Raw genomic sequence first — 57,671 nt, forward strand, 5'->3', positions numbered from 1 at the left:
CCTGTGTCCGAGTCATCCCGGTCAAGGGTCCCGGGCAGGGACGGCGCGTGTACACGGGAGTGTTCGGCGGGGCGATTCAGAACCATCATGGGCGGGTCTACGAACTCGCGGGCAGCAAGAGTCCTGGTCGGCGTCCTGGACCGATTTCGTGGTTTCCAGCAGACGACTACCGGCTCCAACTGCTCCGCTGGCCGGACCTGCCAGAGGATTACACGGACAAAAACCGCTTCAGCGAAGAGCTTGAAATACCCGTCGGCGCCGAGAAGCTGTTGGCCGGACAGATGACCGACTTCTACGGACGCTGCTCGCTGCACAGCGTCGTGATAGGGGTAAGGAACACGGTCCTGGCTGAAGCCCAGGTCGTTGTCGGGGCACCCGGAGGACCGGCACTGCCCTTGCAGGATCTCCTGCGTCTGCGCGCAGTCCGCTCGCCTGGATCCCACTACCGCAGTGTGGTGCTGTCGAGCCGGGGCGATCCGGAGGAGTACCGCGACGTCGTGCGATCCTGTCGGCCGGCTGTGGCCGTGCTCGACGGTGCGGCAACGGTTCGGCGGTGGTTTGGAGCAAGTCTCGCGGGCGTGACGGTGGCCGTGGTCGAGCGCACAAGCCCGTCAGCGCTGGCCGCTGCGGACGGGCTCTACGAAAACCGATGGCGCAGCGTGGCCAACGTCGACGTGCCCAGAGACCTCGGCAGCCGTATTCCTCCGGGAGTTGAACTGCTGGCGTGGAAGGGCAGGGGGGCGGCACGATGAGTTTGTGGGAGGTAGACAAGGTCTACCAGCATGCGGGCTGCGCTATCGAGGAGCAGCCTGTGCATCACTCAGGAGTGCACTCGTTCATGCGGACAGCTTCGCAATTCCTACGTGCAGTAGGGGTGTTGGAAAGCTCTGACCTGTGGAGGCAGGCCTGCGTCGAGATCCGGCGTGTCAGGTGGCTCCTCGGTACCGTGCCGGTGCCCCTCAATAGCTTGCAGCTCAGGCTTCAGGAGACGGCGCACAGTTTGGCGGGCATGAGCGCTCGTTTGCGGCAGGCTGCGGATGCCGACCTGGTACGCCAGCTGTCCGCCGTCGCGCAGGCTCTGACCCGTCTGGGGGCGGACTCTTCCAATCCGCTTGCGGCCGGGGTCATGACGTTCCTGTCGTCTGGCCGCAAGGGCACGTCGCTTGTGGCGGTGACCAACCGCTTCTACCAGGACGCCGTTGTCCGCGCGTTTGGCGCGATCCACTACGCAATGGAGATTGGCCTGGTCAGTGACCTGTTGGGGGCTGAGGTGTATGACTCGGCCGTGGTCGTAGGACCGGTCGGCTGGCTTCCGCCGGGTGTGCTGAATGCTCCCCGGGCAGCGCGGCTCGGACTGGTCCACTATGACTTCTACCGTGAGCCGCTGGACATACAGCCACTGTTCGACGAGGGGCCTGTACTGCGCGGCACCATGCCAACGCGCGTACGCCGCCGCGACACGAAGACAGTCGGGACACCGTCCGAGCTCGCGGGCGATACGACGCCTGAGACGGCAGAGTCCCTGCTGACGGATCTCGACGTCGCTTCCCTGGCACAGGATGCTGTTGCAGGACTTCCCATTGAAGCTCTGCGGGACAGTGTTTCAGGCGGTCACGAGGGCGTGGAGGCCCGTGCGGCTCTGCTCGCCGACGGCTCGTATGTCCTGCTGCCCGTGGAATCCAGCGTTCACAAAATCCTGTTGGTTGAGCCGGATCAGGATGATGAGCCGTCTGTAGAGGCCGTCGACGGGGCCTCGATTTCGGTCGGCGACTACGTCGTACTTCGCGGTAACTCCTACTATCAGAGCCTGATCGAGCGGGCCGATGTCGTCCTGGGCGAGGACGCACCCATGCTGCGCGCGCTACAACAGGGGTGGAAAACGCAGCTGGGCGACCGTATTGCCCATCACCCAGATGGTCGTCGGGGGGTTGCGAAGGACTTGGTGGCGCGCGGCGCGGTGACAACCAACCTGGACTACTGGACGAGCCCCTGGTGCATCAGAACCCGGCGTAAAGATGACTTCGCTGTCGTCATGGCGTACCTGGGCCGCAGAGGTGAGGCGCAGGACGTCTGGGCTGCTCTTGGTCGAATCGACCATGCACACCGCAGTGCCGGGCGGGGCTACGCCGAGGCTGTGCAGCGTGCTGTCTCCGGGAATTTGTGGCAGCGGCTCTGGGTGGACCGCTGGTGCGAGATCCCCCTGGACGACACGGACTCGGGCGCGCGGGTGGCTCTGGTCGACGCCGTTCTCCCCGGACAGCTGTGCGTTCCCCCGCATTATCTCTGTCGGCTCCGCACTTCGGAGGCGCCCTGATGGCGCGCATGATCCCGTCGGCCTTCGATCCGGAAGCCACCCCAAGTCCCGGGGAGAAAGAGGTATTCCAGCGGCTGCGCGATGACCCTGGCACGGAAGGTTGGGTGGTGCTGCATTCGCTGGGGATCGCCAACCACCCGCGGCAGATCCAGGGTGAGGCTGATTTCGTCATCATCGTGCCCGGGAAGGGACTCCTAGTTCTAGAGGTGAAGGCCCATCTGCAGGTCAGGCGCCTCCCGAGTGGTGAGTGGCGGCTGGGCAGCCAGCCACCAACTCTGAGGAGCCCGTTCCAACAGGCCGATGAGGCCATGCACGCGGTCAAGGAGAAGCTCATAGGCCACGGCGGTGGGCTCGGAGCTGTGCCTATGACCTCCGCGGTGTTGTTCACGCACAGCCGGTTCGCGGTGTCAGGCCCCATGGAGTGGCACTCATGGCAGGCGATCGACACAGTGGCTCTGCACAGCCGTCCCGTTTCCGCCCTGATCACCGGGGTCCTGGACGCCCACCGCGCGCACCTCACCTCGACTCCCACAGCAGGCTGGTTCAACCCGGCATCCGCCGCTCCCGACGCCGGCCAGACCGACCGGATCCTGGAGGCACTGCGGCCCTCATTTGAGTTTGCCGAACCGCCCAAGCTGCGGCGGCAGCGGATGGAGCGGGAGACGCAGACGTTCACGAAGCAGCAGTACGAGGTGCTCGACATGATCGCCGCCAACCGGCGGTGCATGGTCCGTGGTGCCGCAGGGACGGGCAAGACGTTCGTAGCGGTGGAGGCGGCACGACGGTTCGCCGGAAACGGTCAGAGAGTTTTGCTGTGCTGCTTCAATCGGCAGTTGGGCCACTGGCTCAAAGAAGAGACCGCCGGGGTGGATGGGATCACGGCGGCTCACCTTCACTCTTACATGGCGGGATTGGTGCCCGCTGCACGCCCTGCGGCAAGCGGAGACGACGGGTTCTTCACCGAGGAGCTTCCCGATCTCGCCCTGGAAGCTTTGTTGGAGCGTGACGGCCCGTCCTTCGACGTGCTGGTGATCGATGAGGCACAGGACCTGATGCGCGAGTCCTACCTCAACGTTCTCGACTCCTCCTTGCGCGGAGGTTTGTCTAGCGGTCAGTGGCTGGCGTTCGGCGACTTCACGCGCCAGGCCCTCTATGACTCCGGCGGCGAGGGAATGGAAGCCCTCCACGGGCGGACGGCGGGCGAGCCAGCGGTGTTCATACTGCGTCACAACTGCAGGAGCGTCCCCGACATCACTTTCTACGTGGAAGCGACGTCCGACCTTGACCCGGGCTACACCGGAACGCTGCGGCCCTCGAACGACCGGACCGCCGAGCACCTGTGGTGGACGGACAGCGAGGAACAGCAGCGGCTACTGGCGGACAGGCTCACCCAGCTCACCCGCGAAGGGTTCCGGCCCGAGGACATCGTCGTCCTGTCACCGCTGCGCAATGACCAGAGCGCGGCCGGCAGCTGCCGGGACCCCCGCTGGCAAAACCGGCTCGTGCCCTTCGGCTCCCCGCGGCCGGGGGCGGTGCGATACGGGACAGTGCACGCGTTCAAGGGCCTGGACTCCCCGGCGGTCATCCTCACTGATATCGCCTCTTTCGGGTCGGCGCGCGACCAGACGCTCTTCTATGTGGGCGCTTCCCGTGCCAGGGACGAACTCACGGTGCTGATGTCCCAGAACGCACGCCCTGGCTTCCGCAAGCAGGTCTTCAAGGAGAAGGCAGCATGACCATCAGCGATCACCTCGGTCCGCGTGAGGACGTTATCGACGCCCTGCGGGCCGAGCTGCTCGGCCCGGCGCCCGCCGGCAAGTCCCTCAACCAGGAACCGTTCGGCAACTGGGAGGAAGCCCGCGGCCCATGGGTGGACCCCGAGTCGGGAGAGGAGATCCTCGACCGGGCCCCGCTGGTGCGGTACGGCGTCGGCGTCCTGTACCCCGCTGAGAGCACTGCTCGGCCCGCGGACGAGGATCGCACGGTCGTCGCCGGTCTCGTGGACGGTGAGCTCGACGCAAAGGTCTTCGAGGGCCTGCAGGAAGCTGCACAGCGCACGGTCGGCGGGCCGCCTGAGGACGACGACTTCGACCTCGCCGGCGCGAACGACCGACGTCCCAGCACCATGGGCCTGTCGTTCATGCTGGCGGGCGGGAGTGGTACGGCTCTCCGCATCGTTTTCACAGGAGGCCGCTACCGGCACCAGAACGTGTCTGTGGCGGGCGATACGCGGCGGTGGTGGGTACGCAGCCCCGTTACGGCGGTCTGGGAGCTGTCCGCGGACGAGATCGCCACGGCCAACCGGGTCCTGCGGAAGCCGCAGCCGGACGAGGACGCCTCGCGCAGCATCGACGGGCTCGACCTGGAGCTGATCGTCAACGTACGCAGCCACCAGGACGGCAGGCTGATCACAGTCGCCCTCGTCAACCGGACGGTCCCCGGAACCCAGCCACTCGATGCTGTGAGCCTTTTCCAGGCCGAGATGACCATCGAGCCGCAGGGCGGGTGGCTCGCCCCCTACCCGGAGGCAGCCGAGACCGAGACGCACCCGGACGACGCCTCGTTCAATCTGCTCTACCGGGAAGCACGGACCTTTGCCGTGGGGCACGGCTGCGCTGCGGACTGGGCCGACCCCACAGAGGGCCGGGCCGCCTGGGCCAAGGCCGACCCACTGCCCTGGTACGAGGCACCCAGCATCACCCCCGACATCCGGCAGAACGGCAGCCCGCTCACCGTCTCCATGGAGCAGCTCTCCGGGGACGGCCCTGGCGGTCCTGAGCGCCTGGAGCAGGTCGTCGGCGCGTACGCGGAGTGGATCGAGGGACTCGAAGAGAAGGCTGCCGGCCTCGACGAGCGGTTCCGGCCGACCGCCGCGCAGCACATTGAAGGCTGCCGCAAGGCTCTGGGCCGGATGCGGGAAGGGCTCGAACTGGTCCGTGACGTCCGGAGCGACGTGGGCCGTGCCTTCCGGATGGCGAACCGTGCCATGTTGCGCCAGCAGCTGCGCTCCGGGGCCGACCTGCGTCCGACGCAGTTCGTCGACGGGCGGTACCAGGTGGAGGGAGCCCAGCCGGATGAGAACGAGGCTCGCCGCAAGGGCAAGGGGAACTGGCGTGCCTTCCAGATCGCGTTCCTCCTGGCCGCCGTCCCCTCAAGTGCCGATCCCCTCCATGACGACCGTGAGGTTGTTGACCTCATCTACTTCCCCACAGGCGGTGGCAAAACTGAGGCCTACCTCGGACTGTCTGCCTTCACGATGCTGCTCCGTCGTCTGCGCAACCCCGGTGACACGAGTGTCACCGTCCTCATGCGCTATACGCTGCGTCTGCTGACCGCTCAGCAATTCCTGCGCGCCGCCGCTCTCGTCTGCGCGCTTGAGGAGCTGCGCGCAGACGAGCCGGACCTCGGAACGGTCCCCTTCTCGATCGGGATCTGGGTGGGTGGCGAGACCACTCCCAACCGGCGCGCGGATGCGAAGTCAGCACTTGGCAGGCTCTACCGCGGAGAGCAGGAGAACCCGTTTCTGCTGCTGCGCTGTCCCTGGTGTTCAGCTCAGATGGGTCCCGTCCCCAGCCAGGAGGAAGACACCGCGCCTGGGCAGCGTCGCCGTAGGACCGGTCGGCGCACCGGAGCGGCGGCCCGTACACCCGTAGCCGGGTACGCGGAGTACCGCGGAACCGTGCGTTTCATCTGCCCGGACAACGAGTGCCGCTTCTCCACGGAGGACTCGCCGCTGCCCGTCTACGTGGTTGACGAGGACCTCTACGAGCACCGGCCGACTCTCGTGATCGGAACGGTGGACAAGTTCGCCCTCATTGCCTGGCGGCCCAAAGCAAGGGCCCTGTTCGGCTTTGGATCCGACGGGCTCGGTGCGGACGGGTCCCGGTCCTACTCGCCCCCTTCGTTGATCATCCAGGACGAGCTGCACCTCATCGCCGGTCCGCTCGGCTCCCTCACGGGCCTCTATGAGGGCGTCATCGAAGAACTGTGCACCGACCGGCGAGACGGCACGCGCATCCTCCCCAAGATCGTTGCCTCCACCGCGACGATCCGGCGGCACGAGGAGCAGGTCAAGGCCCTTTACGGCCGTGAGCAGGTACACCTTTTCCCGCCGCACGGCATCGACGCCTCCGACTCCTTCTTCGCCGTCTACGACCGCGACCCGGAGACCGGCACTCGCAAGCCGGGGCGGCGCTACATCGGCGTGCACGCCCCTGCCCTCGGCTCCATGCAGACCACACAGGTCCGCACGTTCGCCGCCCTGCTCCAGGCCGCCAAGGACCTTCCCGAAAGCCTCCGCGACCCCTGGTGGACCCTGCTCGCCTTCTTCAACAGCCTCCGTGAGCTCGGCAACTCACTGTCACTCATGCAGTCCGACATCCCCGACTACCTGAGGACCATCAACAACCGCTCAGCGACGGACCGCCCCGGGATGCGCTACCTCAACTGGGTCGAGGAGATGACCAGCCGCCTCCGGCAGGACCAGATCCCCGAAGCCATCCAGAAGCTCGAGCGGCAGCTCACGGACGAACAGCGGGCCGTAGACGCCTGTCTGGCCTCCAGCCTCATTGAGGTCGGCATCGACATCCCCCGCCTCTCGCTCATGACCGTTGTCGGCCAGCCCAAGAGCACCTCCCAGTACATCCAGGTCACCGGTCGTGTCGGACGACGCATTCCCGGACTGGTCGTCACCCTGTACGGGGCCGGCAAACCCCGCGACCGCAGCCACTTTGAGCGCTTCCGCAGCTACCACGAACGCCTGTACGCGCAGGTCGAACCGACCAGCTCCACCCCATTTGCCCCGCCGGCCCTGGACCGGGCCCTGCGCGCAGTTGCGGTTGCCTACATCCGGCAGACCGGACCGGAGGCACTTGAGCCTCAGCCGTTCCCCGCCGAAGGCTGGGAAGCGGCCAGAAAGCTTCTTCTCGACCGGGTCGACTTCTGCGACTCGGAAGAAGCCGACCGCACAGCCGACATCCTGGACAGGATGCGCAAGGAGTGGGAGGCGTGGCAGCCCGGGCAGTGGGGCGACTTCGGGCCCATGGTCAGCGGTGACCAGCTCCTGCGCCCCCTTGGCCAGTACGCGGACGAGCAGGCGCAGAGTATGAGCTGGGCGATCCCCTCCTCCATGCGCGGCGTCGATGCCGAATGCCAGATCGAGGTCACCTCGGAGTACGCGATCCAGGAAGGACAGTCATGATCCGCGGCAAGGTCCGGCGCTCCCAGATGGTCGCTCCGTTCGGCCCCGGGGCCATGCATGTGCTGTCCGATGGGACGTCGGTCATCACGGCAGGCCTCGACCACTGGTTTCCCCGCGGAGACGACCGTAACCAGGAAGAGTTCCGTATCCACGAGTGGCGCCTGGAACAGCATCTTGGTGTCGATGCGCTCTACTCTCCTCCGGACTACCGCACCCGTTCGGATAACGGGGTCAACACCGGTCTCACCGTCCCGGTCCTCCGATTCCCCACCTGGGGCTTCTGCCCGCGCTGCCGCAAGCTGGCCAAGGACCGGCTCCACCAGGAGAACCGTCCAGCCTGCAAGGATCATGAGTCCTCCAGCCGCAAGCCCTTCTTCGCTCAAGTGCCCTTCGTCGCGATCTGTGAGCGAGGGCACCTCCAGGACTTCCCCTGGTTCGAATGGACGCACAAGTCAGCGTCGCCCTCCTGCCGGGGGCACCGCCTCTCGCTGCGGTCCTCAGGCGGCGGCACTCTGGCCTCTCAACGGGTGTCCTGTTCCTGCAAAGCGACCCGCAGCCTGGAGGGCATCACATCAACAAGGAGTAGTGCCGAGAGTGGCGTTTCCACGTTCCTCTCGGAAGAGCTCGAGCCGGGCGGGCCGGCGTACCTGTGCCGCGGCGGGGCGCCCTGGCTGGGGATCGACCGGGAAGGGGAGCCGTGCGGGAGTCCTCTCCGCGGCAGTCTGCGCGGCGCCGCGAACGTCTACTACTCGCTCCTGAAGAGCTCCATCTTCGTGCCGGAGGTAGCCGCGTCGACTGCTGACCCAAAGGTCCTCGCTGTCCTCCAGGACGGGGCGATCGTACAGGCCCGGCAGAGGGCAGCGGTCTTCCTTGACAAGGGAGAGGCTCTGCCTGTCCACATGCTCCGGAAAGCGGCCCAGGGTAACGCCTTCCTCCTCGACGACTTCAGCGACGAGGAGATCGCTCGCGCACTGGCCGTGCTGCAACAGTCCGAATCCGGAGCTTCAGAGACAGAGGAGCCAGGATCCGCGCAGGACCCAGCTCCATTCCGCGCCACCGAGTACCAGACGCTGCGCGGTGCGATCGAGTCCGAGGAACTGGTCGTACGCGAGCCCCGAGGACAGTACACCGCCAGCGTTGCCTCCGCCTTTTCCCGCGTAAGGCTTGTAGAAAAGCTCCGCGAAACTCGGGTGCTATGGGGCTTCAACCGCGTTTTCGCAGAGTCCCCATACGATGACGCGTCCCGCAAGGCACTGCTGCGCCGCACACCCGCGCGCCCGGGTGGCAACTGGCTTCCCGCCTACGCTGTCAGTGGCGAGGGCATATACCTGGAACTCGACACGACGCTGCTGGGTGCCTGGGAGGAGCGCCAGGCAGTCCTGGCGCAGGCTGAACTACTCACACAGCGCTTCTCGGACCTGGCCGAACAGCGTGGGCTGACCAAGCGCGAATTGTCGCCGCGCTTCATCCTCCTGCACACACTGGCGCACCTGCTCATCAACCAGCTCACCTACGAGTGCGGCTACAGCTCGGCCTCCCTTAGGGAGCGGCTCTACGTGAGCCCCGGCCCGGACGGCATGGCCGGCATCCTCATCTACACCGCCGCCGGGGACTCGGAGGGCACTTTGGGCGGCCTGGTTCGGATGGGCGAGCCCGGTCGGTTGGAGGGAGCGCTGGAGAACGCCCTGGCACACGCTGCGTGGTGCTCCTCGGACCCGGTGTGTATCGAGAGCAAGGGCCAAGGTCCCGGATCCTGCAATCTTGCCGCCTGCCACGGTTGCGCACTGCTTCCTGAGACTGCGTGCGAGGAGTACAACCGCTTCCTTGACCGTGCCTTGGTGGTCGGTGGACTCGGGACGAGCGAGCTCGGATTCTTTGCCACGAACTGAGAGTAGATCTGTGGTTGTGCGTGAGCGTCTCGCTCACGCACAGCATCATTGTCTGGCGCTGTGCCTGAGCGGTTCCGGTGGGCGCCTTGCTGCTCGGAATCTCCGCAGGTGACGGATCTATGACCGCCACGGCGTGGCCGCTCCACAGGTAGTCCACAGCGCGGGGACCAGCGTCGGTCATCTACCGGACGTGAAGATTGCTCTTGGTCATGCCTGGCAAGCGCTTCGAAGAGCTCGCTTCGATTACAAGGAATCAGGGTGACAGAGGGAACATTGGGAGCATGGACTCCCTCGTGCCCTCGTCACCTGCCGTCACGAACCGCATGAGCCGAACGCCTCGCCGAGACACACCTCAGGAGCTGGCCGTTCGACAGATCCTTCATCGGTCTGGGTTGCGCTACCGCATCCACCTCCCGGTGCCGGGCATGCCTCGGCGAAGCATTGATATCGCCTTCACGAAACACAAGGTCGCTATCTTCCTTGACGGATGTTTCTGGCACAGCTGTCCCAACCATGCGACCAGCCCAAAAGCGAACGCGGATTGGTGGCGAGCAAAGCTGGACCGTAATGTAATGCGAGATCGGGAGACCACCGAACACTTGAGCGCCTCGGGTTGGGTTGTATTGCGCTTCTGGGAGCATGAGGTGCCAACCGAAGTCGCTGAGCGGATTCGTGACGTCGTGATGACCCGTAGACAGGCTGTCGCAGGGTGAATCACCGCGGCAAACCGGGGAGCCCGGGAGAGTCCCAACGAACGCTCTACCGGTTGCGCGGACTGGGGCAGGGGCTGGCTGCGCGTCCCAGCTGTATCGACTGGCCAGAGAGCCGGGCCTGCGCTCAGGGGCCATGCTTGTCCATGAGTGGTCCCCTGAGCCACCTCTGCCATCTTGGCAAGGCAGCCATTTAGGACGAGAAATCTAGTGCGTTGTCGTTCGCGGACTGGTACGGCGAGCGCCTCTTCGCTGCGTGAAACGTGGCGGGGCCTGGTTAACTCCCGTCGTAGGCAACCTGCACTCGTACGGTGCCCTTGGCAGTGTGCAGAAAGGCGTCGCCCTGTCCAGCCAGTGCCTCGGCTCCGGTTTCGTCCAGGATGATGCGGCTGTCGGTCGCGGTCTTGACCCGCAGGGCTAGTTGGGCAGGGAAGTTGGAGCGGATGGTCGTCGAGATGACGTCCGCGCTCGGGCGCTGCGTGGCGGCTATGACGTGGATGCCCGCAGCGCGGGCTTTCTGGGTGAGGCGCTTGAGCAGCACTTCGATTTTTTTCTTTTCCTCTGGATCGCTGGTGAGATCTGCGTACTCGTCCAGGACGATGACGATCCACGGCTTTCGGAGTGCTTGGTCGACCTGGGCGTTGTACTCAACGAGCTTGCGCGTGCGGATTGCTTTCATGTCCTTATAACGCACGGCCATCTCTTCGACGGTTTCTTCAAGAATCTCGATGGCGTCGGCGGCGTCCATCCCAATCATGCCGTCAAGGTGAGGGTCGTCCTCGAAGTCGACGAGTTCGGTGCCTTTCGGGTCGACAAGGCGGAGCCTCAGGGCGCTCTTGTCGTACCGGACCAGGCCCTTGAGGATCGTGTCCAGAGCGACGGACTTTCCTGATCCGGTAGTACCTGCTACCAGCAAGTGTGGTGAGTCCGCGGAGGACAGGTCGATGGCGACCGGGTTGCCTTCGATGTCGCTGCCCAGCGGGGCGATGAGGCTCTCGGGGTCGGCCGGGCACCGCTGCCACAGTGCCTTGGCGTCGACCCCGTACTTCTCGTCGTCGATCTTGGGGATCTCGAAGAGCACGGAGCCGCGGTCGCTGCGGGTGCGGATGCTGAACCCGGAGGGCAGTGCCAGGGCCAGAAAGATCTCGTCGCGTCGGTTGGTTAGCTTGTCCACGGTGACCCCAGGGTCGGGGATGAACCGGAAGATGTAGAAGCCGGGCCCCTCCTGCCACTTGCCGTTCTCCGGAGCGGTGACTCCGACCTTGTGGCGATGGAAGACGTCGAGAACTTTGTTGTATCGAAGCCTCAGTTCCTCCTCGCCGAGCCCACCGCGGTGACTATTCAGAGTGTCAGGATCGGCCTCTGCTGCGGTGTCACCGGCAACTACCCCGCTCGGTACGGTCGTTCGAGCGGTCGCTACGGCAACCTCGGCAGGTGCTGCCTGCTCTTCCTGGGCGAGGAGTTCGGAGGAAGTGCCTGAGGTGGGTTTGATGACCGTGTCGGGGATCTTCGCGGGCTCACTTAGGTTCCAGGAGTCAACGAGGTGGTCGGCATCTGTTGGGTCCTGGTTGGCGCGCAGAGCGCCGATGAGGTTCAGCAGCTCGTGTTTGTTCAGCCTCACCAGGGTGTGCCTGCCGAAGGTGTTGACCGCCGGGGCCGGCTGGTCGTCTTCGGCTGAGATGGCCACGGCAACGCCGGAGACTTGACCGAGTTGAACATCCTCGGAGCGCAGGGCGTCTAGGACCTTCGCTTCGACCTGACGATGGTCGTCCTTGCCGATCGTGGTGCGCGCTGGAAGTTCTGCGGCCCGTAGGGCGTTTCCGCTGGTCTGAGCGATCGCGGCGGCCAGCTCGTCCAGCCAGAAGGGACGGTCGTGGCGAGCCTCGCCGTCCGAGCGGAAGGCATCCTTGCACAGGTCGGTGGTGCGGTTGAGCTGCTCTTCCGCCGAGCCGACGTCGAAGGTCTGGCGGAACTTGGATTCGGCGACCAGGACATCCAGGCGAACGATGCCGTCGTTCTGGACCGTCAGTATGAATCGGCCCAGATCGGCACGGGTTTTGTGTCCGCGACCGAACCACCGGTGGTGCTCGTCGAAGCTGATCCAGGTGATGAGGCTCGTGCCCTGCTGAGGGATGGGAAACTGCTGGTCGATGACAAACCGCGTGGCCACAAGGCCGACGACTTCGTTGACCGTGGTGCCGATGCCGAGGGAGCGCAGCACGGCGCCAGGAGCCACGTTGCGGCCCACCTCGTAGATTCGCTTGGCGGTGCCTTCGGAGTCCTGCGGGGTGACGACGCCGATTTGCTCCAGGCGGCGTCGTAGTCGCTGGACGACGAACTGCTTGCCGGTCTGTGAGCTGACGATGAGGGTGTACGACTCGTTCTTGCCGACACTCGGCTTGACGAGGATGACGTCTGGGCGGTTGCGCAGGGCATCGATCTGCTCACGGCCAATGAAGCTGTCAAGGGTGACGACCCAGTGGGCCACGCTGTGCAGTTCGGCGAACAGATCCTGGTGCTGGTCGAATTGCACCTGCATCTCGAAGTAGTCGATGCCGTCGACACTCTCCCGGGAGACCGGGGAACGGCGGTCGTAGCGCACGCATAGGGTGGACCAGGACTCAAGAGTCTCGTCGGCGGTTTCGGGCAACAGCGCTCTCACGACGTTCTCGCTAGTCTGAGCCAGGTTGTGTGAGGCCGGGTGCTTCCAGGGGTTGAAGGAGCCCGACAAGGATTCCTTCTTGGTGCTCTCCTTGATACTGGTCTGGGTGCCGAACAGCGCCGGAGCCAAGGCTAGGTCGATGGTTCCTTCCAGCCCCGACAGGTCTGTTGTCTGGTCGGGCTCCCATGCCTGCAGGATGAGTTGAACGTCGGGCAGGAAGCTGTCGTCGGACATCTCCGCGCCGGAGAACTGCAGGTCGAAACCCTGGATGATCTCGTGATGGGTGGTCTGGGGAGCCAGGACCACCAGATCGACCTTCAGACGGGGATTCTTGGCCCGTACCTGCTTGGCCACACGCACGGGCAGGACAGGGTCGCCGTTGCGGTCCAAAAGCAGTACGCGTAGGCCGTCAAGCTTGTGGGGGTAAGTCGTCAAGTAGTCGGTGATGACGCGGACCATCTCGTCGATCGCGGCCTCGTCGACGCTGGAGAGCCATTCCTTGGACTCGTTGCCGCCGCGGCGGACCGGTGCGTACTCCTCGTGGCCGGCCGATTCCCGCATCGGGATGGCGATCGTGCCACGCGGCCCGACGAGGACCGCCGGAGTTCCGTGTGGGGAGATGCGGTCGATAGCGTCGAAGAAGAGGTCCTCGTTCTCCTGGTTGAGGCTCAGGCCTCCCTCTTTGTTGAGGGCAATCTCAATGCTGTCGGAGGTCTCTGTGTAGTTCCTTGCCAGCCATCGCAGCTTCAACGGGTGGGTGGCCAGCATCATCATGCGGTGATCGGCCAGCTCGACGACGTCGGCCAGCACGACTGCCTCAAGGTCTGCATCCGGAGCGTTGTCGGGAACCAGGGTGGCGCGGGCTTCGCGGAGGATGTCTTCCCACTCGCGTACGTATTCGCCGATGTTCGTGGCGTCGAGCCCTTCGGAGAAGCGCTCGAAGTGCTTCCGCTTGAGGCGGTCCAGCCGGCCGGCGAAATGAGTTTCAGGGGCAGGCACCGGTTCGTCGGTCTGCCACTGTCGGGGGTCGTTGAACTTCTCAAGGAAGGTGTCGAACGTCAGATTGCTGGCGTGGCCAGGGGGGGTTTGCCAGCTGTCGATGAGGGCTGCCAGTGCTATCTGCCCGGGGATGCCCATGGGGTCCCAACGAAAGCGTCGCTGGGCGGCTCCGTCCATTTCGACCAGGAAGCGCAGCGGGGCCCACTCGATATTTAGTTCGAACGGTTCTTGGGTTTCTTGGTTCTCCGGCAGGGACGGCTTGGTCACGTCCAGCAGGCAGCCTTGAACCTCCAGAGTCAGGCGGAGGCTGGTCGATTCCTGAATGTCACGCAGGGTACGTGCGTACAGGAAGGCGAACAACCAGCGGCTCCACCGCCCGGCTTCCTGGTTTCCTTCAAGTCGTACGACGACGGAGCCGTCTTCTTCGTCGGAGAAGTAGGTCAACTCGCGCAGCAGGGCACGCAGTGGGTCCTGGACGAACTGGGAGTCTGGGAAGGCGAGCTTCTCAACCTTGCGGCGTGAACGCTTGGACAGCAGGTCGGCCAGCGGTTCAGCGCCGCCGGCGGGTGCCTCGTCAAGGAAGCGCTGGGCGGATTCCTGATCTCCGCGGTTAAGCGCTTCTTCGATCATCATCGCGTCGAAGTCGTCGACCCGGTCCGCGGCGGTCCTCTCGATCTCCTGCTTGACCTGCTGGCCAAGGCCAACCTTCTTGGACTTCTGCTCGAAGACCTCGAGCCAAAGGGTCAGGTCCTGCCCACTGCGCAGTTGACCACGATCCTGCAGGGCAGGCCCACGGTCGTCGAGATTGAGTACGAGGTCGCGCATGCGCGTTTTGACAGTCTCTGAGTCCGCACCGATGTGTTCTAGGGATTCCTCGCTGAACTCAGCCGTGGCAATGCGGTCTATCAGGTCGTCCGCGGTGATTTCCTTGCCAGTGGGCTGCTTGAAGGCGCTGACGCATACGTTTTTCTTGATCCGGGCCGGCAGTGCGGCAGGCTTGGCAAAGAGGCTCCGGTCCGGGAAGAGGCCAAGAGCGGGCAGGGCTGCAGAAATCTCGGTACAGACGGCGTCAGGTGTGTGGACCCGAGTTGCTACGACCCTATGCGCCGTCTCGACGAGGAAGGCGGCCCAGCGGTGCAAGGACAGGGGATCTTCATCGGTGACGGCACGCCAGATCTCCGGCAGCGAGTCGGCCATCACGGCCGGAACTGTGCCGCTGCCACCCGCCTCCCGCCATACATCTGCCATGAACCTGTCGAATCCACGCTCGCTGGAGGTGTCATGGTGGTCGCCCAGGATCGGGGCGTCGTCAAGAGCGTTCATGGCCGCCAGGCCCTCTGCGTCCGGAGACTGCCCCCACTCGAACAGCAGCACCGCGGTGCCCTGTCCGGAATTTCGCCACTTGGTCAGCTGGTCTCCCCGATTCAGCAGGAACTCATCGGGTACGCCAGCGATCTGTTCCGACGTGCCTACCTTGACTACAACCTGAGGTTCCGGCGACTCGGACAGCTTCTGGGCCGTGCGACGGAGGGCCTCGGCCACGGTCGGCTGATCGAACCCACTGATACGCAGACCGACACGGGCCCCGCTGGTCTCAGTGACCTTGCGCAGTGCTTCATCGGCGATGAACCGGCCGAGCGCTCGGATGCTGCTGTCGGTCAACGGGGCTCCCCTCGTACCATGCTGGTTGCGTCCGAATACTGAGTGAGCAGACCGATAGCGGCCAGCTTCTCCCGGAAGGCCTTGCCGTTGTGTTCAAAGACCGACGAGTCGACCTCATGGGCCAACGGGCTCACAGCCGCGACCGTTCTCTCCGTCACTAGACCGTAGTTTTTGTACAGCAGCGCACAGAACTGGTCGAACTCCATCTCCGTGCCCTGCCGGATGGTGGCAGACACCAGGGCCTCAAGCATCGGCGGCTTCATGGTGAAGTGTCGGCGCCCGGTCGTCGCATTCAGGGCTCCCACAGCGGCGAGGGTCTCACTGAAGAACGCTCGAGGCGATGCGAACGCGTTGCCGGTCTCTTTGGTGAATCGCTCGTAGCGGCCCTTCTTAGCCTCGTCGCCTTCGGCTTCGTTGATCATTTCTCGGGCCTGGGCGTTGATCGCGTTGGCGATGTCGTTGCGGAAGCTGGTGAGGTTCCTCTGCGACCCGCTGCGCAGCGGGGTTGCCTCGTTGCCGAAGTCCAGGAGGATTGACTCGCCATCGGTAAGGCCCAGCTTCCTGCGTGCGAGGCGAAGCTGGTGGCGGGCCAAGCAATAGGGGACCCAGTGCATGAGGCTCTCGGTGCGCTTGGCCCTGGGCGTCGTAGTCCGGGCGACGATGTTACGAGCCCCAATCCGCAGCAGGCCAGGCCACGGGCTGAGGTCCTCGTAAAGAGCAATGTCGCTTTCTGAATCGTCTTCGTAGGGCTCTTCGTCGTAGTCGAAGTCGTGGGCGCTGAGTGCCTTGGCGAGGTTGCCAAGCGGGGTGCCGCTGTCCCGGACGAGGTCATCAAGGCCCTGTCGGGTCGCTGCCTTGCGGTCAGGATCAGGGTCGCTACGCAGGACCTTGTAGGCCCAGCCCCCAGGGCCGCGGAACAGATAGCGCTCGATGCTCGGAGCCTTCGCCTTGGCCTTGGCCGCGAGCTTCCTGGCCTGCTCCTTCTTCTTGGGGGTGGCGCCGCGTTGAAGGATTGGTCGGTCGACTGCGTCGTAGTGGATGAGTTCACCGACGAACGGATAGATGTGCGCCCCGAACCAGCTGGGCTGACTGCGGCGCCCCGGGATTTCGACCAACAGGGACGAGAACAGGGCGTGGAGCGTCTCCAACGTCTCGGGAGAGTCCAGCTCGACCGCTTTGCTGAGTTCTTCGTCGCCTTCAGCGATGGGGGCCTTGGTTGCGATCCTCCGAGCCAGGTCGTGTGAGGTCCTTTTGTAGACGACCCGGTCCCCGGCGTCCAGGAGTCCCGCGTGCTTCTCTGGGTCTTCCTGATGTGCCAGGTAGACGCCGCGGGCGATCGCGAGCATCTCCAGCGGGACGTAGAAGCCTCGGCCCTGCTGTTCAAGATTTACCCCGAAGAGACGGCGGACGACTTCCGACTTGGAACGATCAGCCATTACGCCCGCACCGACCTGATCTTGTCGCCGACGTCGATCATGAGCTTTCTCATGACGTTGCCCACAAGTACCTGGATCTCGTCGTCCTTGTTCAATGAGTCAGCCAGGTCTGCCAGAGACCCGCTCAGTCCGCGGATCTCGGCCTCGTGCTGGACCTCGCTGCGCAGCCCTGCGGCCCACCGTGTCAGCAACTCGAAGCGTAGAAGATCCACTTCGACCGAAACTGCGCCTTGGCCAGGAGCGACGGCCGGGATCCGGATGAAGATGGAGCGGTTGAGCCACTCGACAGCATTCCGCATCCCCGGGATGTCGCCCGTTCGGCCTTCCTTCTGCCACTGGGTGACCTGGTCGACCACCTCGACGTTCTTGCTGGACACCCGTCGGGAGATCACGGCTGCGCGGGCGCGTTGGGCAAAGAAGGCGGGGTCGAGCACGAGGAAGTCAGGGTTGCTCCCGGCTCGGTGGATACCCTGGACGGCTTCCAAACCCTTGAGAAAACGGTCGCGCACCGTGGTGTCCGTCAGATCCCCCCTCTCGTTCTGGACAGTGACGAAGTCGTCGCCGGCCTGCAAGCCCATGCGGGCAAACCGGTCCTTGCTGTCGATGCTGTTGAAGAAGTCAGCACGTCGCAGGAACGTGTACAAGCCCCGCAGCTGTTCGGCCTGCTTCTGCGCGTCTCGGGTCGTACGGGCCTTCTGTAGGTAGCTTTTGGGATCCCCGGGAGGAAACCGGCCCGCTGTGTCCGGATCGAGACGGTCGTCAACCTGGCGACGAGAGACCTTGCCCGGGTCCAGCTTGCGCAGCGTGAGGAATGCAGGAACACGACGACGCTGTTGCTGGGTCAACTGGTCACCGAAGAGCGCCTGATGGTACAGGTGGGGAGCTTGCCACAACCTGTTCGAGTGCGACCGCTGGTACTTGGCGTGGACGTTCTCACAGGACAGCCCACCAGTGATCATGTAGCTGGTCACCGAGAGCGCCTGACGAGTCGTGACGACGGCTCCGGTGCGCTCGGCGGCAGCAAACAGCTCTCGGATCGCGGCCCGGCGCTGAGGCCCGTGAGTGGCATCGTTCAACTCGTTGCGGTTGGCCAGAATCGGGCAGACCTCACGCGCATCACACGTCTCACAGGGCTTCCATCGCGACCATTGCGGTGTCGTCCACTGCCTCAGAACCCAAGGGACGAACCCACCAGTGCGACTGTCGGCCGCTACGGACTGGTAGTTGAGGTTGATGACAGTGACTGCGCCATCAGGGTCGCTGACCTGCCCACGAGCAATGCCATCCGTGAGGGTTTTCACCAAAATCTTGGCGCGCCCGGTGCCGCCGCTGTCGAGATTGTCGTCTTCGGCAACGCACTTACGCAGCTGGCCCTCGTTTGCACAGATGATCGCGACCCCCTTGTCCGGGGGGGCAAGCAGCTCCACGAGCTTGTGGGCGCCCGCCCGAAGGCTTAGCTCGCTGAGGTCCCTGAGGATGTACAGCGGGCGCCCGCTACGGGTCAGGGCAACGGGTCGGCTGGCGTCTCCGTCTTTGAGCAACTCGTTGAAAACTGTCCTTCGGACATCTGATGGGATTGTTTCGCCACCCATCCTCAGCTCAGCCAGAAGGTTCGCGCACAGGCTCGTCTTGCCGTGCCCGGCGTCCCCGGTGAGGACGATGGTCTTCGTGGTTGGTTGCTCAATGGCGGTCACCAGGTACTCCAGCGTCGCCACGGGGTACGGTGACTGCGTCCGGTCCGCCTGGTCCGCCTGCTCGTAGATCATCTCCGAGGCGTCGACATCAAACGGCTGGTAGCGACGTATTCGTCGGACGTGCTTGTTTACCTCTAGCGGCATGCTGCTGTCCTTAGTCGACCGAGCCGTGAGCGCTGCAAAAGTCTAACTGTCACCGCTCCTGACGATAGATCAAATGCCGTCTTAGGGCACTGATGTGCGCCTGTCCCGTCAGCGCCTGACCGCGCCGGGGATCTTGAGAATCTTGGTCATCGTGCTTGATGCTGAGGCGCGCGTTGTTACTGCGATCGCGTTTAGGACGTACGGGACGTAGGCCTCGTCGAGTCGCGGTAGCAGCAGCGGCGCACCTGATGGCCCTTGACGAGCTCGCTCAGGGCGCCCCTGATGCCGGAAGGTGAGGCGTGGAACCGTCTTGGTCGGCACGTCAGGCGACGCTGAGGTATCGGTCTACTCCGCGCGCTCATCCTTGATCGAGTACCATGACCGTTCGTTCCGCCGGTTCTAGAGGTAATGCCAGATGGGGGTCACACGTGGGTGAGCGGTACCCCTTGCGCGCCAAGCGGCGACCGAAGTTTGAGGGAGGGGTCGGCTCCCTCCGAGTCGTGGACCTCTTCGCCGGCTGCGGTGGCCTCACTCTCGGTATCGCTCAGGCAGCCCACAAGCATGACGTCTCGCTCGATGTTCGCCTCGCAGTTGACTTCGAGGCAGCTCCCACCAAGGTTTTCAAGGTCAATTTTCCTGAGGCCAACGTCCAACAGGGAACCGTCGAGTCCTATTTTGATGGTGACCTTGGCGCCTCGTTGACCGCTCAAGAGGCCGAGACTCGCTCGATGGTGGGTGAGGTGGAGCTCCTGATCGGCGGGCCGCCATGCCAGGGGCACAGTAACCTCAACAACCATACCCGCCGCGATGATCCCAAGAACCGCCTGTACTTGCGTATGGCTCGCGCTGCAGAGGTTTTGCGCCCCAGTGTAGTCGTCATCGAAAACGTGCTGGCCGTTGTCAATGACAAGCAGCAGGTGGTCTCACGCGCCATCGTTCACCTCAAGAAGCTTGGATACGAAGTCGCCACCAGTCGTATCGACCTACTCAAGCTCGGCGTGGCCCAGACACGCAAGCGCCACATACTGCTGGCCGTCCGCGAAGACGCGCTGCCTTTCGGTTTCTCGGCTGCTGACCTGCTGCAGATCGAAGACCGCAATGCCACACCCCATGACCTGCGTTGGGCGATCGGCGACCTGCTCGACGTGCGACCGAAGTCATTCTTCGATGAAGCTGCCATACCCAACGCGGATAACCAGCGGCGTATGGAGTACCTCTTCAAGAACGACGAGCACAATCTGCCGAACGAAGAGCGCCCCGAGTGTCACCAGGGCAAGCACAATTACACCTCAATGTATGGCCGCCTGTGGTGGGACCGTCCGTCTCAGACCATTACCAGCGGCTTCGCAACGATGGGGCGCGGACGGTTTGTCCATCCTGGTGTCCCCCGATGCCTGACAGCCCACGAGGCCGCGCGTATCCAAGGCTTCCCAGACTATTTCAAGTTCGTCGACGAGAGGGCCAAGCCTCGCTACGAGCTGACTCGCACCGAGGTTCAGGTCATCATCGGCAACGCCGTCCCCCCACCCCTGACCGAGGCGCTGACCTCCGTGCTCTTCGATGCTGAAGTTCTGCAGGTGAAGGACGACGTTTCCCGGCAGCTTGAGGACGACTTCGCTGCCTCTGCTGTTGACCTCGCCTGCTGAGCCTGCAACGGGCTGACTCCATCCGAGGGCATTTTGGAGTAGGCGAACTGCCCGCTGGTGGCCTAGCACTTCCCTCGCCGGGTTGGTGCGGCCTTTTCCGTTGCGCCTCGGTGATTGTCCCTTGGCCGCTCCTTGTGTTGCGGCCACCGATTAACGGTCATGCCATGGGTTCGACGGAGTTTCAGTGGCCGAGTCGAGCGTTGGCCGACAGGGGCGGCGGTGGCGTCGGCCGGAGAGGTGGACGCCCGCTTTGGGGGTGCTTTGGGGGCACGGGAGTACAGCAGGTGGCCTCCGGCTTCGCCGGCCGAGCTAGAGATCTTCAATGGCTGGGGTTACGGCGGTTGGAGGTCGAGTCCGGTCTTGGCGATGAGCCCCTCGATGAGGTGGGGTCGGTACTGCATCCGTTTCAGCCGCGTCCTCACCAGCGCGGTGAGCTGGTCGAGGCTGTGTTTGGTGAGATTGGCCAGCGACCTCTTCAGGTGCGACCACACGCCCTTGACCGGGTTGAACTCCGGAGCGTACGGCGGCAGTTGGTAGACGGTCAGCCATAATCGCGCGGCGATCAGCCGTCGCATCGTGTGGCTGACGTGCGTGTTCAAATTGTCCCAGACCAAAACGATGGGGCCGCCGAGCTGCTGGTGAGCGGCATCCAGCAGGCGGGCGTAATCGGTCTCGGTGAAGCCCTTGCGTCGGCCTTTGGCGGGGCCTCGGTCCACGTGAATGCGGTAGATCAGCCGTGGCCTGCGGCCGGCCTTCGTGCAGATCAGCGCGGCCATCGAGACCCGTTTGGTGCCCGCGGCGGTGACCTTCACGACCGGCGTGCAGCCTCGACGGCCCCAGGTGCGGCCCTTCGGCGGCCTCAGGCCCTGACCTGCCTCGTCCTGGAAGCAGAGCCAGGCGCCCAAGTCCGCCGCCCTCTTTTTATGACGGGCCACTGCTCGTCCTTCCAGGCGGCAATCTTCGCCTCGTCCCGCTCGGTGGCCTTGCGGGCCGGGACCTGCACGCTCCAGCCGATGCGGTGCAGCAGCAGGTCGAGCCCGGCCAGGGTGTATTCGACGTCGAACCGGCGGCGCACGACCTCGCCGATGCGGGCCAGAGTCCAGCACTGGTCGCTCCAGCCACTCGCGGCCGGACCGGCCTCCAACACCGCCTCCAGAGCACGTAGTTGAGCGGCGCTGAGCTTGCAGCGGGCGCCACCGGGGCCCTTGGAGACCAGCGCCTGGCGGCCGCCCGAGGCCAGGGCCCGGCGCCAGCGGTTCGCCGACATCCGGGTCACCCTGAACCGCCGAGCCACCTCCCGGTCACTGGCCCCCGCCTCGATCAAGTCAGCTGCCGCGAGCCGGACTTGCTCACGCCGATCGCGCTCCTCGGCCGTCAGCCCACCGCCATCGGGATACCTCACCCCTCCGGCATAGCGCAGCCCACGACAACCGTCACGACCCCACGTAACCCCAGCCATTAAAGATCTCTAGCGCCGTGTATGCATCCGCTGGCCACCCCTATTGATCGCTGCTGACCCCTGCTTCTGGCACTGGCTATGGCACGGCGACCTCTTTGTGCCGAAGCAACGGTGGGACGGCCGGAACCTACTCCGTGCCCCGTCTGAAACCTCAGCCGCCGACAGTCAGCCACGACGGCGGGTGAGCCGATCGACCACGCACGCGTATGCCTCGCTGCACCCCCACCCCCCTCAGCCACGCTGCTGGGTCCTTCAACCAGAGCAAGCCACCAGGACTTTCAGCTCGGATACAACAGATCGGCACTCGTCCACATCACGAGACGTTCCTCACAGGAGGGTGACCGGTATACGCGCGAAGATTGGCACTCCGTGACAAGGAGGAGCGCTTATGGATCTTCGATTTCCGGGAATGAAGGATTCCGCGCAAATCCGGGACACTCAGTGCCATTCATTCTTGAAGTGCCTTCTGTGGCTGTGCCGTAACCTGGCTGACAGTCATTCAGCTTAGAGTAAGCAGCACTTCGATCCCAGGAACGGACATGACCTCCTACGGCTACCGCCTTTTCACCTTCCAGGTATTCCGAGGTTTCAAGCGAACGCCTCTGGACCTCGCTGACTGCAAGGGGCAGCCGTACCAGGAGATAGCCGAGTCTCTTCTGAAGATCCTTTCTGTTGGTACAGCGGTAGGCGACCCCACGGATGACGGTCAAGCCGAGGTGGAGGAAGAAGGCGCGTTCGGCAAGCCAGCTCTGCGCGTCGAGGATGTTAGGACCGTTGACAACACCATCCGGGCAACAGTATGGGCAGGCAAATTTGGCAGCCACGTGATGGCTATTGGAGATGCCTCGGGAAGCGACACCGACATTAAGGATAAAGCTGCAAGCAATCTCTTTCGCGTGATTCTCACCTTTCCCGAGGAAGGTGACATCGGAATTCTTGCAGTCGAGTCGATCGGTCGATCTTGCCCTGTGGCACCGCTCATCAGATGGATGACCAAGAAATCCCGCGATGAGGCAACTCAGGGAAGCAATGAAGGCGTCTGGTGGCGACTCTCTGCATCCCCCCTAGCCGATGAAGACCGTCTTGCCGAGATGATTCGTGAAGGACAGGCTCAGACTCTCGTGCTGGTGCGGCATGCTATTACTGTGGGAAGGACCCGCGCCGTGAAGGATGTGGAAATAACTGCATCCCTGGCCATCTCGGGCCGAATGGAAAAGACGGTACAGGTTGTGCAGGGTTGGTATCGGCGAAATAAGCGAACAGAAGGGATTGAAGAGGCCGGAATTACCAACGAGCAGGGCGCTAGGCAGTTGGCGGCAATCGTCGGTCCACAGATCGCGGACATGGACCTTGACGATGGCTGGGTGCAGATCGAGGACCCCGACGGCCAGGTCAAGCGTGTGAAGCCCACGCAGATGACCGACGTTTTCACGTACCGCCTGTCCGAGGACCACCAGCCTGTCACACCTAGGTTCTATGCTGCGGTGAGAGAGACGGCATTGGGGATCCAGCCTGCGGCGAAAGTGGGCATTGACTGGCCCGTCTCCTAACCGAGGGGGAGGCGTGAGTTGTTTAGTCGGTTCAACTTCATCCCAGTCCTGCGTGGCCACTGGAAGGGTTTGACAGACGGCAGGTATGCGCCTCCTAGACCCGACGTATTGGCGCGCTCGGCACTCCTTATCCCAATAGCGGTCTTCCTCCTTATGTGGCTGAAGAAAGGGCATCTTTCTACACCTGGAGCGCTGCTGACTGGCGTAGCTCTGCTGGCGGGTGGAATGTTGAGTGCATTTACTCACCTATCTACCCTCCGGCTTAAAGTCAAAGAGTGGGTGGGTGTTTCCGAAGTCAGTCGCTATGAAGTAGAAAAAGGTATGCTCGACGAGACGGCCGCACATCTCCTTACAGGTTCCCTCTTGTGCGCGTTTGACGTAGCCTCGCTGGTCATCGGGATGAACGTGAGTGTAACCAAAGAGGGTCACCTTTACGGATTCTGGGCGGCCCTTTCTGCGGCGATTAGCTCCTACGTCCTAGTGATCTTCGTTTTTCTTGTCCCGCGCCTCTACTCGGCGTACGTTGAGATCAATGACGTGAGCCCCAACCTCAATGGGTTCGTAGGTCTAAAGAGAAAAAGGCGACAGCCGCCTGGAAGGTAAGGGTGCTGCGCGATCATTGAAATGGCTTGGAGCTCCTTTGGTGTGATTGATTGATTGATCGAGGCTCACACCAAAGTGGCTCCGCGAATCCGTGTCGTCGACTATTCCGGTCGCGCCCTACCTCTTTTCGGGCATCAATTGGCTGATTGCTGTGCGCGCGGCACGGGCGCCGACCGGGCTGGAGCGGGGCGAAGACAGGAGCGCAGGCCCGGCCGGGGGCCGGGCCGCGCGCGGGGAGCGGAGCGAGCCGCCTTGAACCCGTAAAGAAGGTTGTTACTCAACGGCTGGCAGAGGCTGTGTCCGATCCCGGGTGATGCTTGACAGTTCGGTCCCAGCTGATGGTTGACAGTGGCCGTGATCGGGTTTTCTGTGCGCGTCGTTGCGGCGCGTGTGGGGAGGCCGGGATTGGCGCTGGTGGAGTTGTCGGTTGTCGAGCAGAGATACCGGGCTGTGCTTGCGGTGCTGGCGGGTGCGACGGTGACGGAGGTCGCTGCGTCGCTTGGTGTGTCCCGGCAGACGGTCAGCGGGCGGAAGTCCCGGTATGCCGCTTCGGGTCTGGCCGGGCTGGCGGACCGTTCGCGTAGGCCGGCGTCGTGTCCGCATCAGGCTTCTGCCGAGGTGGAGGCGGCGGTGTGCGAGCTGCGGCGCAAGCATCCTCGCTGGGGGCCGCGGCGGATCGCTCATGTGCTGGAGCGGTCCGGGGTGGTGAGTCCGGTGCCGTCGCGGATGACAGTGTATCGGATCCTGGTCCGGCATGGGCTGGTGGAGCCGGGGGTGCGGCGCCGGAAGCGGTCGGATTACAAGCGCTGGCAGCGGGACGCTCCGATGCAGCTGTGGCAGATGGACATCGTCGGCGGGGTGATGCTCGTCGACCCGGTCACCGGTGAGTTGTCCGAGGCCAAGGTCGTGACCGGGGTGGATGACCATTCCCGGTACTGCGTGATCGCGTCGGTGGTCGAGCGGGCGACCGGGAGGGCGGTGTGCTCGGCGTTCGCTGGGGCCTTGCAGGCGTTCGGGGTGCCGGAGGAGGTGCTGACGGACAACGGGAAGCAGTTCACCGACCGGTTCGGGCAGGGCGGTGAGGTGTTGTTCGACCGGGTCTGCCGGGAGAACGGGATCGCGCACCGGCTCACCCAGCCGGCGTCGCCGACCACGACGGGCAAGGTCGAGCGGTTCCATCAGACGCTGCGGCGTGAACTCCTGGACGACTGCGGTGCGTTCGAGAGCATCGGGGCGGCTCAGGCAGCGCTGGATGCGTGGGTCGAGGAATACAACTCCTCGCGGCCGCATCAGGCGCTGGACATGGACTCTCCTGCCGACCGGTTCATCCCGGTGCCCGAGCAGGAGCGGGGCGTGCTGGGCGTGCGGGTGCCCGGAGTGCTGGCGCTGGTGCCGCAGCAGCGGACGGCTCCGCCTGTGGTGCCGGATCCCGCCGAGGTGGCGCCTGTTCCTGTCGGTCCGCCGAAGGTGGTTCCGGCAGTGGTGCCGGTGGAGCCCGGTGGGCCGGTGGAGTTCGAGCGGGTGGTGCCTGCGAGCGGGAATCTGCAGGTCGCGGGCAAACAGTTCTGGCTGGGACCGGCCCGCGCAGGGCTGACGGTGACGTTCTGGGCCGACACCTCGGTGATCCATCTGCTGATCGCGGGAGCACGGATCAAGACCGTGCGTTCGCACTTGTCGGTGGCGGATCTGGGACGGCTGGCCGGCCGGGGCGGTCGTGCTGCCGGAGCGGCCCCGCTTCCCGCCGACGACGGGGCCGCGTTCGAGGTGGACCGGGTCGTGAACAACAGCGGCCTGGTGGGCCTGGGCGGACGCCAGGTGCTGGCCGCGGAGATCCTGGGCGGCCGCCAGGTGGGCATCCGCATCGACGAAGAGACGCTGCCGTTCTTCGATCCGTCCTCACGGGAACTGCTGCGGGTGCGGCCCAACCCGCTGACCGGCGGAGAAGTCCGTCGCTTGCGGGGCCTGCGTCCGGCAGGACCGCCACCGCGCCCGGGCGTCGAGCCGGTGCGGGTGCAGCGGCGAATCAGCACAACGGGCACGATCATGGTCTGTCGGCAGGTCGTCTCGCTCGGCCGGACGTATGCAGGACAGACCGTGACCGCACACGTGTCGGACTCCACGATCACGGTCGACCTGGACGGCCAGGTCCGGGTGATCCGGCGCACGACCGACGTCCCGGTCCGTAACGTGAAAGCGAACAAGCCCCACGGGGCTCCCTATGTTGTCTAGGCCCACCGTCAAGCATCACATGGGACCAGAACGTCAGGCATCAGCTGGGATCCGACAGGCTGGCAGAGGCTGGCAGAGGCATGTGTCCGATCCCGGCAGAGGCATGGTGATCATGGGCCGGTCGTGTCAAAACGGCAGCTCTTCAGCCCATCCTTCGGCGTCGCTTGCGGCTGAACGCCATGGGGTGCTGTCCGGTGACAGGTCGGTGTCGCAGAACAGGAAGGGATTCTGCTGGCCTTCAATCCCTGCGGAGCTCTCGCCCCATGCGTCGAGGGCATCGATGGCCCGTTCGCGGTGCTGCCAGAGCTCGCTGGCTCCGAGCACTTGGCGGACCAGTGGCACCAATGCGGCTCGATGGTGCAGCAATCGGACGTCGTCGACGAGCGGGATGCATGCTGCGATTGCCGCTTCGCGTACGGCGCGGTCGGTGTCGTCGACGTAGGGGAAAGCTGCTGAGAACAGCAGTGGTCGCATCTCCCGCGTGGCTACGGCAGGCGGGTGGTCGGCGAGAGGGAACCCGAGCCGTTGGCCTACTTCATCAACCGCGTCGGTCACCGCGTCGGCGACTGAGCCGAGCCAAGCCAGCAGATCGGCGCGCATGCATCCGGGAAAAGACCGGTGGGTCTTGTCGACCGAGAGCGCTGTCCGAGGATCGGGCAGGATCGCGGCTACGCACTGGGCTGTGGGAACCGTTGCCTCATAGATCGTGCCCTGGTGGTGCAGGATGCCGTACAGGTTGTCCAGCGCCCTGGTCCTCACGCCCTGATCTGCATCCAGTAGCGCGACCAGGATCTCGGGTGCATCTGTGGCCGGCCCGTAAGCATGGTGGAGCGCGTTCCAGTTGGTTCGGGTGAGTGTTGATCGGGGATCGGGCAGGTCGGCGGCGGCCGGAAGTTTGTGATCGTCTCTCACGTGATGCGCCACAGTGGGGCTTCGTACTGCTCCGGGCGGCTGCTGAGCAGGAGGGCTCTGAGGTCCTGGATCGCCACGGCCTGGGTGTCGCGCTGTTCGCCCAGTGCTGTCAGCCACTCGTCGAGGACCGAGCGTGCCGTGTCGGCCACCTCGTCGGGGACGTGCGCGGGCAGGGGATCCTGTGCCGGGTCGTGAACGGTCTGCGCGCGCACGGCGTCGAGCGGCACGCCAGTGAGGCTGTGCAGGCGCTCGGTCCAGACCCGGACGGCGTGGGCGTACGCCTCGCCCTCGCGTGCCGTCTCCTCCCGGCGGCGCCCGGCCCGAGCACGTGCCGCCTCCGTCTGCTCCTCCAGGCGCTCCCGGGCCGCGTCGGCCTCATGTGCCTCCCGCCGGGCCAGGCGTGCCTTCTCCAGGAGCGCGATCAGCTCGGTGACGGCCCGGGCGCGGCTCCTGATCACCGATCCGGCGGCGTCCAGTTGGGTGTCCCAGGCGTGCAGGGCGTCGGCGCAGGTCTGCGTGTCGACGGCCAGCACTTCGCTGTGCCGGACGAGATGGAAGTCGCCGTCCGGCGCTGTGAGTTGTGCCGCCGCGGCGGAGGCGACCACGGTGGCAGGGGCCAGCGGGGGTTCCCCCAGGTGTACAGGATCGAGTCCAGACCGCTCGGCCTCCCGCAGCAACTCGCCGTGTGCCGTGGCGAGTTCAGTCAGTTCCGTGCCGAGCCTTCCGGCATCGTCGGTGAGCCGTCGCCCTGCCTCTTCCTGACCGCTGTGGGCCTGGCGCAGGGCTTTGAAGGCGGTCGCCGCCGCGCTGTGCAGCGCCGTCACCGTGGCGCGCTTCTCCCCGAGCTCCTGCAGGCTGCGGTAGGCGGCACTGGCGTGCAGGGCGGCAAGATCCGTCTCGGCCGCCTCCGACTCCGCCACGAGGGCGTCGAGGCGGGCGGCGATGTCTTCCTCGCTCGTACGGAGGTCGGTCGCCTTCCTGGCTGCGTCGCTCGCCGCGCGCCGGTACTCCGCCAGACGTTCCAGTTCGTCGCTCACCTGGCCGGCCCGGCGGCGCAGCGCCCCATGCAGATAGCCGCGGTAACCGGTGAGGAAGGTCCGCAACGCCTCGTCTGTCCGCTCCAGGCGCCCGAGGTCGTTGCGTACGGCGTCCAGGTCGTCGAGGTTGCGGGCCACTTTCTCCACGATCTCGTCGTCGAGCGCGGGCAGTGTCTCGGCGAGGACATTGACCAGGCCGCCGGAGTCGATGCGGTCACCGATGGTGGGGCGGTGCAGCAGGTGGAGCAGGTTGCGATAGCGCGCCGGCTCCTTGAGGCCGAACAGTTCGCGGGCGACACGTATCCGGTGCTCCACGGCGCGGTCGGTGACATTCTCCGCGCCGACACAGGACTTGAGCTGGTCGACCGGGAGCGGCTGTCCTGCAGGCGCCAGGTGCAGGTTCTCGCCCACCCGCAGCGGGGTGACGAAAAAGAAGGGCTTGGCCGTCCTGGTCGACTGAGAGGCCCGGATGGCCGCACCGAGGGTGAGATGGTGCTGCTCCCCTTGCGCATCCGCCCGCGCGAACTCCACCCACAGGTAGCCCAACCGGTTGGTCTGCTCGAAGCCGTCGAGCATCAGCCACGGCAGCGTGGTGCGGCCCGTGCCGGTGGCATCCAGGGCGCCGGCGTCCCCATCGAGGAGATACGGCAGCAACATCTCAAGTGCCTTGGACTTGCCCGCGCCGTTCTTGCCGCGCAGCAACAGGCGGCCGTCGCCGAAGGAAAACTCCTGCTCGTCGTACTGCCAGACGTTGCGGATGCCGGCGCGGTGCAGGCGGTAGCGGCGCGGGGACGGCGGGCGGTTCACCAGGGCTGCTCCTGAGTGATGGAATCGGCAGGGGCGGAGTCGGCGCTGTCAGCGCCGTGCTGTTGCGTACGGGGCTTGACGGCCACGGTGGTGGCGAACCGGGCAGCCGCGGCGAGCAGCACCCAGCCGCCGCTGCCCGCTGCGCGAGCCCCCGACACGTCGGTGACGGGACGGCCGTCCGGCACGGTGTCCTCGTATCCTTCGGGCAGGCCATGACCGTCCGCGCGCACCGGACCAACAGGTGCCATCAGACGCATGCGGACCAGGAGGTCGAGGACGGCGGCGAGCAGCGCGTCCCGGTCGTCCAGCAGGCCACGCTGCCAGTTGCTGCGCCGGCCGTACTCCTCGACCAGTTCGTCGAGCAGCTCCGACAACAGCCCGTCCGGAACGGGTACACCGATGACCAGCCGGCCACCGACCGCCGGGTGGCCGGGGTCGGTGGGGCGCAGTCGGTCCACCAGCCGCTCCACGAGGAGCAACGCCGCCTGGGCGACCGTGCCGGTTCCGGGCAGGTTCAGGTCGGTGAGCTCGTCGTCCGGATCGACGAGGGCGATGCCCTCGGCGCGGATCTCGGCCTCCAGGCCCAGCAGTTCGGAGAAGGCCTGGGACTCGCGCCGCTGCCGGGTCCGCAGCCATTCGCGCTCCGCGCCCGTGAGGTCGTCGAGGTGAACGACAGGAGTCTCGACGAGCCGCCTGCGGACATACGTACGCGGGCCGCCGAAACCGGGGTCGGCTGCGCGACGCACCAGATCCGCTCCGTCGCGGCTCAGGCCCAGCGGACCAGCAACGACCGCACGCGCGATCTCACGGTCCACGGTGAGGAGCGCCTCGCCGCCCCGTTCCTCGGCGACGGAGGAGACTTGCCCCTCGGTCTCTGTCAGGACACCCCAGTCGACGAGTTGCCGCAGCGCGGCGGCCAGCGTGCGCCGCTCGGCCTGCCGCCCGGTGTCGTCGATCTCGATTCCGGCGTCGACGGCCGCGGCCCGCAGGTCGGCGACGAGTTGGGAGAGCAGGAGCTGTTCCGGGGCGGTGACGAGGACAGACAGGGCGAGAGCCAGGTAGGCGTACGTCCGTGGTGTGAACGGTGTGCCGGTGGACGGTCGCTGAAGGCGGTGACCGGATCCGGGGCCGAGGCCAGCTTTGAACAGGCGGGCGTATGACGCCTCGACGAGCAACCGATAGCCGAACACCTGCTGGAAGCGTTGGGCGAGCCAGTCGGCGTGACGCCGGATCAGCGGGAAGGAGTCACTGTACGGGCCATCGCTGGTGACCAGGGGGTGGGCCAGCAGCAGCCGGGCGGCGGTACGGCGTTCGGCAGCCAGCGCCACGTCGTGGGCGGAGGGCAGAGTCATCACGCGCTCGCCTCCCGGGCGGTCGGCGCCGAGGCACTGCTGTCGACGACCAGGGTGAGGTCGTCCGCGGTCAAATCGCCATCCACGGAGCGCAGCACGGTGTGCCGGCCCGGGGTGCGCCATGCAGTGAGCCGGATGCCCAGGTCCTCGTCACCAGCCTGCGCACCCTCGAGCAGGAACTCATCGGCTTCTTTGCGCAGTTGGGCATTGCCGAGGGCGGTAGTGAGGAGTTCCAGCAGCAGCCCCATCGCGGCAGAGCCCAGCCTGACCTGATCGAACCGCCCCGAGGCACTGCGCAGTTCGGCGGCCGCGGCCTGACGCGCGGCGACCTGCTCACCTGCCTGCTCCACGAGGCGTCGCTTCTGCTCGCCGTGGTCCTCCACCGCCGCGGCCCGCCCGCGCGGAGCCCGGCTGCCGCGCTCGCGCAACGCCACCGGTACATCCACAACGGGCCCGGTCCACCAGCTCACATACGCCGGCACAGACGCATCAGGATCCGGCGCCACGCCCAGACGTGCCCCGTACAGCCCGAATGCGGCAACCGCGATGTCGTGGGCCTCTTCCGGCTCCGCTGCATCGAACCAGGCCGCGAGCCTCAGCAGGTCCCTGTGCCGGGACATCTCCCCCGACGCCGAGCGAAGCATCCGCTTGGCGTTGGCGAGCAACGACTGCAGGGCACGCAGGGTCGCATCCCGGAGCTGGTCCACCTGGCTACCGTGACCGTCACTGTCGGCAAACCAGACGCGTAGACCCTCCCAGTCAGCCAGCTCCCGACCTCGGCTGCGCTGCACCCGCGTCTCGGGCAATGCATCCGAGAGCACTCCAAGGCCTCCCGCATGGGCGTCGATACGGCTCAGCAGCGTGGGCAAGTGCGGCCAGATCGCCCGCAAGTGCGCGGCAATGCGCGGGGCGCGGAAGGACACGTCCTCGGTGATCGCCTCCACATAGTCGAGCAGCAGCTCCTTGAACCCCTGGTACTCAGCTCCATCAAGGTCGTAGCGGGCGAGCACCTGGCCCAGGTAGGCGTAGAAGTCCCGCACCGACTCGGCGAACTCCGCGAACTGCGCGAAGAGAGTGCTGATCTTCTCCAGCGCCTGCTGCGGATCCGCGCCACCTGGGGCGGCAGCCAGAGCGGCGATCTCGCCAAGGCCCCGGTCGACGAGCGTGAGCAGCTCACTGCTGACCTCACGCGCGGCGTCCGCACCCGCCAGCACCTCGTCCGCGTCGCGCTGCACGCGCTCCCCCAGCTTGGACAGCTGATAACGAGACCGGGAGCGCTAGTACTCAGCGATGCTGGTCGCCGTGACCGTGTGCGTGCTGCGCAGCAGATTTCCCCACCGCACGAGCTGTTCAAGCCGAGCGGTCAGCGTCTCCGCGCCAAGCGCCGCCCCCGGGCCACCCACCTGTGCCAGCTTGCCGAGCACATCGGGTACGGCCAGGTCCGCGAGGAGAGTGCCGCAGAACACCCGCATCACCGCGACGTACTCCAGACGCTCAGGCGCGCTGAGATAGGCGTACGCACTCAGCCGCTGCCAGACCTCGCTGTCACTCCCCTCACCGGGCCGATCGCCACCCAATCCCTCGTGCAGTTCGTCCCCCTCCATGCAGCCGAGCGTACGGACCGCCACTGACACTCCGAAGGAAGTCGGGATAATCGGCTGAGCAGTGCCAGCTCTCCGGCCGCCGATATACAACGCGGGCATGTCCCGGTGGGGTTTGCCGAAGCGTGCGCTGACTGCACGAACGGATCGCATCGTCCAGCGCAATGCACACTTCTACCGGCGGGCCACCGAAGCCACCCGCCGTCAGCTGCTCTACACAGCACATGGCTCCCACGGCACGGCGATCCTGGCTGACGTGAACGAAGCTGGCGCCGAGGCGCTGGTGGTGGTGCTACTACGCGCCGGCTTCCCCCGGCGCACGAGCGCGGAGGCTCCGCCGACGCGCAACACGGGTAACGGCGGCCCCGATCCCCCGGCGGCACGCGCCCGCCCCGTTCGCCCGCCGTCCCCTGTCACCTGCTTTTCTTCTGTCTTGGGGCGAGCGCGGGGGTGTGCAGAGGGGGATGTCGGGCTTGCGACCACGGTCAGACAGGCTTGGTGACCTGCGCATACGCCGCCCACGGCGTGGCAGCGCGCGGTCAGTTGTCGGAGGGGATATCGGCAGGGATGTCGGCCTGGCCGTCAGGGGTGTTGTCGCATCGTGACCGTGGTCGGGCCTTCGTGGTCGGTGGTCTGGTCGGGGTCGGCTGCTGATGTGGCCAGTACGCGCGGCGCCGGGCAGGACGGCGCCGCCCCGTACAGGAGAGACAGGCCGATGATGAGCGACGTGGATGCGGGCGGTGGGGACCGGCTGGCGCTGGCGGTGCTGACGCAGTACCGGATGGCCACGACCGAGCAGATGCACCGGGTGATCGCCCCTGGGGTGCGCATCGAGCAGACTCGGCGCAGGCTGGGCAAGTTGCGCGATGAGGGGTTGGTCGACCGCATTACCCTGCCGCGAGCCGGACGGATGCGGGCGTGGTTTCCCACCGCGTACGGCGTGCAGATCGCTTCGGAGTGGCCGGAGTTACGCGGACGACGGCCGCCGAAGACAGTGTCCGATCCGACCGCCGCGCGGCTGCGGGTCGGCCACACGCTGACGGTGACCGAGACCGCGCTCGTCTTCCTTGAGAACGCGCGCCGCCGCGGCGAGTTGTGTCGGCCGCTGGACTGGATACCCGAGGTCTACCACCCTATTGGGGGCGGCGAGGCCGTCATCCCCGACGCCCTCATGTACTACCGGCGCGGCCGTGAGGGCGGGGCCGGGGCGATGCTGCGGGCGTTCGTCGAGGTCGACCGGGCCACCATGGGCCCCGAACGCCTCGCCGCGAAACTCACCGCCTACGCCCGCCTCCACCGCTACATACCCACTCCCCCAGGGCGCCACCGGCTGGCCATCGGGCAGGAGCCAGCGCTGGAGGAATGGCGACGGCACTACCCGCTCTTCCCTCGCCTCTTGTTCGTCCTGGACGGCACCGGCCCCGCCGGCATCACCACCCGCATCACCGCCCTGCGCACGGCCGCCGCGGACCCGGCGCTGGCCGGCTTCCTGCGCGACGTCCCCGCCATGGCCGCGGCACTGGCAGACCTGCGCAACCATGGCCCCTCCGAGCCCGTGTGGCACCCCGTACAGGACCCAGACAGCACCGTCGCCTGGAGCCAGCCCTACCCGCACCTGTAGACAGCCTGCGCAGCCGCTGCGCAGCGGCCACCGCCCCCGTACGGCAGCTGCGCAGCATGCGACCATCACCCCCGACCACAGCAGGTCACAGCGTTGCGCAGCGAACTGCACACCGGGCGCGCAGCGGATGCGCAGTACTCATGGACAGCTGCGCAGTCAGTGCACGCGGGCGACTCGGCGCCTGCGCAGCTGCCCAGAGGCCGTGCATGCGCAACCCGGCTACCACCCGGATTGCGCATACGGAGCGGCCCAGCGCCCCGCCCTACGCACCCCTCCAGAGCAGGTTCAGCAATCGGCTCCTGGCGAGGACTACCTGAACGCGTTCCGGTACGGGTGCCCGCCCCACGGCGTCCTCGGCATGGGCCTCGGCCGGGTGCTGATGGTCATGCTCGGCCTGGAGTCCATTCGCACCGAAGCCGTACGCCTCGCAGAGGATGCCCAGCGCCAGGGTGTCGGAGATGCCTGCGGCCCACTTGTTGATCGTGTTGAAGGTGGCCGACGCGACCGCGATGGCGTCAGCAGGCGGCAACGGGCGGAGGTCCCCGGGCGAGCGCCAGGCCGAGCGGCTCAGGTAGCCCCTCTGCGCCTCAATGGCCTCGGCATCGAGGCGCAGAGGCCCTGCGGTGTGGCACCGACGTCGCCAGCGATACCGGCCGCGCACACAACGACGTACAGGGACGGCTTCTTGGTTTGCCAGTCGAGCTGCTCACTCACGCGGGAACTCCCAGGCTGAAGGCTGCGGCCACGTCTTCGAGGCTGCCGGGCCGGAGGCGCCTGGAGTAGCAGGAGGTTCCGGTGAAGAGACTCATATTGCCCTCCATACAGTCAAGTTCCGAGTGTGGCTGGCGACTGCTGCCCGACCTCGGCGACGGGACGCCCTTCGCCCTACCGCTGCTACGGTCGCGTCCATGGCGCTCTCGGTCTCCACGGGTCAGGTTGTCGACCTACGCGTACAGCCGGTTGACGAGGTTCTTGATCGCGTCGAGCGGTCTCTGCAAGTGGGCTTGCTCCCGGACACGATGGTGCGCAAGCGCCGATCCGTGGGGGCCAGAACAGACCGCGAAACCTGGGTGCGGATCGAGCGGCGCCTACTCGACAAGATCCCCGACCAAGGGTGGAACGGCACTGAAAGTGCCGCGCGTCTGCAAGGTATCGCCCAGCCCGAATGGCACGGATGTGTGGTCTGGCGGGCCGCGGACGGGCCGGTGATGTGGCGGGCCGACGAAACCGAGCTCCTGCCGGGGGCTCCCGTCGGAAGCGCCATCTTGAGTGAAGCCCCGGAGCTGCCAGACGACTGGTGGGAGGCGTTGAACGCGTCGCTGGACGCACTGGCGGCCCAGAGCACGAGGCGGGTCGCCACACCGGACACCGACACCATCACCCAGGCCCTCGTCACCGAGTCCATCCGCGGTGCCTTCTCCGACGGTCTCGACACGGCCATCGAGCGGTGGGTGCCGGCCCACGCGGATCTGAACTGGGCCAACATGACCGCTCCGGCGTTCAGTCTCTTCGACTGGGAGGACTGGGGCAACGCGCCGCTGGGGCTGGACTCCGCCTCGCTGTGGGCGAGTTCCCTTGCTGTCCCAGCTCTGGCCGATCGCGTACGGCACGAGCGCCGGTCCGACTTCGAGAGCCGGGACGGCAAGTTGATGACGTTGTTCGCCTGCTCGAAGATCCTCGGACCGTACGCGCACCCGGAAGACCCTCGGCTGGAACCCGCCCGTCGCAGGGCCGAACAGGTCATCACGGAGCTTCAGGCAGGCTGACCACGCGGGCAGTCCCGAAGGAGACTCCGGTACTCCTGGATGGTTCGCTCCTCGACTTCGCCGGCCAGGGCGCCGACGAGTTCGCGAGCCCCCAGGACACAAGGCGACAACCGCCCTGGCCCAGCAGCAGCCGCCAGCACAATGGCGCTGATCACGACCGGACGGACAGCCTGGGGGCGAGCAGCTCCAGCACTTCCTCCCACCGATACCGGTCGGCCCCGCCCCCGGCCTTCGGTCGGTGAGGCTCGTACGAGCCGATCAGGACGCCCATTTCGCGCAGCCTCTCCAGACTCTGCCGGTATGCGGGGTGGGCGGCCTGAGCCGAGTTCAGGTACGGCAGCACGGCGACTGGGATGCCCATGGCAGGCGCTTCGCACAGGATGCCCAGCGCGAGATTGTCGGAGATACCGGCGGCCCATTTGTTGACCGTGTTGAAGCTGGCCGGGGCGACCGCGATCGCATCCGCAGGCCGAACCGGACGCGGTTCTCCTGGTGATCGCCAGGCCGAGCGGATGGGGCGGCCGGTCTGGGCCTCGACCGCCTCCACGTCAAGGAAGCCGAGTCCTTGTGGGGTGGCGATGACGCCAACGTCCCAGTGCCGTTCCTGTGCCGCGGCGATCAGCCGACCGACGTCGGCGGCGACACCGGCCGCGCAGACCACGATCTGGAGGAACGGCTTGTCGGGCTGATCACTCACGCGGGCACTCCCAGTTGGCGGCTGAAGTGGTGCAGCTCGGGCAGTGCCCGGCGGCGGTCGCGGGCTGCCATGTCGGCGACCAGTTCGCGTACGGCCGGGCGGCGGACGTCCTGTGCCGCGCAGCTCTCGGCGATGCGCAGGGCCTGGTAGCCGTCGCTGAGTCTGCCCTGCTGACTGTAGGCGCGAGCGGTCTCCACCCACAGGGCAGCCCGGCGCTCGGGGACGGGAATGTGCCGCCGCATGAGCGGCCGTGCGGTTTCCAGGGCGATACCGGCGTCGCCGAAGGAGACGGCCGCGCTGACCTCGTGCAGGGCCACGTTGGTGGGGCTGAAGTTCGCCCAGGCGTCGGGCCGGTCGAAGGCGACGTAGCGAGCCACCTCCTTGGCCTCGGTGAGGAAATCGTGGGTGGTGTCGCGGTCGCCGTTTCTGCTGGCGGCGGTCGCCCCGCGGAGCAACAGCAGACCGACCGCTGCCAGGTACCGGGGCGAGCGCTGGTCGTAGGAGCCCGTGAGCTGGTCGGCAGTGTGACGGACCATGTTCACGGCCTGGGCGGTGTGCTTCTCGCGCACGAGGACATGGGCGTGAACGCGGACACTGGCGGCGAGGACGACAGGATCCCCGGACCGCTCCGCTTCAGCCATGGCCCGACCGGCCGCGAGCCACGCGTTGCCCTGATCGGCTCGCTTCAGCAACAGGCTCACCGACGTCTGGTAGGCGGTCGCGAGCAACCCGGACGCCTCCGGCGAGCCGGATGAGCCACCGGCGACCTGGCGCAGGTCGGCGATCAGACCTGGCAGAGTCTGCTCCAGTTCCGCGTAGTCGCACATGCAGAACATCCGGCGTACGGACCGTGCGCGGTCCCGCAGCTCGTCGATGCCCAAGGCTTGCCCGGTGGCCGCAGGGCTCGTGCCTGGCAGCAAGACCCGGACCAGCTCGTGATGTGCTGTGGTGGACGACGGCGGAGCCGAGAGCGCGGCGGCGCTCACAGCAAGGAAGGTACGGCGGTGCATGTCCTCTGCTCCGGGCTCGGCGGGGTTGGTGTCGAGGGCGGCGGCGAGACCGAGACGGTGCGGCGGAATGTCCAGCACCTGCGCGATCTCTCGCAGCGTGCGCACGTCCTCCGTGCCCCTGCCGCTCTCCAGGCGGCTCACCTTCGACTGGTGATACCCCAGTGCGGCGGCAACGTCCTTCTGTGAGCGCCGCTGTAACACGCGCGCCTGACGGATCACTTCGCCGATCCGTCTCGCTTCGCTCTGTTCTTCGGCCATCTGTGCCACGGCTCCTTCTGCCGTCGCCGATCCTGCCTGCTCAACAGAGCGTAACCGAGCAGCAATTGACCGCGATGCAGCTCCTGCATAAGTGATGCAGCGCTGGCACACGGAGTGGTCCCGCTTACCTCCGGAGCGGTTGCGTGGAGTAGCCGCACCAATCCAGGAGGCCGCTCATGGAAGCGCATCAGATCCGTTTGCCCGTTCCCGGCACACCTGCTGCTGCCAGGTCCGCGCGGCAGCAGCTCGCGAACGGGATACGGGCTTGGGACACCTCCCTCGATCAGGAACTGCTGGAGACGGCAGAGCTGGTCGCCGCCGAGTTGCTGGCCAACGCGGTACGACACGCGGGCCAAGGTCCGATCTCGGCCGGCGCCCGCCTGAATGACGGGCGTCTGCTGATCGAGGTGACCGATGCCAGCTCCAAGGCCCCACAGGCCCGGCTTCCAGACGCGGAGGAAGAGGGCGGGCGCGGCCTGTTCCTCGTCGCCGCTCTCGCGGATCGCCACGGGATCGATCCGCTGCCGTTCGGCAAGCGGTGTTGGGCCGAGTTCAAGGTCAGCGGCCCAGACCAGCCCTCACGACGCCTTCCACTGCAAAGGAGTTGACGGTTGACAGCCGTACAGATCCCCCCAGTCGCCGCCGAAGTGGTCGCCATCCGGCCCGGCATTCCCCTTGCCGGTTCCGTGGCTGTCGACGGGTCCAAGAACGCGGCCCTGCCGCTTCTGGCCGCCGCCGCGTCCTTGCACCGCCCGGTGCATCTGGGCAATGTCCCGGCGAACACGGACGTCGAAACGATGCTCACCCTGCTCCAGCAGGCCGGCTGGCACACAGCCCGCCCCGTCAGCGCTCCGCGCACTGCGGTGATCCTGCCGAGCGACAAGCCGCAACCGGGGCCCGATCCCGAGATCGCCGCACGCATCCGAGCCTCGTACTACCTCGTCCCCGCGCTGCTGGGCGCATACGGGCAGGCTCGACTCCCCTGGCCAGGCGGCTGCCGGATCGGGGACCGCGGAATGGAGCAGCACTTCAAGGTCTACGAGCGCTTCGGTGACCACACGACTGTCGACGATCGCGGTTACCTCGTGGAAGCAGCTGCCACGCGGACCGAAACGGTTTCGATCATGCTGCCCTTCCGCTCCCGAGGAGCGAGCATCGCCGCTCTCCTGCGCGCGGTCGTGGCTGGACGACCGCTGCGGCTGGGGCTGCCCAACCTCTCGCCAGAAGTGCTCAGCGTCGTAGAGGCATTGCAGGTGGCCGGATGGCAGTGTCGAGTCAGCGAATCCCTCCTCTCGCTCGCGCCGCCCCCGTCTGCTCCCGCAGAAACCGTCGCCTGGAAGGTACCCGGCGACAAGATCGAGGCTGGCACTCTGGCCTGTGCCGTCGCAGCGACAGGCGGCGACGCGCGTATCTGCGGCGTACGCGGTGACGACGTCGCCCCCCTGGTCAGCGCTCTTCGATGGCTCGGCGTGCCTGCCGACACCGAGGACGATGTGCTCACCATCCGGGCCCAAGACACCCGGCCCACCAGCCAGCCGTTGCGAGCGGTCGCCTCCCTCGCCCCTGGCGGCTTGGACGCCGACTTCGAGCCGCCCCTGATGGCCTTGGCCCTGACCCGCCCGGGCACTCATCTGTTCTCCGACACCATCAACCCCGGCCGCCACGGCAACCTACTGCCTCAATTCGCGCGCCTCGGCGCCGAGATCGACGAGTTGTCGCCCACCCAGTGCCGCCTCACTGGTCCGCAGCAGCTGACCGGTGCCGGAGTGGAGGCCACCGACATCCGCACGGGCTCCGCGCTACTCATCGCCGGCCTTACCGCGCGCGGTGTCACCACGCTGGGCGGGCTCGACCAGCTCCGTCGCGGACACGCCGACCTGCCCACCAAGCTGCACGCCCTGGGCGCCGACATCTGCGAGGTCTCCCCATGAGCCGACGGCTACGGAAGATCATCGCTACGACCGACGTACACTCGGCTTTCAACTCGGCCGCAGCGATACTCGCCCACCTCCATGCCGCCAGGGCCGAGAGCCTGATCGTGGACTGCGGCGACTTCTTCGAGGGAAGCGGCTTCTACCGCTTCGGCAAGGGCCAGATCGAGCGCGAGATCCTCACCAGCCTCTACGACCTGCTGGCGCCCGGAAATCACGGTTGGCGGCACCACTTTGAGCCGGAGCTGCGCGAGATGACCGTGTGCGCCAACGCGACGGACGACAACGGCACACCACTCTTCAACCGCGTACGCATCAACCGGGTCGGCGGCCGACGAGTCGCCGTCACAGCGGTGATCGGCTCCCAGGCGTTCAACACGATCCCTGCTGATCAGCGCATCGGCCACCTCGTTACCGATCCAGCTCAGGCCCTGCGCGAAGTGATGCTGGAGCACCACCACCGCGCCGACGCCTGGATCGTGCTGTCCCACTCCGGCTTCGACGAGGACCTGAAGCTGGCCGCCGCCTGCCCGTTCGCGGACGTCATCTTCTCCGGGCACTGCCACAGCGACACCTACAATCCCGTGCACGTCGGCGACACCCTCGTGGTCAAGGGACGCGAACTCGGCATCGGATACGCCACCACAGAACCCGTCGGCAGCGGCTGGGCCGCCCGCACCTGCACCTTCCCCGATTCCTCGGTGGTTCCCGAAGACCTCGCCATGCTGCAGGACAAGATCTCCTTCATCGGTCGGACGCTAGCGAGCCGACTCGGCACCGTGAACCAGCTTTATCGCAGTACCGTGTTGGACCGCAGGCACCTGCTGGAAGAGATCGCCAGTCGACTGCACTCCGGCCTCGGCGCGGACGCGGTCATCCTCAACGAGACCGCTCTGCGCTCCGTACCGCTTGGCGAGACGCTGACCCTCGGAGACCTGCTGGCCATCGAGCCCTTCGACAACCAGCTCGTCTACGCTCTGCTCCCCGATGAGCACGCCCGGGACCACGACAGGCTGCTGAGCCATCTCACTGAACGTGTCGGCCCGTTGATCATCGCTCCCGCTGCCCTGCCCTCGGCGATGGGCAGCGTGCTGACCACTGACTACCTCGCCGACAGCCACCTCGGCGGACGAACACATCAAGCCGGGCTGCGGCTCGGCCAAGTCGTACGACGCGTCCTGGCCATCCCCTCGCCTGGCGCTGCTGACGCCGCTCAAGGAGGCGAGCAATGATCCTCACCGGGCCCGAGATCACCGCCGCTGCCAACGACGGCCGCCTGACCATCGACCCCTTCGAGCCGGACCAGATCAACCCCAACAGCTACAACGTCCGCCTCGGCCCCACCCTGCTGACCTACACCGACACCGTGATCGACGCGCACCGCCCCAACGCCACCCAAGAGATCAAGATCGGGAAGGACGGGTACGTGCTCCAACCCGGCGAGCTGTACCTCGGACACACCGTCGAACAGGTCGGCTCCGACACCTTCGTACCGCTGCTGTTCGGCCGCTCCTCAGTCGGCAGGCTCGGGCTGTTCGTCGAGATCACCGCCCCGATCGGCGACATCGGCTTCCACGGCCAGTGGACGCTGATGCTCTCTCCGGTCCGCCCGTTACGGGTTTACGCGGGCATGAAGATCGGGCAGATCATGTTCTTCGTCTCCACCGGCGACATCGACCTCTACCGAGGCAAGTACCAGGCCGCCACCGGCCCACAGCCGTCGAGGTACTGGCGGGACGCGGCCCGCATCAAGGCGGTCACCTCGTGATCCTCACCGGCCCCGCGATCAGCGCCGCCATCCAGGCCGGCGAGATCACTATCGACCCGTACGACCCCACCCGCCTCTCCCCGAACGCCTACGACTGGCGACTCGGAGACACCATCCGTATCTGCGCCGGCGACATGGACGCAGCCGCCCCCACCGAGTTCACCGACCAGACCATCCCCACGACGGGCCTGCTGCTGGTCCCCGAGGTGCTCTACCTCGGCGTCACGCTGGAGAAGACCGGCTCTGAGATGTACGCGCAGATGCTCAACGGCGACCGCACCATCGGCGCACTCGGCATCTGGGTCCACGTCTCCGCCCCGCTCGGCCACCAGGGCCACGCCATCCGCTGGACGCTGGAGATCCGTGCTGCAAGGCCCGTCCGCGTCTACCCGAGTATGACCTTCGGCAAGCTCGTCTTCCTCACCGCCTTCGGCACCCCGTCCAGCTACCAGCAGCAGCCCGCCAAGTACGCGGCGACGGACGGCATCGACATCTCCCGCCTCTTCGAAGAGATCCCGGGAGGGGGCTCGTGAGCTCCCAACCGACCACCGGGCCGCTGGCCGCCACCTTGCTGGACCTGCCTGCCGGAAGTCCGGGCGGCAGCGTCGAGCTTTTCCTCGACCTTTACACCGGCGACCGCCCGCTCATCCCCGCACGCGCGTTCATGCTGGGCCCGTCCAGCCCCAGACACCGCGTCCCCGCCGGGCTCGACCTACTGCCCGTTGCCGGGAAGTGCCTGGAAGGCCCGGCCTTCGGCCGCTACGTCGCGGCCCTGCGCAAGGCTCTCGCAGTAGCGATCGACTCAGCCGAGATCGGCGTCCTGCACCTCCAGCACCTCGCCTTCGGTGCCACCCCCGCGCTGATCCGGGCCCTGCCCCTGCATCCCCGCATCGCCTTGGTCCACGGCACGGACCTGATCTTCGCTGAGGTCCACCGCGACCAGCTCCAAGTCCTGCGCGAGACCGCCAGGGCCACCGATGCCATCGTGGTGCCGACAGGGGCAATGGCCGACCACCTTCTCAAACTCGCCCCGCAGGTCGACCGCCGGAAGATCACCCACATCCCCTGGGGCATCCCCGACTGCCTGCTCACCGACCCGCCGCCCCGACCAACCCGCACATGCTCCAGCCACCTACGACTGCTGTACGCAGGACGGCTGACCGCCGAGAAAGGCGTCGAGGCCCTGATCAAGAGCCTGGCCCCCGTGCCAGGTGTTGAACTGAGCATCGCCGCACCCCGGGCCCAGTTCCATGGCCTGGCCCCGCTGCTGCAACGGGCAGGCGTACGGGCCCGTTACCTCGGCTGGCTCCGCCGTCCACAGCTGTGGAAGGCGTTTACCGAGCACGACGTGCTGGTCATGCCGTCCACCACGCTGGAGGCCATGGGCCTGGTCGCGCTGGAGGCCCAAGCCTGTGGACTGCCCGTCCTGTACCAACCCGTACCCGGCCTCAGTGAAGCCCTGACGGCCTCCGGCGTGGCCACCGACTTCACCCACTCCGCCGCCCTCGCCCGCGATCTTGATCGGCTGAGAACCTCTCCCGGCCTGCTGACTGCCGTGCGGCAGGCGGGCTATGCAAACGCGGCGCGCTATCCGCTCTCGGCGACCGCACGGTCCCTGACCAACCTCGGCCGCCAACTCGCCTGAACTGCCTTCCAGGCGGTTCGACACGTCGCTGCCCGGACCGCTCCATGAACGTCACTACGCTGACCGGCGGGATACCCCCGGCGAAGAGGGAGACCATGACGAACGACAGCGATCGCATCGAAGCCCTGTTGGACGAGGGCGTGCGCGACAAGGTGTATCCCGGCGCCGTGTGGGCCGCCGGCGACGCCGCTGGTATCCGCGCCCAAGGCACCACCGGCGTCCTCGACCCCAACGAGCCAGACGTGCCGATGCGCGCCGACACCGTCTTCGACGCCGCCAGCCTCACCAAGATCCTCGCCGTCTGGTCGTCCATCGGCGCCCTGTGGGAGGACGGTGCCCTCGACCTCGACCAGCCGCTCGGCAGCTTCTGGCCAGAGGTCACCGGCCATCCCCTGGGGAGCGTTACCGCCCGGCAGCTGCTGACGCACACAGCTGGCGTCCCCCTGCGGGCCCAGCTGAAGAACCTCTACGGCACGGACCGGAACGACGTTCGCCGCGGCGTACTGCACGAGCAACTCCATCGGACACCCGGTGAAGCCGTCGAGTACACCGACCGGGCCGCCCTCATTCTCGGCTACCTCGCCGAACACTTCTCTGGTCAGCCCTTGGACCAGCTCGCTGCCGTCCGCACCTGGCATCCCCTGGGCATGAATTCCACCCGTTTCGGCCCTCTGCCGGATGAGATGGCGACCCGTTGTGCCCCGACCGAACTCGACCAGGACACTGACACCCATCTCAAGGGCTCCGCGCACGACTTTTCCGCGCGACTCCTGCGCGGCGTCTGCGGCATCGCCGGCGTTTTCACCGTCCTCGACGACCTCGTCACCTTCCTGCGTTACATGCTCAACGCCTCCACATCGCGCACCAGTGCCGGTTTCGGGACCGAGTGGACCGCGTGCTCCCTCACCGTCCAGACCGGTGAGTTCCAACCGGCCCGTGGGCTGTTCTGGCACCCCGCCCCTGACACGTCCGCCGCAGACGACGTGTGGGTCCACTACGGCTTCACCGGCACAGGAATGTGGATCTCGCCCACCAAGGGTCGGTGGGCGGTGCTTCTGACCAACAAGCTCTACTACACAAGGGACCGTCAGCCTTTGACCGAGGTTCGCAACGCCTTCCGCCAGCTCGCCTTCGGCTGAACTTGGCGACATCAGACCGGCTTTGGCCAGTGTCACCGCGGTATGGCGGGGCCAGTCAATTGCGTTGCAGCCTGCTCCATGACGGTAGATCCTCACTACGATCACCGACCATGGACTGGCTCAAGCGCACTGCGAAGCTCAGACAGTGGACGAGAGGCGGGACACGCGCCCCGCACAAGCCGCTGTTAGCCTGCTGGTCCCAGCCCAGGACGGCTTTGGGAATCTTCAGGTCCCGAAAGACCTCCGTGGCGTCCACAGAGAGGCGGGCATGGTGATAGAGGTCGATCCAGGCGGGCTCCAAGCCGTTGGCAGCGTCCGCCTGGCCCCAGGAGGTCGTCGGAGGCCGCCAAGGCCCGTGAGGCGGCCCTGTCGCGGGCATGGGCACGGGCCTCGATCAGCTTGGTGAACGCCAGCACCCTCGGGGCGGCCCGTCCCTTGGCCCGCTCGAAGGCGCCCTGGGCCATGTCGATCGCCTCACTGGCGAAGCCCCGCATCAGGGACTGCATGGCCATCGTGGTCAGCACATAGCAACCCAGCGGTCGGCCAGCAGGCTGTTGCTCTTGCCGGCCAGCGGCTCAGACTGCCACGCGGTGACGGAACTCCTGGGCCCGACTGGCGGAGACTTGATAATTCACCGAGAGTGATTGCCGTACGGACGCCAGCAGATCGAGCGATTCGGTATATTTTCTGTATTCTTCGACGGATTGCATGGGGATTTTACCAAAACTGTTTCCAAAGAATTCGAGCACAGTGGCAAGAAATAGATAGAAGGCCGAGAGTTCGGCGGCCAGAAGGAACGCTGAACGATCGCTCTGGGAAGCCGAATTCGTATTTCTCAGATCAGCCTTCTCTGTGTCGGACAGCCAGCGTGAAAGCTTCTCTCCCCATTTGAAGTATTCTGCAGCCGAGGTCGATCCGGACTTCATCTCGGCTACGCAAAATACAAGACTGGCAGCCCTCTCGCTTCCCTGGACGAGCGAGAGCTCATACTGGACTCCACGCGTCTTGGCCGCCCCCTCGGAACGGCAAAGGATCGCAGCGGCATTGGATACCTCGATTTCTTCTCGAGCATGTTCTGCCAGGGTGCGCGCGGTCCGTATCAGATCTCGGCTCAGACCGCCGGACAGGGCGTAGCAGAGACCGACGAACGGCAACGGAATATCGGCTACCCTGCCATACAGCAAATCCCGAGCGGTCTCATGGTCGAGGTAATCGGCGAGGACGATGTCATCGAAACAGCTATCGAAGACATCGCGGTACGGCACACCTCTGCGGTGGAAACTTGCGGCAGCATCCTCGGAAACAGAGACTATGAAATAGCATCCGCGAATCCCGAATATCCCTTTGATGTCGTTGAGGAAGTTCTCAGCCGTCTCGGCAGAACCTAGTTTGTCCAGCTCGTCGATACCGATGATGACCCGATGGCCACGACCGAGATCGCCGATGTACTCGCGGAATCTGTCTACCAGGGCTGGATAGCTCTCCGCCTGTTTCGACCAGGCCATGCCAGCCTTCTGCTGTGCTTCGTAGCCCACCGGAAGCTTGACAGTCCCGGCCAGCCGGAGCGTGACCGAGCGCTCTGCGGTGAATGTCCGCTGAAATTTTATGGCGTCCAGGCACGCACGGGACTTTATCACCAGACGATCCTCGGAGAGCACGTCATACGGGGGCAGGTAAACAGGGGGCTTGTACCCCAGCACGATGCAGAGCACCCCCCAGCCCAGCAGGGCAAGGCCACAGCCGACTACGGTCACCAGATCCACAGGCACGCCGGGGATCGAGAGCCCGATCATGGTCAAGCCAGCGCAGAGGAACACCACAGTCCCCCAGGAGAGGCAGGCGGACAGCCAAGGGGGAGGTTGGAGCCCTCCCGGCCGATCCGCAGGCTCCCTGCGGGAAAAATTTCCACGAAGCGTGTCGATAATTTGCAAGGGAAGAGCGCTCAATGCAATCGAGACGCAGCCGGCCAAATACTCTCCCGGAAATTTCGGCGATACTGGCCAGGCAAGGATTGCCAACACCCCGGAGGTCGCGAGAATTAGGGCCGCCGTAAGGACCTCAAGAACCCGATGGATAAATATCGTTCTCTGAAGCCCTGGAGTTTCATTGAATCCGGCACTCAAATTTTCCGAAAAAATGCGCATGGGATCGGCGGTAGTGGGCGGTCCAAACTTGATCGCCGAAGCCCTTCTCCGGAGGACGGTCAACGCAGCCAAAATCAGGATGACCACCCCGACCGCTACGATGAACCTTGAGCCGGCTGGAAGTCCTCTACTGATCGACCGCGCCACTGTCGTTATCCCGACGGCGAGAAGAATTCCTCCGACCGACGCCGCTGAGATCCTGTACAGCGCGGCATGCCGACTTTTAGGCTCCTCTTGACCCTCAATCTCTTCTGGGACATTTTTCAGGGTCAACACTTTTCGGCAGACTTCACCGAAGAGGTGAAGAATGAAGTCACGCGGGTCGTACGCCACAGGAGCCGATACGCTAACGCCAACGAGCTCACCGTCCGGCCCTGTGCTTATCTTCCCGCTGCAGAACCCATCGATGATGGTCGTCTTTCCCGAACCACGAGGCCCAGCGACTCCTATACTCATTCCACTCATGTTTCGCATGAGCTCTTGAACGCGAGTTACTGTGCGAGTAGGTATAGGGGTTTCAGGCTGTGGGTCCCTGAGGCCTGGGGCATCACAAATGCGCACCCTCGTGGCGTTCCTACCAGTCAGGTTCTCGTTAAACAGGCGACGGAACTCAGGAAGTACCGCTTCCTGTAGGAGTGAATCCTCAAGCGACTGATTCAGCAGCTCCAATTCGGCGATGCACCTAAGGTACTCCGGGTCTCCCTGACGCAACAGCACGTACTGTCTGACCGTCCGTTCGCGCCTCTCCACGGCTATCTCGAATCTCCGGTAATAATCAAGAAATTTCCATACCTTCCCGTGTAGAAGGTTCGCAAGAACCTGACGACCCCCCTCGTCACCTGGCGGTTCCATGAAATCTTTCCATATCTCTTCATCCAATAGATGAGTTTCGGATTGTATCGAAAGAGTTTCATTGTGAAGCTGACGCACAAGCTCATCCAGTGAGAACGCGCCACCCTCGCTTTGCGGGCGCTCAGGCGCCCACGCGTAATCCCTGACCAATTGCTGGAAAGATTTTGGCGCCACTCGAACTGGCGGAAGATTGACCCCTGCCTCCTGTAGTTGAGCGATCAGCTCTGCATATCTCACCTCGAAGGTACGGGCAGTGAAGGAAAGCTCTTTATCCTCTTTTGCAATCACCGGTGAAAGTTGCCGCGCAGTCCACTCGCTCTCTCGCATGCGCAGTTCTACTTCCTGCATCCGAGTTCGAGTGGGGTTAACCCTGCGCAGCATGTCGGCACGCCCATTTTTCACTGCCTGCCATATTTCGGCCCTGGTGTGTTCGCTGAACAGGGGCAAAGCGGCCGCGACCTCCGGCGTATCAGCCGCCCGATCCAGTGCGCTCCGGAAGACCGCCTCTTCGTCAATGATCGCTCCGCCGAGTGGAACCGCAGTCATCATTCACCGCCTCGAAACCGCTGGCTGGGGCGCGAGGGCAGGGGTTCTCCAGCACCCTGACGGTGTCACGCGCTCATCGCGCACTCATTCCACAATCCGCCGCCCCAGCGCTCCCCGCCAGCCGTGGAAGCGCCACGGCTGGCGGGCTTGCTGCGGCCACGACGTGGCACGCCGCCACGTGGACCGGTTACGGCGGCGTATGGGTTGGTCAACTGGACCTTCCCGTCTACGACTCCGCCGCATGTTGCAAATCGATAACGCCCCCTGAGACGCCACGCACAAAGTGTGCGCCGTCTCCGTGATGCACGAGCAGGCTATGGGCTGAGACAGCAGGCGTCCTGAGACAGCCAAAGTGTTCCTAAGACATGCCTCGTGAGACAGAAGGTTCCTGACGGACCGTGAGACTGCCGAAGATTCCTCTGGTCACGCGCTGCCCTCAGGACACAAAAGACGAGAACCTACAGCCAGCCTACGAGCGGCCGACCAATCCGGCGCGCTCAATAAGAACGCCTATCGGCCACTCGGGATCCATGGCCGAAGGTGTGAGGCCTGATCGTTCACTGACGGCGCTCCACGCGCTGGGGAGTAGCCGGGGAGTGGATCAAGGAAATCAGGCCGCGCGGCACCCACGCTGACCAACGCACACCAAGGCTCTGACCTGCACATCTACCCAACGACCCTGGTCAGTCGCTTTTCCGCACGTTATTCGGGACAAGGAGGTCGCGGATTCAAAACCCCGCTACGGAGTTGGTCAGGCACGAGACAGTCGGAGATCAACGCCTGGCGTCGACCGGTTCTGACACGCACCGTCACGACCCCCGAACAGCAGATCTGCGCCGGTCACCCCACCCCACCATTCACCCAAACAGTCGCAAGGGGAGCCCGAGAAACCGCACGGAACGAGGGAAGCCCGTATGCACTGCAATGCCCCCAATCTGAACATATGCCCAGGTCGGGGGGCTGAAGGCAGACGAGTCGGGCTATACGCCGGGTTCTGTCGCCCGACCACCTCGCGGTGGCCGGGGAGACGGCCATCCATCTAGGGCCGGCGTTGCCGCCGGCCTCGTGCGGTCTACCCGCGGACTCGGGCGGGCAGCCCTCGAACGTCCGCGCAGAGTCGCCCTTCTTGCGAAGAGGCGGCCCCTCTTGACCTTGCTCCGGGTGGGGTTTACCTAGCCGCCTGAGTCGCCTCAGGCGCTGGTGGTCTCTTACACCACCGTTTCACCCTTACCGAGGTCCGTACGGATACGGTCCCCGGCGGTTTGTTTTCTGTGGCACTGTCCCGCGGGTCACCCCGGGTGGCCGTTAGCCATCACCCTGCCCTGTGGAGCCCGGACGTTCCTCGGGGAGGTTCACAAGAACCTCCACGCGGCCGTCCGCCCGGCTCGTCTGCCGTGTCGACCATGGTACCGGGCTTGCGGTGCGCCTCGATCCGGCCGTCCCCGTCGCCGTCCCCGTATCCGTCCCTGTCCCCGTCGTCCTCGCCTTCGCCGTCGCCAGGACCGAGCCCGCCAGGATCAGGGAGAAAGCCACTGCGACCCCCGCTGTCAGGCTCTCGTCCAGGAAGACGGCGCCCGCAGCCACCGCGATCGCCGGGTTGACGTACGTGATCACCGTCGCCCTCGTCGGGCCCGCCTCCTTGATCAGTTCCAGGAAGGCCACGAAGGCGATCGCCGTGCAGATCACCCCCAGGCCGGCCAGGGCCGACAGGACCTCGGCGGACGGCAGCTCCGCAGGCCAGGTGGCCGCCGCTGCGGGGGCGTACACCAGCGCCGCCAGGGCCAGGCACGGGGCCGTGAGGTGCAGCGACGGTACGTCCTTCAGATGGCGCGCCGCGATCACCGGCGCCGTCGCGTAGCCGACGACCGTCAGCAGTACCTCGGCCAGCGAGCGGGCGTCGCCGCCCGTCAGGTGCGGGACGGTCAGAACCGCGACGCCGCCGAGGCCCAGCGCGAGTCCCGCCACCCGGCGGGCGCCCAGCCGTTCCGTGTCGCCGAAGAGGCGGGCCGCGGCTACGCCGACTATCGGCACGCCCGCTATCAGCAGGCCGGCCGTGGAGCTGGAGAGGTGGCGTTCGGCGTCCGTCAGGGTCCACCAGGGGACCATGATCTCTATGCACGCGAAGGCCAGCATGGGGCGCCAGTGGGTGCGGACCGTCTGGGTCAGGCCGCCTTGGCGTATCGCGAAGGGGAGCAGTAGCGCGGCGCCTACCGCGCAGCGGGTGAACACCACCATGGACGGGGAGACGCCGTCCACCGCCACCTTGATCATCAGGTAGGGGATGCCCCACACCACTCCCATCAGGGAGAACAGGAACCAGCCGCGTGCAGTCATGCGGGCAGTTTCGGCCAGGTCAGCTTCCGGGGTCTTGAACGCTGTTGCGCTACGGGGACGGGGGCAGGGACGGTGACACGCTTGCTCGGTACGCCGCCGGGGTCACCCCCAGCACCCGCCGGAACCAGCGCGTGAGGTGTGCCTGGTCCGCGAAGCCCACCAGCGACGCCACCTCCGCCGGTCGCAGGCCGGACTCCAGCAGGCCCCGGGCCCGGTTCACCCGGTGCTGGGCCAGCCAGGCGTACGGCGGTAATCCCCATCGTCGTACGGAAGGCGCGCAGGAGTTGGTAGCGGGACAGGCCCAGGTCGGTGGCGAGGGAGGCGAGGGAGGGGGGTGCCTGGAGTTCGTCGGCTAGGCGGTCGCGTACGGCGTGGGCTATGCCGGTCGCTCCCGGGACCTTGTCGCACGCCGGACGGGCCGTGGAGTGGCGGCAGGCCAGGGCCGTGAGCAGCCATGGGAGGCGGGACTCGGCCTCCAACGGGTCGGGGCAGACGCTCAGTTCGGTGTGTGCCATACGCAGGGCGGCGGCCAGTTCGGGGTCGTCGAGGAGGGGCTCGCGGAAGTGCGGGAGGCCGCCCAGGGTGCCCTCGGTGAGGAGGGAGGGCTCGGCGTACAGGGCGCGGTAGGCGTAGCCGTCGGTGGGGGTGCCTGGGCCGCCGGTGTGCATCTCGCCGGGGGCCAGGACGACGATCGAGCCGGGGCCGGTGTGGATACGGCCGCCTCGGTAGTCGATGATTTCCGAGCCGCCGACGCAGACGCCGATGGTGAACTCGTCGTGGGCGTGCGGGGCGTAGACGTGGCGGTCGAAGCGGGCGGTCAGGAGGTCGAGCGGTGGCCCGCAGCGGCCTAGCCGCGCCCTCGTCCACAGGGCCTGTTCCCGTGCGCTCACCTTGAACCCGCCCTCCCCGTTCCCGCCGTCCTAGGGGTGGAACGCCTTCAGGCCCCGTTTCCATGCCGCCGCCAGGTCGGCGTCGTCCGGAAAGCGGCCGTGGATCTCCAGGATCACCATGCCGTGCGCGAACGCCCAGACCGTGCGGGCCAGATCCAGGTCCCCGCCGCACGCCCGCAGCAGTGGCAGCGCGGCCCGGTCCTCCAGCCCGGGCGGCAGCGACGCGCGCGGCAGGGGGCGTTCGGCGGCGAGGCAGTAGAGGTGGGGGTGGGCGAGGGCGTACGTCCGGTACGCCTCTGCCAGCGCCTGGAGTGATCCGGGGGCGCGGACCTCCGCGGCCTCCAGCGCTTCGGCGGACTCGGCGAGCATCTGTGCGATCAGCTCGACCTCCACCGCCTGCTTGTCGGGGAAGTGCTTGTAGAGGGACGGGGCCTTGATGCCGAGGTGGTCGGCGAGGGCCCGCATGGTGAGCGCTGCGGGGCCGGACTCCTCCAGGAGGGTCCGGGCGGCCGTCACGATCTCCTGGGACCGCGCGGTCAGTCGTTCAGCCACGCTGGAAGCCCTCCTTCGTCCGCAGTCCGTACCCGAAGGCGCGATCGTACGAGATGTGGGCGGCCCAGCCGCACAGGGCCGCGAACACGGGGGCCCAGGTCATCGGTGCCGCCGCGGTGTAGAGGGCGATGAGTGCGAACGGTACGAGGGGGCGGTGCAGGGCGTTGTAGTACGGCACCGCGCGGGGCGGCAGCTGGCCCTTCGCCATGCGGGGCGCGTCGTCGAGGGCTACCAGGAAGGTCAGGTCCGGCAGGACGAAGAAGGTGAGGGCGAGGGTGCCCGCGAGCCAGCCGTGGTTGATGGCTTCGAGGATTGCGAACGCCGACCAGAACAAGGCGGTGGTGCCCCAGGCGGTGCGGCGGAGGACGGTGAGGGCGGGGTGCGTGGGGGTGACGGTGGCGGTGCTCATGACTGCCTCCTTGGGCCGTAGTCGTGGCTGGCTAACGCCGTTAGCCACGACGGTATGGCTAACGGTGTTAGCCGTCAAGGGGGCTGCCGTGAGGATGGGGCTGTTTGTTTGGCTGCGGGCCGGTGGGGCCGGTCGTGCAGTTCCCCGCGCCCCTAAACAGCCGCCGGTCCGCCCCCGGTTCTTTTAAGGGGCGGGCCGGCGGCTGACGAACCAACCCCGTCCGTCTGTCAGGAACTCACGCAGGCGCGAACTCCACCTTCGCCGTCCCCGGGTCCGCCTGTGTGAGCCGTACCCGCAACCGCTCCCCCAGCGGCAGCTCAGTCGTGCCGCCGGTGATGCGGGCGAAGACGGCTGGGGACTCCAACTGGACGGTTCCGACGGTGGGTTCGTGTTCCTGTACGTCGACCACGCAGGCCTCGAAGAGGTCGCCGACCCGGTCCCTGAGGAGGGCCGCCTCGACGATGTCGACGCACTCGCGCTCGACGGTGCCCGCGCGTCGGGTGCCCTCAGCCATCTGCTGGGGGAGGTCGTCGAGGGCGGCGAGGACCCAGTCGGGGGGCGGCTGGTCGGTGGCGGCCGCGAGGCAGATCTCCGAGGCGTAGCGGTCGGCGAGGCGGCGCAGTGGGGCGGTGCAGTGGGCGTAGGGCGCGGCGACGGCGGCGTGGGAGGTGACCTCGGGGAGGACGCCGTTCCGGAACACCGTGTAGCCGGCGCCGCGCAGCAGGGTCGTGCACTCCAGGAGGAAGGCCGCGTGGTGCGGCCAGTGCGGGTCGAGGGAGCGGATGAGCTGCGCGTAGGAGACGTGGTGGGGCCAGTTGATGCGCAGGGCCTTTGCGGTGCGGCGGAGACGGCCTACCGCACCGTCCGGGGCGGCGGGCAGCGTGCGCAGGACCCCCGTGCCGTGCGCGAGCATCAGGTCGGCCGCCGCCATGCCGGTGAGCAGGGAGATCTGTGCGTTCCAGCCGTCGGCGGGGAGCGGGGCGCGGTAGACGAGTTCGTACATCCCGTCCTCCTCGACGATCTCCTGCTCGGGGACGTTGAGCGAGATGCCGCCGCGCTCTACCTCCAGTCGTTCGCGCGCCTCCCCGATGTCCTTGAGGAGGGCGAGCGGCTCCTCCGCCGTCCCTTCGTCGATCTGCCGCTGTACGTGCGCGTAGTCGAGCTTGGTGCGGCTTCGTACGAGGGCACGGCGTACGTCGGTGGCCTGCGTACGCCCGTCCGCGTCGAGGTCGATCGTCCACAGCACGGCCGGGCAGGTCTGGCCGGGGAGCAGGCTGGCGGTGCCCTCGGAGAGCTGGGGCGGGTGGAGGGGGATCTTCTCGTCCGGGAAGTAGAGGGTCGTGACGCGGCGGTGGGCCTCGGCATCCAGGGCGCCGCCGGGTACGACGAAGGCGGCGACGTCGGCGATGGCGTACCGGACGCGGTAGCCGCGGTTCTCGCGTCGCGCGAGGTGCATCGCCTGGTCGAGGTCGTTGGACGTCGGGGGGTCGATGGTGAAGAAGGGGATGTCGGTGGCGTCGTAGGAGGGGAGGGCGGGAGCCTTCGCGGCCCGTTCGGCCTCCGCGAGGACCTCGGGCGGGAAGCTCTCGGGGACGCCGAGTTCGGTGCGCAGCGCGGTGAGGGCGGCCCGCAGCGGGGCTTCGGGTGCGCCGGTCACGCGGATGAGGCGGCGGGGCATGTGTCGAGCGTAGGGCGGAGGTGGTGGGGTGGCATCCGGACGTGCGGGCCCACCGGCGAGGAGTGCGGCGGCGCTCAGCAGAAATCCACGGCGCGTGCCCCGGACAGCCGCAGCCTGCGACGGTGGGCGCGGCACGCCGTACGCTGTCGCGGAGCTCTACAGAAGGAGTACGTGTGCTTGTCCTGCTGCCTCCCTCCGAAGGCAAGGCCTCCTCGGGCCGCGGCGCCCCCCTGAAACTGGAGTCGCTGTCGCTGCCGGGACTCACCGCTGCCCGCGAGGCCGTCCTGGACGAGCTGGTCGAGCTGTGCGCGGCCGACGAGGACAAGGCGCGCGAGGTGCTCGGACTGAGCGAGGGCCTGCGCGGCGAGGTCGCCAAGAACACGGAACTGCGGACCGCCGGCGCACGCACGGCCGGGGAGATCTACACAGGGGTCCTGTACGACGCCCTGGACCTGGCCTCCCTGGACGCGGCGGCCAAGCGGCGCGCGGGCCGTTCGCTGCTGGTGTTCTCGGGCCTGTGGGGCGCTGTCCGGGTGAGCGACCGGATCCCGTCGTACCGCTGCTCGATGGGCGTGAAGCTCCCCGGGCTCGGGGCACTGGGCGCGCACTGGCGTACGCCGATGGCCACCGCGCTGCCCGAGGCGGCCGGTGACGGACTCGTGCTGGACCTGCGCTCCTCGGCGTACACGGCGGCGTGGAAGCCGAAGGGTGAGGTCGCGGGGCGCACGGCGACCGTACGGGTGCTGCACTCCCAGCTGGTGAACGGCGTCGAGAAGCGGTCCGTCGTCAGCCACTTCAACAAGGCGACCAAGGGCAAGATCGTACGCAGCCTGCTGACCACCGGTGCGGCGCCGAAGGACCCGGCGGCGCTGGTGGAGGCGCTGCGGGACCTCGGGTACGTGGTGGAGGCGGAGGCGCCTGGTAAGGCGGGTAGGCCGTGGGCGCTGGACGTGGTGGTGACGGAGATCCACTGAGCACTCCCCCCGTTCGGCGCGTCTGCGCTCTCGCTCAGCGGTCCCGCTAGCACTCCCACTAAGCGCGCATTGCAGCATGTGCAACGACCTTTGCGCATGTTGCGCACCCCGGGCAGGATGAGGCCATGACCTCGCCGCTGCCCTCGTCCCTGCCTGCCTCCGTGCTGGACCTCGCCCCCGTGGTCCCCGTCGTCGTGGTCACGGACGCCGCCGACGCCGTACCGCTGGCTCGGGCGCTGGTCGCGGGCGGGCTGCCCGCGATCGAGGTGACGCTGCGGACGCCGGCCGCGCTGGACGCGATCCGGGCGATCGCGGCGGAGGTGCCTGCGGCGGTGGTCGGCGCGGGCACGGTCCTGTCGCCGGAGCAGGTCACCGACTCGGTGGCGGCGGGCGCCCGCTTCCTGGTCAGCCCGGGATGGACGGACGTACTGCTCGATGCCATGCGGGCGTCCGGGGTGCCGTTCCTGCCGGGGGTGTCCACCACGTCGGAGGTCGTGACGCTGCTGGAGCGCGGGGTGCGCGATATGAAGTTCTTCCCGGCGCAGGCGGCGGGCGGTACGGCGTATCTCAAGTCGCTCGCCGGACCGCTGCCGCTGGCACGCTTCTGCCCGACGGGCGGCATCGGTCTCGGCTCCGCGCCGGAGTATCTGGCCCTGCCCAACGTCGGCTGTGTGGGCGGGACTTGGATGCTTCCCGACGACGCGCTCGCGGCGAAGGACTGGGGACGGGTGGAGCGCCTGGCGCGCGAGGCGGCGGCGTTGCGGCCGTCACTCAAACCGCGGCCATGACGTAGGCCGCGACTGGGGCTTGCGCCGCGACCGTGACTCAAGCCGCAAGCCTGACTCAGGCAACGCGGATGACGACCTTGCCGAAGGCCACACCGCTCTCGTAGTAGCGGAACGCCTCGTGCACCTCGTCGAAGCCGAAGACGCGGTCGATGATCGGGCGCGTCCCGTGCAGCGCCAACGCCTTGTTCATGGACTCGAAGTGGGCCCGGCTGCCCACGAACACGCGCCGGATGGTCGCCAGGCTCGCCGCGTACGCCGCGTTGGAGATCTCGATGCCGGGCCTGCGCGGGTTGCCGGTGATCAGGAGCACGATGTGGCTGTAGAGCGCGGCGGCGCGCATCGACTGCTCGATGGTGTCGGGGCCGTTGGTCTCGACGACGAGGTCGGCGCCACGGCCGCCGGTCAACTCCCGTACTGCCAGGCCCCATTCGGGGTTCTCGGCGTAGTTGACGACGTGGTCGGCGCCGAGGGCCTTGAGGCGGTCCGCCTTGACGGCGCTCGACGTCGTCGCGATGACCTCGGCGCCCAGCATCTTGGCGAACTGCACCGTGAAGAGGGACAGCGCCCCGGTGCCGAGCGTCAGCACGGTCTGGCCGGGGGTGAGGGGCTCGCCGCCGGTCAGGGAGTGCCAGGAGGTGACCCCGGCGCAGGGCAGGCAGGCCGCCTCCTCCCAGGTCAGATGGTCCGGGACGCGTACGGCGGCCTCCTGGTCGAGGCGGGCGTACTCGGTGAGCATGCCGTTCAGGGAGGCGCCCGGCTGGTCGAACAGGGCCGGAGTGATCCGTCCGTCGGTCCAGTTCGGGAAGTACGTTCCCGCCACCCGGTCGCCGACCGCGAACCGTGTCACTTCCCGTCCCACCGCGACGACTTCACCCGCTCCGTCGCTCACCGGGATCACGTCCGGCACGGCCTTCAGCGGGTAGGTCCCCTTCATGATCAGCAGATCGCGCTTGTTGAGGGAGACGGCGCGGACGCGGACGAGGATCTCGCGAGGGCCGGGTTCGGGGCGGTCCGTCTCGCGCGGGACGATGCCGTCGATGGTGCCGAGGGTTTCGAGGTGGTAGGCACGCATGTCCGCTCCCTGAGGTGTGTTCTGAAGTGTGCTTTGAGGTGTGCTCCGTTGATGCGTCCATGCTGGTCGCACGGGATACGGCACTCAATTCCCCGTGAGGTATGGCAGAGGTATAGCGGGACTGTCGTACCCGTGACGTACAACTGACCCATGACCACCAGCACCTCCGTGACCGGACCTCCTCCCTTCGCCCGGGAGCTGTTGCGCTGGCGCACCGCGCGCCGGGTCAGTCAGCTGGAGCTCGCCTCGCGGGCGGGGACGACGCAGCGGTACGTCAGCTTCATCGAGCGCGGACGTTCGGTGCCCGGCAGAGAGATCGTGATCAGGCTCGCCGAGTCGCTCGGCCTGACGCTGCGGGAGCGCAACGCGCTGCTGCTGGCCGCCGGTTACGCGCCCGCGTTCGCCGAGTCGCCGCTCGACGCGGTCGCGCTGAAGCCCGTACGGGAGGCGTTGGACAGCATTCTCGAAGGGCACCTTCCGTATCCGGCGGTGGTGGCGGGGCCGCGGGGTGAACTCGTCGCGGCCAACGAGGCGTTCGACGTGCTCGCGGAGGGAGCCGCTCCCGAGTTGCTCGCACCCCCGGTCAACGTACTGCGGCTGGCGCTGCATCCGCGCGGGATGGCGTCACGGGTGGTGAACCTGGACGCGTGGGGGCAGCACATCGTGGAGAACCTGCGGGCCCGGGCCGCACGCAGCCCCGATCCGCTCCTCGACGCGCTGGTCGAGGAGCTCGCGGAGTATGTGCCGGCCGGCGAGCCCGGCGCGGACTACCTCGGCTTCGCCGTGCCGCTGCGACTGCGGTGCGCGGAGGGCGAGTTGAGGCTGCTCACCACACTGACGTCGTTCGCGACGGCGGTGGACGTCACGCTCGCCGAGCTCCACCTGGAGGCGTTCCTCCCGGCGGACAGGGAGACCGCGGAGATCCTCCGGAAGCGCGCGGCCGACAGGGCCTAGGGGCACCTACGGCAGTTTCAGCGGAGGTGGGACGTGTCGTTGAAGAGGCGGACGCTCGCGTTGCCGTCCGCGTAGTACGCCACCGCCGAGAGGGACGCCGCCGACAGTTCCATGCGGAACAGGGACTCCGGCGGGGCGCCTAGGGCCAGGCGTACGAGGGTCTTGATCGGGGTGACGTGGGTGACGAGCAGGACGGTGCGGCCCGCGTACGAGGCGATCAGTTTGTCGCGGGTGGTCGCCATGCGGCGGGCGGTCGCGGCGAAGCTCTCGCCGCCGCCGGTCGGTTCGGCCTTCGGGGAGGCGAGCCAGGTCTTCAGGTCGTCGGGGTAGCGCTCCTGCACCTCTGCGAAGGTGAGGCCTTCCCAGGCGCCGAAGTCCGTTTCGCGGAGGCCGTCCTCGATGACCACGTCGAGGCCCAGGCGGGTGGCTACGGCTGCCGCGGTTTGCCTGGTGCGGGTGAGGGGGGAGGCCACGATGGCCTGGATGGTGCCGCGGGCGGCGAGGGCGGTGGCTGCGCGGTCGGCCTGTTCCCGGCCCACTTCCGAGAGGGACGGGTCGGTGCCGCCGCTGCCGGAGAAGCGTTTCTGGGGGGTCAGGGGGGTTTCGCCGTGGCGTAGGAGGACGAAGGTGGCGGGGGCGCCCATGTCGGGGGCTGTGCCCCAGCCGACGGTTGGCTGGGGGGTGGCGGCCACGTTTTGCGCTGCCCGTACATCGGCCTTTGCGGCTTCGCCGCCAGG

General features: G+C 66.6%; 39 protein-coding genes, 1 other RNA gene and 6 pseudogenes (2 of these 46 cut by a window edge). 25 read left to right on the forward strand and 21 right to left on the reverse strand.

Annotated features, from left to right (window positions below; translation table 11 throughout):
* From OG975_RS14065 to OG975_RS14090, 6 genes are all read left to right on the forward strand, one after another.
* Positions 1 to 752, forward strand: the 3' portion of a protein-coding gene (locus OG975_RS14065) for a hypothetical protein (RefSeq protein ID WP_406329457.1). It extends 322 nt beyond the left edge of the window; the window shows 752 of its 1,074 coding nt (coding positions 323-1,074); its start codon lies off the left edge, out of view; it ends in the stop codon at positions 750 to 752.
* A complete protein-coding gene (locus OG975_RS14070; protein WP_406329458.1) occupies positions 749 to 2,314 on the forward strand; it encodes a hypothetical protein in 1,566 nt (521 codons plus the stop codon). Before OG975_RS14065 ends, OG975_RS14070 begins: the two co-directional genes overlap by 4 nt.
* Positions 2,314 to 4,050, forward strand: coding sequence for an NERD domain-containing protein (locus tag OG975_RS14075; RefSeq protein WP_406329459.1), 1,737 nt, complete (start codon positions 2,314 to 2,316; stop codon positions 4,048 to 4,050). Before OG975_RS14070 ends, OG975_RS14075 begins: the two co-directional genes overlap by 1 nt.
* The gene (locus OG975_RS14080; protein ID WP_406329461.1) at positions 4,047 to 7,514 is read left to right on the forward strand and encodes a helicase-related protein; all 3,468 of its coding nucleotides are present in this window, start codon (positions 4,047 to 4,049) and stop codon (positions 7,512 to 7,514) included. The genes OG975_RS14075 and OG975_RS14080 overlap by 4 nt, the downstream gene beginning before the upstream one ends.
* On the forward strand, positions 7,511 to 9,403 hold the full coding sequence (drmB, locus tag OG975_RS14085; RefSeq protein WP_406329462.1) for a DrmB family protein: 1,893 nt from the start codon (positions 7,511 to 7,513) through the stop codon (positions 9,401 to 9,403). The genes OG975_RS14080 and drmB overlap by 4 nt, the downstream gene beginning before the upstream one ends.
* Before the next feature lie 281 nt (positions 9,404 to 9,684).
* On the forward strand, positions 9,685 to 10,116 hold the full coding sequence (locus OG975_RS14090) for a very short patch repair endonuclease (RefSeq protein WP_406329463.1): 432 nt from the start codon (positions 9,685 to 9,687) through the stop codon (positions 10,114 to 10,116).
* A gap of 274 nt (positions 10,117 to 10,390) precedes the next feature.
* Here OG975_RS14090 and OG975_RS14095 read toward each other — a convergent pair whose 3' ends face one another.
* Genes OG975_RS14095 through OG975_RS14105 form a run of 3 tightly spaced genes read right to left on the reverse strand, consistent with a single transcriptional unit; the run spans position 10,391 to position 18,710 of the window.
* Positions 10,391 to 15,436 (reverse strand): FtsK/SpoIIIE domain-containing protein, encoded by a 5,046-nt coding sequence (locus OG975_RS14095; RefSeq protein ID WP_406329464.1) that lies wholly within the window; start codon positions 15,434 to 15,436, stop codon positions 10,391 to 10,393.
* Complete coding sequence (locus OG975_RS14100) at positions 15,433 to 16,872, reverse strand: hypothetical protein (RefSeq protein WP_406329465.1); 1,440 nt, start codon at positions 16,870 to 16,872, stop codon at positions 15,433 to 15,435. The genes OG975_RS14095 and OG975_RS14100 overlap by 4 nt, the downstream gene beginning before the upstream one ends.
* On the reverse strand, positions 16,872 to 18,710 hold the full coding sequence (locus OG975_RS14105) for a hypothetical protein (protein WP_406329467.1): 1,839 nt from the start codon (positions 18,708 to 18,710) through the stop codon (positions 16,872 to 16,874). Before OG975_RS14105 ends, OG975_RS14100 begins: the two co-directional genes overlap by 1 nt.
* A gap of 500 nt (positions 18,711 to 19,210) precedes the next feature.
* Between OG975_RS14105 and OG975_RS14110 the strand changes: the two genes are divergently transcribed.
* Positions 19,211 to 20,356: a DNA cytosine methyltransferase gene (locus tag OG975_RS14110; RefSeq protein WP_406329469.1), complete on the forward strand. Its 1,146-nt coding sequence runs from the start codon at positions 19,211 to 19,213 to the stop codon at positions 20,354 to 20,356.
* 332 nt (positions 20,357 to 20,688) lie between these two features.
* Here OG975_RS14110 and OG975_RS14115 read toward each other — a convergent pair whose 3' ends face one another.
* Together OG975_RS14115 and OG975_RS14120 are read right to left on the reverse strand one after the other, a co-directional pair.
* Positions 20,689 to 21,291 carry a transposase gene (locus tag OG975_RS14115; RefSeq protein ID WP_406329470.1) on the reverse strand — a complete coding sequence of 201 codons (603 nt, stop codon included), beginning with the start codon at positions 21,289 to 21,291 and terminating at the stop codon, positions 20,689 to 20,691.
* The gene (locus OG975_RS14120) at positions 21,216 to 21,815 is read right to left on the reverse strand and encodes a winged helix-turn-helix domain-containing protein (protein WP_406329472.1); all 600 of its coding nucleotides are present in this window, start codon (positions 21,813 to 21,815) and stop codon (positions 21,216 to 21,218) included. The genes OG975_RS14115 and OG975_RS14120 overlap by 76 nt, the downstream gene beginning before the upstream one ends.
* Positions 21,816 to 22,354: 539 nt before the next feature.
* Between OG975_RS14120 and OG975_RS14125 the strand changes: the two genes are divergently transcribed.
* From OG975_RS14125 to OG975_RS14135, 3 genes are all read left to right on the forward strand, one after another.
* Entirely contained in the window at positions 22,355 to 23,365 is a 1,011-nt protein-coding gene (locus tag OG975_RS14125; protein WP_406329473.1) for a hypothetical protein, read from the forward strand.
* Positions 23,366 to 23,434: 69 nt separating this feature from the next.
* Positions 23,435 to 23,968 carry a hypothetical protein gene (locus OG975_RS14130; protein ID WP_406329475.1) on the forward strand — a complete coding sequence of 178 codons (534 nt, stop codon included), beginning with the start codon at positions 23,435 to 23,437 and terminating at the stop codon, positions 23,966 to 23,968.
* Between the two features lie 390 nt (positions 23,969 to 24,358).
* Complete coding sequence (locus OG975_RS14135; protein WP_406336263.1) at positions 24,359 to 26,197, forward strand: IS481 family transposase; 1,839 nt, start codon at positions 24,359 to 24,361, stop codon at positions 26,195 to 26,197.
* A gap of 126 nt (positions 26,198 to 26,323) precedes the next feature.
* Here the strand turns inward: OG975_RS14135 and OG975_RS14140 are convergent, their stop codons facing one another.
* From OG975_RS14140 to OG975_RS14155, 4 genes and pseudogenes are all read right to left on the reverse strand, one after another.
* Positions 26,324 to 27,109 (reverse strand): hypothetical protein, encoded by a 786-nt coding sequence (locus OG975_RS14140; RefSeq protein WP_406329476.1) that lies wholly within the window; start codon positions 27,107 to 27,109, stop codon positions 26,324 to 26,326.
* On the reverse strand, positions 27,106 to 28,953 hold the full coding sequence (locus OG975_RS14145; protein WP_406329478.1) for a TIGR02680 family protein: 1,848 nt from the start codon (positions 28,951 to 28,953) through the stop codon (positions 27,106 to 27,108). Before OG975_RS14145 ends, OG975_RS14140 begins: the two co-directional genes overlap by 4 nt.
* Entirely contained in the window at positions 28,950 to 30,305 is a 1,356-nt protein-coding gene (locus OG975_RS14150) for a TIGR02678 family protein (protein ID WP_406329480.1), read from the reverse strand. Before OG975_RS14150 ends, OG975_RS14145 begins: the two co-directional genes overlap by 4 nt.
* Positions 30,305 to 32,059: pseudogene (locus OG975_RS14155) on the reverse strand (TIGR02677 family protein). The gene OG975_RS14150 and the pseudogene OG975_RS14155 overlap by 1 nt, the downstream one beginning before the upstream one ends.
* A 565-nt stretch (positions 32,060 to 32,624) precedes the next feature.
* On the opposite strand from OG975_RS14155, the gene OG975_RS14160 reads away from it, so the two are divergent.
* Both OG975_RS14160 and OG975_RS14165 read left to right on the forward strand, forming a co-directional pair.
* Positions 32,625 to 33,527, forward strand: coding sequence for a replication-relaxation family protein (locus OG975_RS14160; protein ID WP_406329481.1), 903 nt, complete (start codon positions 32,625 to 32,627; stop codon positions 33,525 to 33,527).
* A 127-nt stretch (positions 33,528 to 33,654) separates the two neighbouring features.
* Positions 33,655 to 33,879: pseudogene (locus OG975_RS14165) on the forward strand (hypothetical protein); the annotation flags it as partial.
* Positions 33,880 to 33,912: 33 nt separating this feature from the next.
* Here OG975_RS14165 and OG975_RS14170 read toward each other — a convergent pair.
* Positions 33,913 to 34,241 (reverse strand): annotated as a pseudogene (locus OG975_RS14170) (flavoprotein); the annotation flags it as partial.
* A gap of 194 nt (positions 34,242 to 34,435) precedes the next feature.
* Here OG975_RS14170 and OG975_RS14175 point away from each other — a divergent pair.
* Positions 34,436 to 35,293 carry a hypothetical protein gene (locus OG975_RS14175; RefSeq protein ID WP_406329482.1) on the forward strand — a complete coding sequence of 286 codons (858 nt, stop codon included), beginning with the start codon at positions 34,436 to 34,438 and terminating at the stop codon, positions 35,291 to 35,293.
* 151 nt (positions 35,294 to 35,444) lie between these two features.
* On the opposite strand, the gene OG975_RS14180 is transcribed toward OG975_RS14175, so the two are convergent.
* Complete coding sequence (locus OG975_RS14180; RefSeq protein ID WP_406329483.1) at positions 35,445 to 35,990, reverse strand: flavoprotein; 546 nt, start codon at positions 35,988 to 35,990, stop codon at positions 35,445 to 35,447.
* Positions 35,987 to 37,258, reverse strand: coding sequence for a helix-turn-helix domain-containing protein (locus OG975_RS14185; RefSeq protein WP_406329484.1), 1,272 nt, complete (start codon positions 37,256 to 37,258; stop codon positions 35,987 to 35,989). Before OG975_RS14185 ends, OG975_RS14180 begins: the two co-directional genes overlap by 4 nt.
* A gap of 176 nt (positions 37,259 to 37,434) precedes the next feature.
* On the opposite strand from OG975_RS14185, the gene OG975_RS14190 reads away from it, so the two are divergent.
* From OG975_RS14190 to OG975_RS14230, 9 genes and pseudogenes are all read left to right on the forward strand, one after another.
* Positions 37,435 to 37,866 (forward strand): ATP-binding protein, encoded by a 432-nt coding sequence (locus tag OG975_RS14190; protein WP_406329485.1) that lies wholly within the window; start codon positions 37,435 to 37,437, stop codon positions 37,864 to 37,866.
* A gap of 39 nt (positions 37,867 to 37,905) precedes the next feature.
* Positions 37,906 to 39,189: a UDP-N-acetylglucosamine 1-carboxyvinyltransferase gene (locus OG975_RS14195; RefSeq protein ID WP_406336265.1), complete on the forward strand. Its 1,284-nt coding sequence runs from the start codon at positions 37,906 to 37,908 to the stop codon at positions 39,187 to 39,189.
* Positions 39,186 to 40,421 (forward strand): metallophosphoesterase, encoded by a 1,236-nt coding sequence (locus tag OG975_RS14200; RefSeq protein ID WP_406329486.1) that lies wholly within the window; start codon positions 39,186 to 39,188, stop codon positions 40,419 to 40,421. The genes OG975_RS14195 and OG975_RS14200 overlap by 4 nt, the downstream gene beginning before the upstream one ends.
* Positions 40,418 to 40,957 (forward strand): dCTP deaminase, encoded by a 540-nt coding sequence (gene dcd / locus OG975_RS14205; RefSeq protein ID WP_406329487.1) that lies wholly within the window; start codon positions 40,418 to 40,420, stop codon positions 40,955 to 40,957. Before OG975_RS14200 ends, dcd begins: the two co-directional genes overlap by 4 nt.
* Positions 40,954 to 41,490 carry a dCTP deaminase domain-containing protein gene (locus tag OG975_RS14210; RefSeq protein WP_406329488.1) on the forward strand — a complete coding sequence of 179 codons (537 nt, stop codon included), beginning with the start codon at positions 40,954 to 40,956 and terminating at the stop codon, positions 41,488 to 41,490. The genes dcd and OG975_RS14210 overlap by 4 nt, the downstream gene beginning before the upstream one ends.
* Entirely contained in the window at positions 41,487 to 42,602 is a 1,116-nt protein-coding gene (locus OG975_RS14215) for a glycosyltransferase family 4 protein (RefSeq protein WP_406329489.1), read from the forward strand. Before OG975_RS14210 ends, OG975_RS14215 begins: the two co-directional genes overlap by 4 nt.
* 95 nt (positions 42,603 to 42,697) lie before the next feature.
* A complete protein-coding gene (locus tag OG975_RS14220) occupies positions 42,698 to 43,741 on the forward strand; it encodes a serine hydrolase domain-containing protein (protein ID WP_406336266.1) in 1,044 nt (347 codons plus the stop codon).
* Positions 43,742 to 43,851: 110 nt separating this feature from the next.
* A pseudogene (locus tag OG975_RS14225) lies at positions 43,852 to 43,950 on the forward strand (restriction endonuclease); the annotation flags it as partial.
* Between the two features lie 193 nt (positions 43,951 to 44,143).
* Positions 44,144 to 44,269 carry a hypothetical protein gene (locus tag OG975_RS14230; protein ID WP_406329490.1) on the forward strand — a complete coding sequence of 42 codons (126 nt, stop codon included), beginning with the start codon at positions 44,144 to 44,146 and terminating at the stop codon, positions 44,267 to 44,269.
* 47 nt (positions 44,270 to 44,316) lie between these two features.
* On the opposite strand, the gene OG975_RS14235 is transcribed toward OG975_RS14230, so the two are convergent.
* From OG975_RS14235 to OG975_RS14265, 7 genes and pseudogenes are all read right to left on the reverse strand, one after another.
* On the reverse strand, positions 44,317 to 47,283 hold the full coding sequence (locus OG975_RS14235) for a hypothetical protein (protein WP_406329491.1): 2,967 nt from the start codon (positions 47,281 to 47,283) through the stop codon (positions 44,317 to 44,319).
* A 967-nt stretch (positions 47,284 to 48,250) separates the two neighbouring features.
* An RNA gene (gene rnpB / locus OG975_RS14240) (RNase P RNA component class A) lies at positions 48,251 to 48,671 on the reverse strand.
* Positions 48,672 to 48,837: 166 nt separating this feature from the next.
* Positions 48,838 to 49,617, reverse strand: a pseudogene (locus OG975_RS14245) (DMT family transporter); the annotation flags it as partial.
* 49 nt (positions 49,618 to 49,666) lie between these two features.
* A pseudogene (locus tag OG975_RS14250) lies at positions 49,667 to 50,507 on the reverse strand (AraC family ligand binding domain-containing protein).
* Positions 50,508 to 50,537: 30 nt separating this feature from the next.
* A complete protein-coding gene (locus tag OG975_RS14255) occupies positions 50,538 to 51,059 on the reverse strand; it encodes a TetR/AcrR family transcriptional regulator (protein WP_406329492.1) in 522 nt (173 codons plus the stop codon).
* Positions 51,052 to 51,468 (reverse strand): DUF4260 family protein, encoded by a 417-nt coding sequence (locus OG975_RS14260; RefSeq protein WP_406329493.1) that lies wholly within the window; start codon positions 51,466 to 51,468, stop codon positions 51,052 to 51,054. Before OG975_RS14260 ends, OG975_RS14255 begins: the two co-directional genes overlap by 8 nt.
* A gap of 235 nt (positions 51,469 to 51,703) precedes the next feature.
* Positions 51,704 to 53,146, reverse strand: coding sequence for an RNB domain-containing ribonuclease (locus tag OG975_RS14265; protein WP_406329495.1), 1,443 nt, complete (start codon positions 53,144 to 53,146; stop codon positions 51,704 to 51,706).
* Between the two features lie 173 nt (positions 53,147 to 53,319).
* Between OG975_RS14265 and yaaA the strand changes: the two genes are divergently transcribed.
* The gene (yaaA, locus tag OG975_RS14270) at positions 53,320 to 54,120 is read left to right on the forward strand and encodes a peroxide stress protein YaaA (RefSeq protein ID WP_406329496.1); all 801 of its coding nucleotides are present in this window, start codon (positions 53,320 to 53,322) and stop codon (positions 54,118 to 54,120) included.
* A gap of 125 nt (positions 54,121 to 54,245) precedes the next feature.
* The gene (eda, locus tag OG975_RS14275) at positions 54,246 to 54,908 is read left to right on the forward strand and encodes a bifunctional 4-hydroxy-2-oxoglutarate aldolase/2-dehydro-3-deoxy-phosphogluconate aldolase (protein WP_406329497.1); all 663 of its coding nucleotides are present in this window, start codon (positions 54,246 to 54,248) and stop codon (positions 54,906 to 54,908) included.
* A gap of 55 nt (positions 54,909 to 54,963) precedes the next feature.
* Here eda and OG975_RS14280 read toward each other — a convergent pair whose 3' ends face one another.
* Positions 54,964 to 55,980, reverse strand: coding sequence for an NAD(P)-dependent alcohol dehydrogenase (locus OG975_RS14280; RefSeq protein ID WP_406329498.1), 1,017 nt, complete (start codon positions 55,978 to 55,980; stop codon positions 54,964 to 54,966).
* 150 nt (positions 55,981 to 56,130) lie between these two features.
* Between OG975_RS14280 and OG975_RS14285 the strand changes: the two genes are divergently transcribed.
* A complete protein-coding gene (locus OG975_RS14285; protein ID WP_406329499.1) occupies positions 56,131 to 56,934 on the forward strand; it encodes a helix-turn-helix domain-containing protein in 804 nt (267 codons plus the stop codon).
* Positions 56,935 to 56,951: 17 nt separating this feature from the next.
* On the opposite strand, the gene OG975_RS14290 is transcribed toward OG975_RS14285, so the two are convergent.
* Positions 56,952 to 57,671, reverse strand: the 3' portion of a protein-coding gene (locus OG975_RS14290) for a bifunctional RNase H/acid phosphatase (protein ID WP_406329500.1). The gene runs 621 nt beyond the window's last position; only the last 720 of its 1,341 coding nucleotides appear in the window; the start codon falls outside the window, past its right edge — the gene reads right to left on this strand; its stop codon occupies positions 56,952 to 56,954.

Origin of the sequence: Streptomyces sp. NBC_00203 (assembly GCF_045206325.1) — a bacterium.
In the GTDB taxonomy this organism is placed as follows: domain Bacteria; phylum Actinomycetota; class Actinomycetes; order Streptomycetales; family Streptomycetaceae; genus Streptomyces; species Streptomyces lutosisoli.

What these genes read in the sequence shown, in the direction of transcription:
- OG975_RS14090 (WP_406329463.1), top strand. Translation starts at nt 9,685, where the DNA reads ATGGACTCCCTCGTGCCCTCGTCACCTGCCGTCACGAACCGCATGAGC.
- OG975_RS14125 (WP_406329473.1), top strand. Translation starts at nt 22,355, where the DNA reads ATGACCTCCTACGGCTACCGCCTTTTCACCTTCCAGGTATTCCGAGGT.
- OG975_RS14080 (WP_406329461.1), top strand. Translation starts at nt 4,047, where the DNA reads ATGACCATCAGCGATCACCTCGGTCCGCGTGAGGACGTTATCGACGCC.
- OG975_RS14185 (WP_406329484.1), bottom strand. Translation starts at nt 37,258, where the DNA reads ATGGCCGAAGAACAGAGCGAAGCGAGACGGATCGGCGAAGTGATCCGT.
- OG975_RS14150 (WP_406329480.1), bottom strand. Translation starts at nt 30,305, where the DNA reads ATGACTCTGCCCTCCGCCCACGACGTGGCGCTGGCTGCCGAACGCCGT.
- OG975_RS14175 (WP_406329482.1), top strand. Translation starts at nt 34,436, where the DNA reads ATGGCGCTCTCGGTCTCCACGGGTCAGGTTGTCGACCTACGCGTACAG.
- OG975_RS14160 (WP_406329481.1), top strand. Translation starts at nt 32,625, where the DNA reads ATGAGCGACGTGGATGCGGGCGGTGGGGACCGGCTGGCGCTGGCGGTG.
- OG975_RS14200 (WP_406329486.1), top strand. Translation starts at nt 39,186, where the DNA reads ATGAGCCGACGGCTACGGAAGATCATCGCTACGACCGACGTACACTCG.
- OG975_RS14120 (WP_406329472.1), bottom strand. Translation starts at nt 21,815, where the DNA reads ATGGCTGGGGTTACGTGGGGTCGTGACGGTTGTCGTGGGCTGCGCTAT.
- OG975_RS14190 (WP_406329485.1), top strand. Translation starts at nt 37,435, where the DNA reads ATGGAAGCGCATCAGATCCGTTTGCCCGTTCCCGGCACACCTGCTGCT.
- OG975_RS14105 (WP_406329467.1), bottom strand. Translation starts at nt 18,710, where the DNA reads ATGCCGCTAGAGGTAAACAAGCACGTCCGACGAATACGTCGCTACCAG.
- OG975_RS14280 (WP_406329498.1), bottom strand. Translation starts at nt 55,980, where the DNA reads ATGCGTGCCTACCACCTCGAAACCCTCGGCACCATCGACGGCATCGTC.
- eda (WP_406329497.1), top strand. Translation starts at nt 54,246, where the DNA reads ATGACCTCGCCGCTGCCCTCGTCCCTGCCTGCCTCCGTGCTGGACCTC.
- OG975_RS14235 (WP_406329491.1), bottom strand. Translation starts at nt 47,283, where the DNA reads ATGACTGCGGTTCCACTCGGCGGAGCGATCATTGACGAAGAGGCGGTC.
- OG975_RS14285 (WP_406329499.1), top strand. Translation starts at nt 56,131, where the DNA reads ATGACCACCAGCACCTCCGTGACCGGACCTCCTCCCTTCGCCCGGGAG.
- OG975_RS14220 (WP_406336266.1), top strand. Translation starts at nt 42,698, where the DNA reads ATGACGAACGACAGCGATCGCATCGAAGCCCTGTTGGACGAGGGCGTG.
- OG975_RS14265 (WP_406329495.1), bottom strand. Translation starts at nt 53,146, where the DNA reads ATGCCCCGCCGCCTCATCCGCGTGACCGGCGCACCCGAAGCCCCGCTG.
- OG975_RS14075 (WP_406329459.1), top strand. Translation starts at nt 2,314, where the DNA reads ATGGCGCGCATGATCCCGTCGGCCTTCGATCCGGAAGCCACCCCAAGT.
- OG975_RS14260 (WP_406329493.1), bottom strand. Translation starts at nt 51,468, where the DNA reads ATGAGCACCGCCACCGTCACCCCCACGCACCCCGCCCTCACCGTCCTC.
- OG975_RS14070 (WP_406329458.1), top strand. Translation starts at nt 749, where the DNA reads ATGAGTTTGTGGGAGGTAGACAAGGTCTACCAGCATGCGGGCTGCGCT.
- drmB (WP_406329462.1), top strand. Translation starts at nt 7,511, where the DNA reads ATGATCCGCGGCAAGGTCCGGCGCTCCCAGATGGTCGCTCCGTTCGGC.
- OG975_RS14100 (WP_406329465.1), bottom strand. Translation starts at nt 16,872, where the DNA reads ATGGCTGATCGTTCCAAGTCGGAAGTCGTCCGCCGTCTCTTCGGGGTA.
- dcd (WP_406329487.1), top strand. Translation starts at nt 40,418, where the DNA reads ATGATCCTCACCGGGCCCGAGATCACCGCCGCTGCCAACGACGGCCGC.